At 66.3% G+C, this 57671-nt stretch carries 50 protein-coding genes and 4 pseudogenes (2 of these 54 only partly in view); 28 read left to right on the top strand and 26 right to left on the bottom strand.

Features of this window, described 5'->3' with window-relative positions:
* From DIE22_RS11850 to DIE22_RS11840, 3 genes and pseudogenes are all read right to left on the bottom strand, one after another.
* Window positions 1–683, bottom strand: the 5' portion of a protein-coding gene (locus DIE22_RS11850; RefSeq protein WP_124497331.1) for an amino acid ABC transporter substrate-binding protein. It extends 259 nt beyond the left edge of the window; the window shows 683 of its 942 coding nt (coding positions 1–683); the start codon lies at window positions 681–683; the stop codon falls past the left edge of the window.
* A 13-nt stretch (window positions 684–696) separates the two neighbouring features.
* Window positions 697–2004, bottom strand: coding sequence for a dicarboxylate/amino acid:cation symporter (locus tag DIE22_RS11845; protein WP_124497332.1), 1308 nt, complete (start codon window positions 2002–2004; stop codon window positions 697–699).
* Between the two features lie 334 nt (window positions 2005–2338).
* Window positions 2339–3245: pseudogene (locus tag DIE22_RS11840) on the bottom strand (LysR family transcriptional regulator).
* 174 nt (window positions 3246–3419) lie between these two features.
* Between DIE22_RS11840 and gltP the strand changes: the two are divergent.
* From gltP to rpsU (DIE22_RS11805), 7 genes are all read left to right on the top strand, one after another.
* Window positions 3420–4748: a glutamate/aspartate:proton symporter GltP gene (gene gltP / locus DIE22_RS11835; RefSeq protein WP_124605154.1), complete on the top strand. Its 1329-nt coding sequence runs from the start codon at window positions 3420–3422 to the stop codon at window positions 4746–4748.
* Window positions 4749–4801: 53 nt separating this feature from the next.
* Window positions 4802–6079 carry an aminotransferase class V-fold PLP-dependent enzyme gene (locus DIE22_RS11830; protein ID WP_124605153.1) on the top strand — a complete coding sequence of 426 codons (1278 nt, stop codon included), beginning with the start codon at window positions 4802–4804 and terminating at the stop codon, window positions 6077–6079.
* 558 nt (window positions 6080–6637) lie between these two features.
* On the top strand, window positions 6638–7111 hold the full coding sequence (locus tag DIE22_RS11825) for a cupin domain-containing protein (protein ID WP_185640601.1): 474 nt from the start codon (window positions 6638–6640) through the stop codon (window positions 7109–7111).
* A 281-nt stretch (window positions 7112–7392) separates the two neighbouring features.
* On the top strand, window positions 7393–7905 hold the full coding sequence (locus DIE22_RS11820) for a lipocalin-like domain-containing protein (protein WP_124497337.1): 513 nt from the start codon (window positions 7393–7395) through the stop codon (window positions 7903–7905).
* Between the two features lie 701 nt (window positions 7906–8606).
* On the top strand, window positions 8607–8810 hold the full coding sequence (locus DIE22_RS11815) for a cold-shock protein (RefSeq protein ID WP_124497338.1): 204 nt from the start codon (window positions 8607–8609) through the stop codon (window positions 8808–8810).
* A gap of 278 nt (window positions 8811–9088) precedes the next feature.
* Window positions 9089–9313, top strand: coding sequence for a hypothetical protein (locus tag DIE22_RS11810; protein ID WP_124497339.1), 225 nt, complete (start codon window positions 9089–9091; stop codon window positions 9311–9313).
* Between the two features lie 433 nt (window positions 9314–9746).
* Window positions 9747–9959 (top strand): 30S ribosomal protein S21, encoded by a 213-nt coding sequence (gene rpsU, locus DIE22_RS11805; RefSeq protein ID WP_091997207.1) that lies wholly within the window; start codon window positions 9747–9749, stop codon window positions 9957–9959.
* Between the two features lie 103 nt (window positions 9960–10062).
* Here the strand turns inward: rpsU (DIE22_RS11805) and DIE22_RS11800 are convergent, their stop codons facing one another.
* The 4 genes and pseudogenes from DIE22_RS11800 to DIE22_RS11785 form a co-directional block, all read right to left on the bottom strand.
* Window positions 10063–10347, bottom strand: a complete 285-nt coding sequence (locus DIE22_RS11800) for a hypothetical protein (RefSeq protein ID WP_124497340.1) — start codon at window positions 10345–10347, stop codon at window positions 10063–10065.
* Window positions 10348–10624: 277 nt separating this feature from the next.
* Window positions 10625–10835: pseudogene (rpsU, locus tag DIE22_RS11795) on the bottom strand (30S ribosomal protein S21).
* 88 nt (window positions 10836–10923) lie between these two features.
* Window positions 10924–11205: a hypothetical protein gene (locus tag DIE22_RS38715; RefSeq protein ID WP_124497341.1), complete on the bottom strand. Its 282-nt coding sequence runs from the start codon at window positions 11203–11205 to the stop codon at window positions 10924–10926.
* 316 nt (window positions 11206–11521) lie between these two features.
* On the bottom strand, window positions 11522–12427 hold the full coding sequence (locus DIE22_RS11785; RefSeq protein ID WP_124605152.1) for a LysR family transcriptional regulator: 906 nt from the start codon (window positions 12425–12427) through the stop codon (window positions 11522–11524).
* Between the two features lie 120 nt (window positions 12428–12547).
* On the opposite strand from DIE22_RS11785, the gene DIE22_RS11780 reads away from it, so the two are divergent.
* Entirely contained in the window at window positions 12548–13138 is a 591-nt protein-coding gene (locus DIE22_RS11780) for a flavodoxin family protein (RefSeq protein ID WP_124497343.1), read from the top strand.
* 76 nt (window positions 13139–13214) lie between these two features.
* On the top strand, window positions 13215–14270 hold the full coding sequence (locus tag DIE22_RS11775; protein ID WP_124605151.1) for an aldo/keto reductase: 1056 nt from the start codon (window positions 13215–13217) through the stop codon (window positions 14268–14270).
* Between the two features lie 30 nt (window positions 14271–14300).
* On the opposite strand, the gene DIE22_RS11770 is transcribed toward DIE22_RS11775, so the two are convergent.
* The 8 genes from DIE22_RS11770 to dapA all read right to left on the bottom strand — a co-directional run bounded on the left by DIE22_RS11770 (window position 14301) and on the right by dapA (window position 23055).
* Complete coding sequence (locus DIE22_RS11770; RefSeq protein WP_124605150.1) at window positions 14301–15005, bottom strand: SDR family NAD(P)-dependent oxidoreductase; 705 nt, start codon at window positions 15003–15005, stop codon at window positions 14301–14303.
* Window positions 15006–15016: 11 nt separating this feature from the next.
* The gene (locus tag DIE22_RS11765) at window positions 15017–15823 is read right to left on the bottom strand and encodes a DeoR/GlpR family DNA-binding transcription regulator (RefSeq protein WP_124605149.1); all 807 of its coding nucleotides are present in this window, start codon (window positions 15821–15823) and stop codon (window positions 15017–15019) included.
* A 104-nt stretch (window positions 15824–15927) separates the two neighbouring features.
* A complete protein-coding gene (locus DIE22_RS11760; protein WP_124605148.1) occupies window positions 15928–17115 on the bottom strand; it encodes an exo-alpha-sialidase in 1188 nt (395 codons plus the stop codon).
* A gap of 22 nt (window positions 17116–17137) precedes the next feature.
* Window positions 17138–18556 carry a sodium:solute symporter family protein gene (locus DIE22_RS11755; protein ID WP_124605147.1) on the bottom strand — a complete coding sequence of 473 codons (1419 nt, stop codon included), beginning with the start codon at window positions 18554–18556 and terminating at the stop codon, window positions 17138–17140.
* A 110-nt stretch (window positions 18557–18666) separates the two neighbouring features.
* Entirely contained in the window at window positions 18667–19692 is a 1026-nt protein-coding gene (gene pdxA / locus DIE22_RS11750; protein WP_124605146.1) for a 4-hydroxythreonine-4-phosphate dehydrogenase PdxA, read from the bottom strand.
* Window positions 19693–19703: 11 nt separating this feature from the next.
* On the bottom strand, window positions 19704–20981 hold the full coding sequence (locus DIE22_RS11745) for a four-carbon acid sugar kinase family protein (protein WP_124605145.1): 1278 nt from the start codon (window positions 20979–20981) through the stop codon (window positions 19704–19706).
* Window positions 20978–22144, bottom strand: a complete 1167-nt coding sequence (locus tag DIE22_RS11740) for an iron-containing alcohol dehydrogenase (protein WP_124605144.1) — start codon at window positions 22142–22144, stop codon at window positions 20978–20980. Before DIE22_RS11740 ends, DIE22_RS11745 begins: the two co-directional genes overlap by 4 nt.
* 14 nt (window positions 22145–22158) lie before the next feature.
* Complete coding sequence (gene dapA, locus DIE22_RS11735) at window positions 22159–23055, bottom strand: 4-hydroxy-tetrahydrodipicolinate synthase (protein WP_124497351.1); 897 nt, start codon at window positions 23053–23055, stop codon at window positions 22159–22161.
* A 425-nt stretch (window positions 23056–23480) separates the two neighbouring features.
* Between dapA and DIE22_RS11730 the strand changes: the two genes are divergently transcribed.
* Complete coding sequence (locus DIE22_RS11730) at window positions 23481–24926, top strand: DEAD/DEAH box helicase (protein ID WP_185640600.1); 1446 nt, start codon at window positions 23481–23483, stop codon at window positions 24924–24926.
* A 346-nt stretch (window positions 24927–25272) separates the two neighbouring features.
* On the opposite strand, the gene DIE22_RS11725 is transcribed toward DIE22_RS11730, so the two are convergent.
* Window positions 25273–25875 (bottom strand): hypothetical protein, encoded by a 603-nt coding sequence (locus DIE22_RS11725; RefSeq protein WP_124497353.1) that lies wholly within the window; start codon window positions 25873–25875, stop codon window positions 25273–25275.
* Window positions 25876–26803: 928 nt separating this feature from the next.
* Here DIE22_RS11725 and DIE22_RS38500 point away from each other — a divergent pair.
* Window positions 26804–26912: pseudogene (locus DIE22_RS38500) on the top strand (DEAD/DEAH box helicase); the annotation flags it as partial.
* Here the strand turns inward: DIE22_RS38500 and DIE22_RS11715 are convergent.
* From DIE22_RS11715 to DIE22_RS11695, 5 genes are read right to left on the bottom strand one after another with little or no spacing between them, the layout of a single operon-like run.
* Window positions 26913–27536, bottom strand: a complete 624-nt coding sequence (locus DIE22_RS11715) for a hypothetical protein (protein WP_124605142.1) — start codon at window positions 27534–27536, stop codon at window positions 26913–26915.
* Window positions 27533–28195, bottom strand: a complete 663-nt coding sequence (locus DIE22_RS11710) for an SCO family protein (protein ID WP_124497465.1) — start codon at window positions 28193–28195, stop codon at window positions 27533–27535. The genes DIE22_RS11715 and DIE22_RS11710 overlap by 4 nt, the downstream gene beginning before the upstream one ends.
* 29 nt (window positions 28196–28224) lie before the next feature.
* Complete coding sequence (locus tag DIE22_RS11705) at window positions 28225–28830, bottom strand: c-type cytochrome (RefSeq protein WP_124497355.1); 606 nt, start codon at window positions 28828–28830, stop codon at window positions 28225–28227.
* A 52-nt stretch (window positions 28831–28882) separates the two neighbouring features.
* Window positions 28883–29491: a cbb3-type cytochrome c oxidase subunit II gene (locus DIE22_RS11700; RefSeq protein WP_124497356.1), complete on the bottom strand. Its 609-nt coding sequence runs from the start codon at window positions 29489–29491 to the stop codon at window positions 28883–28885.
* Window positions 29488–31140: a cbb3-type cytochrome c oxidase subunit I gene (locus DIE22_RS11695; protein ID WP_124605141.1), complete on the bottom strand. Its 1653-nt coding sequence runs from the start codon at window positions 31138–31140 to the stop codon at window positions 29488–29490. The genes DIE22_RS11700 and DIE22_RS11695 overlap by 4 nt, the downstream gene beginning before the upstream one ends.
* 180 nt (window positions 31141–31320) lie before the next feature.
* Here DIE22_RS11695 and DIE22_RS39305 point away from each other — a divergent pair, with 180 nt between their 5' ends.
* Window positions 31321–31458 carry a hypothetical protein gene (locus DIE22_RS39305; RefSeq protein ID WP_124497358.1) on the top strand — a complete coding sequence of 46 codons (138 nt, stop codon included), beginning with the start codon at window positions 31321–31323 and terminating at the stop codon, window positions 31456–31458.
* A 403-nt stretch (window positions 31459–31861) separates the two neighbouring features.
* Here DIE22_RS39305 and DIE22_RS11685 read toward each other — a convergent pair whose 3' ends face one another.
* Both DIE22_RS11685 and DIE22_RS11680 read right to left on the bottom strand, forming a co-directional pair.
* On the bottom strand, window positions 31862–32239 hold the full coding sequence (locus DIE22_RS11685; RefSeq protein ID WP_260426656.1) for a potassium channel family protein: 378 nt from the start codon (window positions 32237–32239) through the stop codon (window positions 31862–31864).
* 188 nt (window positions 32240–32427) lie between these two features.
* A pseudogene (locus DIE22_RS11680) lies at window positions 32428–33048 on the bottom strand (DUF2252 family protein).
* Window positions 33049–33592: 544 nt separating this feature from the next.
* Between DIE22_RS11680 and DIE22_RS11670 the strand changes: the two are divergent.
* The 13 genes from DIE22_RS11670 (at window position 33593) to DIE22_RS38170 (ending at window position 51050) form a co-directional block, all read left to right on the top strand.
* The gene (locus DIE22_RS11670) at window positions 33593–34555 is read left to right on the top strand and encodes a sigma-54-dependent Fis family transcriptional regulator (RefSeq protein ID WP_124497361.1); all 963 of its coding nucleotides are present in this window, start codon (window positions 33593–33595) and stop codon (window positions 34553–34555) included.
* A 162-nt stretch (window positions 34556–34717) separates the two neighbouring features.
* Entirely contained in the window at window positions 34718–35116 is a 399-nt protein-coding gene (locus tag DIE22_RS11665) for a DUF3467 domain-containing protein (protein ID WP_124497362.1), read from the top strand.
* A gap of 9 nt (window positions 35117–35125) precedes the next feature.
* Window positions 35126–38923 (top strand): N-acetylmuramoyl-L-alanine amidase, encoded by a 3798-nt coding sequence (locus DIE22_RS11660; protein WP_260426652.1) that lies wholly within the window; start codon window positions 35126–35128, stop codon window positions 38921–38923.
* Window positions 38924–38993: 70 nt separating this feature from the next.
* Window positions 38994–40094 carry a hypothetical protein gene (locus tag DIE22_RS11655; protein WP_124605139.1) on the top strand — a complete coding sequence of 367 codons (1101 nt, stop codon included), beginning with the start codon at window positions 38994–38996 and terminating at the stop codon, window positions 40092–40094.
* Window positions 40091–40354, top strand: a complete 264-nt coding sequence (locus tag DIE22_RS11650) for a hypothetical protein (protein WP_124497364.1) — start codon at window positions 40091–40093, stop codon at window positions 40352–40354. Before DIE22_RS11655 ends, DIE22_RS11650 begins: the two co-directional genes overlap by 4 nt.
* Complete coding sequence (locus DIE22_RS11645; RefSeq protein ID WP_124497365.1) at window positions 40351–41172, top strand: hypothetical protein; 822 nt, start codon at window positions 40351–40353, stop codon at window positions 41170–41172. Before DIE22_RS11650 ends, DIE22_RS11645 begins: the two co-directional genes overlap by 4 nt.
* A complete protein-coding gene (locus DIE22_RS11640) occupies window positions 41169–42641 on the top strand; it encodes a S8 family serine peptidase (RefSeq protein ID WP_124605138.1) in 1473 nt (490 codons plus the stop codon). Before DIE22_RS11645 ends, DIE22_RS11640 begins: the two co-directional genes overlap by 4 nt.
* 58 nt (window positions 42642–42699) lie before the next feature.
* Window positions 42700–44493 (top strand): hypothetical protein, encoded by a 1794-nt coding sequence (locus tag DIE22_RS11635; protein WP_124497367.1) that lies wholly within the window; start codon window positions 42700–42702, stop codon window positions 44491–44493.
* 50 nt (window positions 44494–44543) lie between these two features.
* Window positions 44544–45596, top strand: coding sequence for a hypothetical protein (locus DIE22_RS11630; RefSeq protein WP_124605137.1), 1053 nt, complete (start codon window positions 44544–44546; stop codon window positions 45594–45596).
* A 33-nt stretch (window positions 45597–45629) separates the two neighbouring features.
* Window positions 45630–47009: a hypothetical protein gene (locus DIE22_RS11625; protein ID WP_260426651.1), complete on the top strand. Its 1380-nt coding sequence runs from the start codon at window positions 45630–45632 to the stop codon at window positions 47007–47009.
* Between the two features lie 3 nt (window positions 47010–47012).
* The gene (locus DIE22_RS11620) at window positions 47013–48314 is read left to right on the top strand and encodes a hypothetical protein (RefSeq protein ID WP_124497369.1); all 1302 of its coding nucleotides are present in this window, start codon (window positions 47013–47015) and stop codon (window positions 48312–48314) included.
* 3 nt (window positions 48315–48317) lie between these two features.
* Window positions 48318–49313 (top strand): hypothetical protein, encoded by a 996-nt coding sequence (locus tag DIE22_RS11615; RefSeq protein WP_124497370.1) that lies wholly within the window; start codon window positions 48318–48320, stop codon window positions 49311–49313.
* A 138-nt stretch (window positions 49314–49451) separates the two neighbouring features.
* A complete protein-coding gene (locus DIE22_RS38170; protein WP_185640598.1) occupies window positions 49452–51050 on the top strand; it encodes a hypothetical protein in 1599 nt (532 codons plus the stop codon).
* A 141-nt stretch (window positions 51051–51191) separates the two neighbouring features.
* On the opposite strand, the gene DIE22_RS11605 is transcribed toward DIE22_RS38170, so the two are convergent.
* Window positions 51192–52028, bottom strand: a complete 837-nt coding sequence (locus DIE22_RS11605; protein WP_124497371.1) for an alpha/beta hydrolase — start codon at window positions 52026–52028, stop codon at window positions 51192–51194.
* Between the two features lie 91 nt (window positions 52029–52119).
* Here DIE22_RS11605 and DIE22_RS11600 point away from each other — a divergent pair, with 91 nt between their 5' ends.
* On the top strand, window positions 52120–53145 hold the full coding sequence (locus DIE22_RS11600; RefSeq protein ID WP_124605136.1) for an AraC family transcriptional regulator: 1026 nt from the start codon (window positions 52120–52122) through the stop codon (window positions 53143–53145).
* Window positions 53146–53223: 78 nt separating this feature from the next.
* On the opposite strand, the gene DIE22_RS11595 is transcribed toward DIE22_RS11600, so the two are convergent.
* Window positions 53224–53958, bottom strand: a complete 735-nt coding sequence (locus tag DIE22_RS11595) for an ABC transporter substrate-binding protein (RefSeq protein ID WP_124497373.1) — start codon at window positions 53956–53958, stop codon at window positions 53224–53226.
* A 260-nt stretch (window positions 53959–54218) separates the two neighbouring features.
* Entirely contained in the window at window positions 54219–54512 is a 294-nt protein-coding gene (locus DIE22_RS11590; protein WP_006753336.1) for an antibiotic biosynthesis monooxygenase family protein, read from the bottom strand.
* A gap of 225 nt (window positions 54513–54737) precedes the next feature.
* Here DIE22_RS11590 and DIE22_RS11585 point away from each other — a divergent pair, with 225 nt between their 5' ends.
* Together DIE22_RS11585 and DIE22_RS11580 are read left to right on the top strand one after the other, a co-directional pair.
* Window positions 54738–56147 carry an HD domain-containing phosphohydrolase gene (locus tag DIE22_RS11585; RefSeq protein WP_124497374.1) on the top strand — a complete coding sequence of 470 codons (1410 nt, stop codon included), beginning with the start codon at window positions 54738–54740 and terminating at the stop codon, window positions 56145–56147.
* Window positions 56148–56226: 79 nt separating this feature from the next.
* Window positions 56227–57671, top strand: partial view of a histidine kinase gene (locus DIE22_RS11580; protein ID WP_124605135.1) — the 5' portion only. Its footprint extends 328 nt past the window's final position; only the first 1445 of its 1773 coding nucleotides appear in the window; the start codon lies at window positions 56227–56229; its stop codon lies off the right edge, out of view.

Raw genomic sequence — 57671 nt, 5'->3', positions numbered from 1 at the left:
TTCTCCGCAATCAGGCCGTACAGCAGCACGTCGTCCGTCGCGAACGCATCGGCGCGGCCGTTCGCGACGAGCGCGAAGCCCTGTGCGTGGTCCGGCACCACCTGCAGCTGGATCCCGAGCCTGAACCGCTGGTCCAGGTCGCGCAGCGCCTTCTCGTTGGTCGTGCCGGCCGTCACCGCGACCTTCCTGCCCGCGAGATCGCGGAACGAGCGGATCGGCGAGCCTCGCTTCACCATCACCTTCGTGCCGGCCACGAAGATGATCGGCGAGAACGCCACGCGCTTCTGGCGCTCCAGGTTGCTCGTCGTGGAGCCGCATTCCAGATCGACCGCGCCGCTGACCACCGCGTCGATGCGGTTGTCGGACGTGACCGGCACCCAGCGGATCGTCAGGCTCTTGTTGACCGCATCCTCGATCGACGACACGAGCGCCTTGCAGAGCTCGATCGAATAACCGATCGGCTGGTTGCGCGCATTCAGGTACGAGAACGGTATCGATGCGTCGCGATAGCCGAGCGCGATCGTGCCGCTGCCGCGCACCTTCGCGAGCGTGCCGGTCAGCTGGGCCGGCGCGAACGGCTCGACGCGCGGCGGCGGTGATGGCGCATCTTCCGCGCGCGCGCTTGCGCCCGCGGCAAGCAGGCCCGCGAGTGCGAGCGTACGCCAGAATCGCTGCATCTTCATCGCAAGCCCCCCGTCAGACATCCGCCGGATGTGCGATCGTCCCTTCCTGCTCCGCGTCGATGCGTGCCAGGTTGGCCTCGGCTTCCGCCTCCGACATGAGCTGGCCTTCCCACTTCGCGACCACCGCGCTGGCGATCGAGTTGCCGACCGCATTGGTGGCCGAACGGCCCATGTCGAGGAACGTGTCGACGCCGAGGATCAGCAGCAGCCCGGCCTCCGGAAGCCCGAACTGGTGCAGCGTGGCGGCGATCACGACGAGCGATGCGCGCGGCACGCCCGCCATCCCCTTCGACGTCAGCATCAGGACCAGCAGCATCGTGACCTGCGTGCCGAGCGACAGGTGGATGTTGTACGCCTGCGCGATGAACAGCGACGCGAACGTGCAGTACATCATCGAGCCGTCGAGGTTGAACGAATAGCCCATCGGCATCACGAAGCTCGAGATTTTGCGGCGCACGCCGAACCGGTCGAGCGCGTCGAGGATCTTCGGGTACGCGGCTTCGGAACTCGCCGTCGCGAACGACAGCATGAACGCTTCCTTGATCAGCACCAGCAGCTTGAACACGCGACGGCCGAGGAACACCAGCCCGGCACATACGAGCAACGTCCAGAGCAGGAACAGGCTGACGTAGAAGTCGCCCATGAACACCGCGAACTTCAGCAGCACCGACAGCCCGTTGACCGCGACGGTCGCGGCCATCGCGGCCAGCACTGCGAGCGGCGCGAGCTTCATCACGTAGCCGGTGATCTTGAGCATCACGTGCGACAGCTGGTCGATCGCGGCCACGAGGATCTTGCCGCGCTCGCCGAGCGCGGCGAGCGCCACGCCGAAGAACATCGAGAACACGACGATCTGCAGGATCTCGTTGTTGCTCATGGCCTCCGCGAACGACTTCGGCACCATGTGGCTGACGAAATCCTTGAGCGTGAACTTGGAGGTCGCGAGGTTCGCCGATGCGCCGATGTCCGGCAGCGGCAAGCCGAGGTTGTCGCCGGGCCGCAGCAGGTTCGCCATCAGCAGCCCGAGCAGCAGCGAGATCAGCGATGCGGTGACGAACCAGCCGAACGCCTTCACGAACACGCGCCCGACCGATGCGGCGTCGCCCATGTGCGCGATCCCGACGACCAGCGTCGAAAATACGAGCGGCCCGATCACCATCTTGATCAACCGCAGGAACACATCGGAGACGAGCGAGATGTATCCGGCGATTTCGGTGGTGGCCTTTTTGTCAGGAAAGCTCGTGAAGATCATGTAGCCGATCACGATGCCTGCCAGCATCGCGATCAGGATCCAGACGGCTGCAGCATTCTTTTTCTGCATCGTGAGCCTCCCATGCACCGGTTCTGCAACCGGGAATGGAAGGACAATACAGGACGCGAACGGCGATGAACAGTGCAACCGGGGGCGGGGTTTGCGCTAGCGCCGCGTCGCGACCGATTGCCCGGCAGCGATTGCGCCGGTGGCGCCTCGTGCCTGGGGCCGGTACAACCCGATCCCCGGTTTGTGCGGGGCAGCAGATTGCCGGTTCAGCGGCGCCTTGATTGCGGTGACCGGGTGCAGGGCCTCGCTGCTCGTCGATCTCCTGCGCGAATGTGCCCCGACGATGCTGCGTTGCCGTTCCACCGTGCGGCACCGCCAGTTGCGGGATGTCGCACTAGTCGTGCGCATCGGGGTCCAGCAGGCTCTTGCTGAAATCGCACGCCTGCACCGCCAGCCGGACGATTTCCGCCGTCAGCGAATGGGCGCGCTCGGCGCGATGCAGCGCGACGTAGCGAACCGGCGGCAGCGCCGGCCGCGTGCGCACGATCTCCAGCGCTTCACATGAGACCAGATGCGCGACGCACGCCTTCGGCAGATAGCTGACGCCCAGCCCCGACAGCGTCAGGCCGATCTGCGCGATCAGGCTGTTGCTCGACAGCACGCGCTGCATCGCGACGCCGTGTTCCTGCAGGAAGCGCGTGTACAGGTGCCCGGTGCCCGACAGGTTGCCTTGCAGGATGAGCGGAAACCGGGCGATGTCCGTCAGCGAAAGGGTTGCCGTGCGCTTCGGCATGAGCCCCGCCGCGCACATCCACGCATTGTCGACTTCGCCGACCACCGTCGCCGCGAACGATTCCGTCGCATGAATCTGCGGGACGACGATCAGGTCGATCGTGTCGGCCGCGAGACGCTCGCGTAGCGTCGCGGTCAGGTCCACCTCGGCCTCCACGTGCACCCGCGGATACGCGGCCTGGATCGCCGCGACCAGGCGCGGCAGCCAGGTCAGCGCGGTCAGTTCGGTCACGCCGATCCGGACATGCCGCACCAGCGCTGATCCGCTCGACGACGCGGTCGCGCTGCGCGAGCAATTCCTTTGCGTGGTCGAACAGTTCGGCGCCCTTGTCGGTGAGTCGCGCGCTGCGATGGGCGCGATCGAACACGGTCAGGTCGAACGCGCGTTCGAGCTCCTGGATTCGCTTCGACACCGCCGATTGCGTCGTGTTGAGACGTGTCGCCGCCGCGTCGAAGGATCCGAGCTGCACGATCCAGTACAGCGCTTCCATCTGCTTGAACGTGAGCATGGCCTCGCACTCGATAGATGAGGAAAAGCGATATTTTCGCATGTCAAAAAATCGCTTTTTTTACCTATTTCGGCTGTTTAAGGTTCTGCCATCGCGTCGCTGAACGAGTGCGTTCACCAGAAAACGCGCCGCATCGCCGCCCGCGTTCAATCGACCCCCTTATTTGGAGACAGCATGGACACCGTCGTCGAATCCCCACCCGTCCCCGACGCGGCGCGCAAGCCGCGCATCGGCCTCGCCTGGCAGATCGTCATCGGTCTCGTCATCGGCATCGCCACCGGGTTCGTGTTGACCCGGTTCCCGCAATTGCGCGACACGGCCGTGTCCGGATTGCTGCAGCCGGCCGGCGACATCTTCATCAAGCTGGTGCGGATGATCGTCGTGCCGATCGTATTCACGAGCATGGTGATCGGCATCGCCGGCGTGGGCGACGGCAAGTCGCTCGGCCGCATCGGCATCAAGACGCTGTTGTATTTCGAGGTGATCACGACGATCGCGATCGTCCTCGGGCTCGTGATCGGCAACGTGCTGCAGCCGGGCGTCGGCACCGACATGTCGCAACTCGGGCACACCGACATTTCCCGCTACCAGCAAGCGACGCAACAGGTGCAGCAGGCGCACCACGGGCTGATGGCGCTGGTGCTCGGCATCATCCCGGACAACATCGTCGCGTCGATGGCGAAGGGCGACCTGCTGCCGGTGATCTTCTTCTCGCTGCTGTTCGGGCTCGGGCTGCAATCGGTGCCGGAAGAACACCGCAAGCCGGTGATCGCGATGCTCAAGGGCGTCGCCGATGCGATGTTCAAGGTGACGAACATGGTGATGCGCTATGCGCCGATCGGTGTGTGCGCGCTGATCGCGGTGACGGTCGCGAGCTTCGGCTTCGGGTCGCTGCTGCCGCTGCTGAAGCTGGTCGCCGTGACCTACTTCGCGATCCTGCTGTTCGCGATCGCCGTGTTGGGCCTCACCGCGCGGCTGTTCCGGTTCCGCATCCTGACGCTGCTGCGCGTGATCAAGGACGAGCTGATCATCGCGTTCTCGACCTGCAGCTCGGCGACCGTGCTGCCGCAATTGATGAAGAAGATGGAGGACTACGGCGTGCCGAAGAGCATCACGACGTTCGTGGTGCCGACCGGCTACACGTTCAACCTCGACGGCGCGTCGATCTATCTCGGCATCGGCACGCTGTTCGTCGCGCAGCTCTACGGCGTGCACCTCGACTGGCAGCAGCAGATCCTGCTGACGCTGACCATGGTCATCACGTCGAAGGGGGCCGCGGGTGTGCCGGGCTTCATGTTCGTGATCATGCTCGCGACGCTCGCGAGTGCGGGGCTGCCGCTCGAAGGGCTGGCATTCATCGCCGGCGTGGACCGGATCATGGACATGGGCCGCACCGCGCTGAACGTCGTCGGCAACGCACTCGCGCCGCTCGTCATCGCGAAATGGGAAGGCCGGTACGACGCCGAGAAGGGCCGTGCGTACCTGGAATCGCTGCGTGGGTGAACGCCGCCATGCCTGCATCGCACAACATACCGAAGCAAACAGGAGCATCGAAGATGAGCAGTACCCGTGGAGCACTTTTTCCCGACGCATTGATGCAGCAGGTCAACGCGCGCTTTCATCACGTCGATCGTGACCTCGATGGTCGCGAGCGGCTGTTCTTCGACAACGCGGGGGGCTCGTTCCGGTTGAAGGACGCGGTCGACGCGTATGCGCGGATCGATGCGCTGCCCGATTGCCCGGAGCGCATCCATGCGCGCGCGCTCGATCTCCAGGCGATCCAGTCGCGCGGCGAGGACGACGTTCGTACGATCCTGAACGCGCAGGGCGGCACCGTATACGCGTCGCTGACGGCGTCGGGCGCGATGTTCGACATGGTGCGCGCGATCATGGAGAACGTGCCGGGTACCAATGCGGTGACGACAGTGCTCGAGCATCCGTCGTCCTACGACGCGATGACGTACTACGCGGAACGTACCGGCAAGACGCTGCGCATCGCGCCGAGCAATCCGGAGACCGGCGGGGTGGACGTCGATGCGATCGTGTCGCTGGTCGACGCCGATACCGCGCTGCTCAGCGTGATGTATGCATCGAACATCTCCGGCGCGAAATTCGACATCGAGACGATCGTCGCGCGTGCGCGGGAGAAGAAACCCGGGCTGTTCATCGTCGTCGACGCGGTCCAGCATGCGCCGCACGGTGTCATCGACCTGCAGCGCACGCCGGTCGACGCGATCAACTTCGCGCCGTACAAGTTCTTCGGGTGCCGCGGCTCGGGCATCTCGTGGCTGTCGCCGCGCGCGGCCGCGTTGCCGCATCACCGGCTCGCTGCGAAGGAGACCGGCGTATGGGAGCTGGGCAGCCCCGCGCCCGCGCAGTTTGCGGTCGTGACGTCGATCGTCGATTACGTCACGTGGATCGGGCGGTATTTCCTTGACTCGGATGATCGGCGCACGCTGTTCGTCGAGGGCATGCAGCGGATCGAACTGCATGAACGCGCACTGCTGGCCGCGTTGCTCGATGGATGCGGCGGCCGTCGCGGGCTGCGGTCGATCGAGGGTGTTGAAGTCTATTGGGATCACGACGACCTGACGAAGCGCGACCTGATCGTCGGGATCGGCTTCGCGAATCTCGAACCGACGCAAGCGGTGCGGGAATACGAGAAGCATGGCGTGATCGTCTATGAACGCGTCGCGTCGAGCCTGTATTCGGGCAGGATGCTGAAGTCGTTCGGGCTCGGCGGCGCGGTGCGGATATCGCCGCTCCATTGTCATGCGCCGGACGATATCGCGCGATTCCTGGCGATTACCGAAGCGCTGGTGGGGAACTGGTGATTGACGGGGCGGGCGGGATCTGCCGGATTCTCGACGTGATGCGCGGTTCAGAATGGCGGCGTGGTGACGGTCTGCGGCAAGATGGTTGATCGGGCGGTGTTGTTGCGCTGCGCGGATTGACGAGTTGACTGCGGTGGTTCGCCAGGCGCCGAACGGGACGGCCGGCGAGTGATGCGCAATCATGTGTTCGCGCGATACGGTCCGCACTCATCCGAGGAATAGGGTGTCGCGGTCAGCGGCGGACTGGATGACGCGAACGTCTGACGTGCAGCTTCGACGAAGAAGCCGGCCCGGGGATCAACGGCGCTGGCTTCTTTTTCAGTTTGCGAATTTGCGAGGGACGTGATGCCATTTGTCCGCCGCCAGTTTCGGCCAGTCGCGTATGGAGCGCCAGGGTTCCGGGTTTCCCTCATTTGCACCTCTTTCTGCTTCTTCTATGTTTGAATTTGCTTCGCTGCGAACGGCATCATGCTGATGAGCAACGGCGTCGATACGAGAAGCGGCGAAGCCTGAGATGGCGGTCTACCTGGCCGCTCCAGTCGTCCCAAGGAGAGCACTGTGAAGAACAATCACTTCTCCATTCCCGCCTTGTTGGTCGCGGCCTGCCTGGCCGCCCCCATTGCAGGCTGGGCGCAATCGACAAGCCACATCATTATTGCCACCCCGGATGAGCTCAAATGGTCGGATTTCCCCCTGTTGCCCGGCGCCCAGATTGCGGTCATCGAAGGAAAAATGGATAAAAAGGGGCCCATCATAGCGCGCATTAAACTCCCGGCCGACGCCAAGGTGGCGCCCCACTGGCACCCGGGGATCGAGCGGGTAACCGTGTTATCCGGGACTTTCAACTACGGCATGGGCGACAAGCTCGAGCCGGAAAAGACAAGGTCATTGGGCCCGGGCAGCGTTATCGTGATGCAGCCCAAAATGCACCACTTCGCCTGGACCAAGGAAGAAACCGTCGTCCAGCTCAACGTGGAGGGGCCGTGGGGTATCACCTACGTCAATCCTGCTGACGATCCAAGGAAAAAATGAGCCTTTCAGTCCCGACGTCTGAACGTCTGGGCGCAAGCGCGCGAAGGACCGCTTCGGGTCGACTAGAGCCCACCGTATCTGGCAGCTACGGCCCAACCATGACCGTAGCCAATTGCACCAAATAGCGGCCTTTGACCAGTAGTCCTTATCGCGATGGCTGCGATCGCCACGCGGGCGCGCTTGTGCGCGGGGCATTCGTCCCGGCGGCGATTACCTCCTGTCTTTACTTGGCTGCATCCTATATTTGTCGTTACGGGTTGCTTTGCGCGAGGAGGCGTTCCGTGAATCACATCCACATCGTCCGCGCCGTTTCGCGACTGGTGCTTCTGGGACTCACGCTTCAATCCGGCGTCGCGTTGAGCCAGCAGTCACTGGACCAGCAACTGGCCGGCGCATGGACGTATGTCTCCGTCGATACCGTCCGTCCGGATGGCAGCCGCACCCCCATGTACGGGCCCAATCCCCACGGTCTGGTGATCTTTGATGGCCATGGCCACTACGCGCTGGTGAATTCGCGCGGCGACTTGCCGAAATACGAATCCAACGATCGAATGAAGGGCAGTGCGGAGGAATACCGCGCCGTGGTGCAAGGTTCGATCGCCCACTTCGGCACTTACGTCGTCAACGAAGCAGATAAAACCATCACCTTTCGCATCGATACGAGCACGTTCCCGAACTGGAACGGGGTTGAGCAGCGCAGGCCGTTCGTCCTCTCGGGCGATGAGCTCAGGTGGACGACGCCTGCAGCCTCCGGGGGCGGCTCGGGAGAGGTCGTGCTGAGGCGAGCCAAATGACTTCGAGCGCGGGCCGGGTAGTCGCCGTCGTGCCCCCGGGGATGACCGAGCCCAAAGTGAACCGCCCCGTCTTGGCGTGCTGCATCGATACCGGCAAGCAAAGCGATCGATCGGAAAGATGGGTACCACGTTGAGGCTAATCCAGCGTTCGGCCGGGTGCCGGCCGACTGTTAATTCGGACGTCTGGTTTTCGTAGGGTCAATGACGGTAGTGGGTCGGCTACGGCCGGCCGTATCTGGCAGCTACCGGCCAGGAAGCGACATTCACTTGGAACGCAGCCCAGTCATTCCGGCGTCGGTTGTGCCTTGGAAACGGCCAGTCAGTCCGCTGATCTAGTACAAATTTAGCGGGTGCGGTGCGCAGTTCCGTCTGTTCGATCTCGTCGTAGTAGGTGCGGTGCCGCCCTAAGCTTGTGCCTGCCCGCCGCCTCTGTCTAACCTGCACGCCATGCCAGGCAAGGGTGCGCAGCCAGGCAGGCCGCATCGCTTCGTCTGCAGAACGGGCCGCCTAGTAAAACAGTTACAAGATAAGTATTGACGCTGGCACCACCCGGCGGGTACCGTGGCGTTCGAAGTTCAAGAAGTTCGATTGCTGTTCATCAATTGCTCGCTCCTCAGCGGTATTCGTTGTCCTCTCCCTCCTTGAAGCTTCACACACTCTTTAACAGAGTAAATCTTCGTATTTTTCCTCAAGGATTCTTCATGGATACCGGCACCGTTAAGTGGTTCAACGACAGCAAAGGCTTTGGCTTCATTACCCCGGACAAGGGCGGTGACGACCTGTTCGCTCACTTCTCCGAAATCAGGGGCGACGGCTTCAAGACGCTGACTGAAAATCAGAAGGTGAGCTTCGAAACGAAGCAAGGCCCGAAGGGACTGCAAGCTGCTAACATCAAGCCGCTGTAAAGTTGAAGGGCCCGGCCTCCCGCGACGGATGCCGGGTTGCAGCGACACCCTCGCGGAGCTTTGTCTCCCTCAGTTGGCGCGATCGCTCCTGGTTGGCATCTGTTTATTGAGCAGCTTGCCAAGCGCCATACGCCTCGTTGCACCTCATTCTCCCCTCAGGTTTCAACGCCATTTTTCGCTTTTCGACTGCGCCAGAATTCGGCTCGAATGGCTTTGAATCTGCGCACCCGTGCACTTTTCGCACGGCACGCGCGCACTCAAATATCATTAAAATTAAAATGCAAGACAAACAAATTCAACAATACAACGGCTATGCCGTCCAACCTTCGGCGCATTGTTTGCCCGACGGTAGCTTTTCATCCAACCTGCTGCTCGAATGCATCGATAGCGCGCGAGCGGAAGGCCGCTACTGGTTCTATTCGCTCGATTACTTCAAGAGTGAAGATCAGGCGTTGCAGCACTCGACCCACTGGGCACGCAACTGGGTCGACACGCGCGGCTAAAGACGACGCCACGGCTCGAAACACCCAACGCATCTGAGGCACCACGGTAGGTGCAACAAGGCGCGCCCGAACATCACGCGGGATCCCGAACTGCGCATCGTCGGCACGCATGGCTGACAACCCCCCTTCCTTCTGGCTCCGCCGATAGTGGCGGGGCAGATGGCCGCCTTCGGTTACAATACGGGGCTAGTTCGCTTCGCACAGCACCGAAAAGACGCGTGTTGGTTAGTCGCGTATCTTCCTTTGATTGGTAGTCCTGTGAAGCCAGCGGTAACAGTGCTCGCTGGACTGCACGCCCCGACTCGCATCGGACCGGTATTGCGCGAGCCGCTGTGCCTGACCAATCCCCTCGCGTACCTATCTGTGCCACGACGCTGCGTGCACATCTACATCACCACTGGCCATTGCTGCCGGATGTCAACAAAGGAAAAAATTGACTACCGTAATTCTGAAACCCGACGAGCCCGTGGAAGTTGCATTACGCCGTTTCCGTCGCGCTATCGAGCGCACCGGCTTAATTCCAGAGCTTCGTGCCCGGACAGCCTATGAAAAACCTACGGCAGAACGCAAACGCAAAAAGGCTGCTGCAGTGGCACGCCTGCGCAAGCAGATCAAACGGTCGTTGCCGCCGAAAAAGCGGTACTGACCGGGAACTGCCGGGCAGCCATGCTGAAGCGGCCGTCTAGTGTCCAGCCGGGCGTCTCGCGTAACCTCCGCATGGGGAACCGGCAAACAGGGCCCTTACGACGTCACAGAGTAGTTAACAATCTCAGTTGGTGCTCGGTCTCATTTCCTTGAACCAGGGTGTAGAAACACGGGCACTGACGTTCGGTCATTGAGAAGCCTTCGATGTCGGCGAAGCTGTCCCAAAGCACGTCCTCGATGGACGTCAGCTTGCCGCGCGCCTTGGCGAACGCGCACAATTGGCGACTTGCTTCGCGGCGAAGCAACCGGCGATCGGCATTCAAGACGTAGGGCGCGCAACCAGTTCGAATAACCAGATAATGAGGAACGGAATGTCGGTCGATTCTCATTGACTGCTCCGGCTTCGTCCGGCCTTCATCGTATGAGCGGCTTGTTTGACCGCTTCCGACTGCCGTTCGATCTGATTGGGCCTCCGCCCGAAACGAATCGTCGCGTTGGCGGGGGCAGCGCCGATATCGGGCCGTGCTTGCTGTATCCCCTACTGGGCGTATCGACGCAGCGACGATCCGTGTCTTCCGTGCGTTACGTCATTGCCGACGTGGCCCCGGACCGCAGCCACTTCGCGCTGGCGGCACCTAGCTGCATCGACCGGCAAACCGAACTGCCTCAATACATCTTCTTTGGCAGTTTTGACCGCCGAATGCGCTGGCGCTGCCGCGCAACGGCAGTTGCCTTCTTACGCTTGCGTTCGGCCGTCGGTTTTTCATAAGCCATCCGCGATCGCAGTTCCTTCCGCAAACCGGTATTTTCAATGGCCGCTGCGGAAGTAGCGCAGCGCGACTTCGAGCGGTTCATTTAGCTTGGGAGTTGGAGTCAAATCAAACCTTGAGCTCGCCTCGAACGACGTAGTCGGCCTCACATACGAACGTGTGGAGGATGTTCGTCGCTGTTGGTGCGTGAGCTAGTTACAAGTCGGCAACGGATGCGCCATTCACTTTTCCGTCGATGATATCTCTGCCTCGCTGATAGGCGCTCCTTCTGGCTACTCCGAAGTCGGAGACGGCGTTCTCCAACTGGAGCCGAAACACACGGCTACCGTGTGGCCCGGCCCCGGCTCGACAAATGCGTACCGCAACGTCATAGCCTTCCGCATACCTGGAATGCGCATCAAAACGGGGGAACGGGCGTGAAAATACCAACGGATAAAGTTCGAACCCCTTGTAGATGCTCGGTTGTAGAGTCGACATAACAATTTTCTCAGACAAGGGGATCCCTGACTATACACGCCTTTTGTCGCGCGAAAAGACCGACGGATCGACGACGCCAGGACCCTTGTGCTCAGTCATTTGAACGGCTGATTGTCCCTAGAAGCTGCCCTTGACTGGGCCGCTGAGCGAGTGGCAAAGATGGGTTGAATCCGCAGTCGAAAGCGGCTGCTTCGGCTGGACGCTATAGGCCATTTTTTCCCGCCCGTTTACATTCCAGCGCCGATGTCCTCGCGACGACCATGCTCCGCGCAAGCCAACCACGTCCCCTCCGCCTCCCCCAACCCCCACACCCCCCTCAATCGAAATACGGCGCCAACACCCCCTCGATCCAGTCCATGAACGCCCGCACGCGCGGCGACAGATTGCGCCGATGGGCCACGACGAGCGACGCGGCGAGCGGCTCGGGACGCAGATCCGGCAGCACCTCCACCAGCGCACCGCTTTCGATGTGATTCGCGACCCCTGAATAGCCGGCCTGGATCAACCCGATGCCGGCAAGCCCTGCCGCGTGATACGTCTGCACGCTGTTGACCTGCATCGCGCTCGGCAATGCAAGCGTCGCATAGCCGTTGCCGTTCGGATATTCCCATCCGGGATGCCGGGCACCGAGCGTCAGCGTGTAGTGGACCATCCGGTGTCCCTGGCCGAGCAGATCGTCGAGCGTGCGCGGGACGCCATACCGCGCCAGATAGCCGGGGCTCGCCGCATTGATCATCCGCAGCCGGCCCAACGGCCGGGCGACCAGCGTCTCGTCCACGATCGGACCCAGACGGATCACGCAATCGAATCCTTCCTGGACGAGATCGACACGCCGATCGGTGCTCGAAAGTTCCAGTTCCAGCTCGGGATGCACCGCCATCAGTTGCGGTAATGCGGGAACCACGACACTGCGTGCCAGCTCGGTCGGCATGTCGACGCGCAACCTTCCCCGCAGGCGGGTGCCGTTGCCGGAGAACATCGATTGCAATTCCTGTACTTCGGCCAGCAGGTCCCGTGCGCGCGCATAGAAGGCGCGTCCGTCCTCGGTCAGCTGCACGCTTCTCGTGGTCCGATGCAACAGCGCAACGCCCACGTCGCGCTCGAGCCTGCGGATCACCATCGACACACGTCCTTTCTGGATGCCCAGGCTTTCGGCGGCCCGCGTGAAGCTCGTCATCTCGGCGACACGGGCAAAGATCAAAAGCGCGTCAAGGTTTTGCATTGTTCACCCTGGGAGTAACAGAACGTTCAATCGGTCGTCATTTATAACGCAGTTGCGACTCAGTAGAGTGCTTTCCGATGTCGTCATCCCCGACGGCAACCTGAACGAAAGGGCGCAACCATGACGCAACACACCACGCCGGTTAAGGCGGTCGTCGTCTACCACTCCGGCTATGGGCATACCGAACGCATGGCGAGGGCCGCCGCCGAGGGCGCCGGCGCCGTACTCGTCGCCATCGACGCCGACGGAAATATTGCAGAGGACGCGTGGGCTGCGCTTGCCGGCGCCGATGCCATCCTGTTCGGCTCGCCGACCTACATGGGCGGCCCCAGCTGGCAGTTCAAGAAGTTCGCCGACGCATCGTCGAAGGCCTGGTTCGACGGCGCGTGGCGCAACAAGATCTTCGGCGGCTTTACCAACAGCGCAAGCATCAACGGCGACAAGCTCAATACGCTCGAATACTTCGTGTTGCTCGCCGGGCAGCATGGCGGCATCTGGGCGAGCATGGACATCAAGCCGGCCAACCTGAAGGCCTCGATGCGCGACGACCTGAATCGCATGGGTGCCTATCTCGCGCCGATGGCGCAGACGCCGGCCGACGCGTCGCCCGGCGAGATGTCGGCGGGAGACCTCGAGACGGCACGCCGCTATGGCGCACGCGTCGCAACGATCGCCGGACAGTTTCGGGCAGGGCAAGCTCGAATCAGCTGAAATCCGGGTATGCGGGGCGTGCCGGACCGGACGCCGCCGCATTCCTTCCAGCCAATTAATCCAGAAGGAAACGGGCATGAAATACAAGCAACTGGGCCGCACCGGCCTGTATGTCTCCGAGCTGTGTCTCGGCACGATGACGCTGGGCGGCAATGCCGATGCCGGCATGTGGGCGGCGATCGGCGCGGTCGGCCAGGACGACGCGACCCGGCTGATCTCCCGCGCACTGGCCGAGGGAATCAACTTCATCGATACCGCCGACATTTACTCGTTCGGTCAGTCGGAACGCCTCGTCGGACAAGCACTGCGGGATCTCGGCGTGTCGCGCGGCGAGATCGTGCTGGCGACGAAGACGGCCGGCGTGATGGGCCCGAAACCCAACGATCAGGGCGCGTCGCGCGGCCACATCATGGATTCCGTGCAGCGAAGCCTGGAACGGCTGCAGGTCGACCATATCGACCTTTACCAGATCCATGCGAACGATTCCGTCACGCCGATCGAAGAGACGCTGCGCGCGCTCGACGATCTGACGCGCCAGGGGCTGGTTCGCCATGTCGGTGTCTCGAACTGGCGCGCCGGAAAGATCGGCAAGGCGCTCGGACTCAGCGAAGCGCTTCGTGCGACGCGCTTCGAGACGCTCCAGGCCTACTATTCGATCGCCGGACGTGACGTGGAGCGCGAACTGGTGCCGCTCGCGATCGAGGAGCGGATGGGGCTGCTCGTCTGGTCGCCGCTCGCCGGCGGATTGCTTTCGGGGAAGTTTGGTCCCGGGGCGCCGACCGAAGAAGGGTCGCGGCGCAGTCACTTCGATTTTCCGCCGGTCGATCTCGAGCGGGCCTGGCCGTGCGTCGCAGCGATGCGCGCGATCGCCGATGAGCGAGGTGTCTCGGTCGCCCGGATCGCGCTCGCATGGCTACTCGCCCGGCCGCATGTCACGAGCGTCATCATCGGTGCCAAACGGGTCGAGCAACTCGACGACAATCTCGGCGCGGTCGATGTCGTCCTGACCGACGACGAGCTTGCGCATCTCGACGCCGTGAGTGCCTTGCCGCCCTGTTATCCCGGCTGGATGATCGATCGTCAGGCGGCGGGCAGGCTCCCCCGGCCGTTCACGCGCGCCGCATCGCAATAGGACCGGCAACGCCGGATCCAGCCCTTTGCGTCAAAGCGATGCCCCGCCGCACATGACGATCTGCTGCCCCGTGATCGCGCTCGCGTCCGGGCTCAGCAGGAAGCCGGTCAGCGCGGCGACTTCCTCGGGCGTGATGAATCGCCCGATCGGCGGAAGGCGGGGAGGCGTTGCCGCGCGCGCCGGATCACGCAGGAACGGCGTGTCCGTCGCGCCGGGCGCGACGACATTGACGGTGATGCCCTTCGGCGCGAGTTCCGCCGCCCAGGACCGCGCCAGGCCCACCAGCGCGGATTTGGTCGCCGCATACTGGCTGCGCGTGGCCGCGCCGCTGGCGGTGCGGCTGCCCAGCAGCACGATGCGTCCGCCGGCGGGCATCCGCGGCACCAGACGATCGGCGAGAAAGGTGGCGGACTCGACGTGCAGGCGCCACATTGCCGTTCCGTCCTCGTGTGACAGCTGACCGAGCGGCGCGGTACGCATGAAACCGGCCGCATGCACCAGCGCGTCCGCCGCACCCAGTTCGTCACATACGGGCCCGAGGGCCGCGAAGTCGGTGACGTCGACCGGCACGATGTTCAGCGCATCGCGGGTCGTTTCAATGTGGGAGCGGCACAGTCCCGTGACGCGCCAGCCGTCGGACAGCAGACGGTCGACGATGGCTCGTCCGATTCCCGACGATGCGCCCGTGACGACTGCATGGCGCGAACCCGAACCCGTCTGCTCCAATTGCCCCACGATTGCTCCTGCTACGGTTGAACCTGCGTTGACCCGGCGGATGCAGGCGTCGCCTTCGTGCTGACCGCATGAACCGTGATCCGCGCCTGCGAATGGAACGGGTCGAGCTGCTCGGGCAGGGCTGCGTCATCCGTCACGAGCGTCCAGTCGCGCTCGAGCGGCGTCCAGTGCTGCTGGCTCGCGCGTCCGAGCTTGTCCGCGGTCACGAGCACGAAGACCTCGGCTGCCTGCCGCATCACGCACTCCTTCAGATACGATTGCTCGCTGCTCGCCTCGCACAAACCCAGTTCGGCGACCACGCCGTCGGCGCCGAGGAACGCCTTGTCGACGCTCAGGCGGCTTAGCGCGATCTGCGCGAGCGGCCCCATCGTACTCATGCTGGACGAGCGGACGTCGCCGCCGATCACCGTCACCGGAACACCTGACGACGCGAGCGGGCTCACGACCAGCAGGTTGTTGGTGACGACGTGAACGGCTGTCCGGCCGGCAAGCAGGCGCGCCAGCGCCGCGGTCGTGGTGCCGCTGTCGAGGAACACGGTGTCGCCGTCCTCGACGAACGCGCTCGCCGCGTGCGCGATCGCTTCCTTCTGCTCCTGCGAACTGACGCGCCGCTCCTCGAGCGAGAGCTCCGGCTCATGGCCGCCGACCGCGGCGGCGCCGCCGTACGTGCGCAGAATGCGACGGTCGCTCGCGAGCGCACGCAGATCCCGGCGAACGGTCGCTTCCGACATTCCGAAGTGCTCGCACAACGTCGCAACGTCCGTCATGCCACCGAGCACGGCCTGCAGCATCGCCTCCCGGCGCCTGGTCACTTTCATGTGCGTGAATTCCTGGTCTGATCGCATTGGCGCGCAAGTCCGCGCATCCCGACCGACAAGTTTATCGAATTGCCGCAGTGACGGGCCAGTTGCGCCGGCGGGCGTCATCGACCGCGAACCCACGCTTCGTCGACGCGCACGTACTTGATCTTCTGGCGGAACCAGGTGAAGGCGATGTGCAATGCCCCGTCGCGCGACTGCACGATGGACGGATACGAATACTCGCGGTTGCGCTGGTCCGCGGAGTTGTTGGTCATGCAGTACCCGTCGCCGATTTCCAGGTTGCGGCGGCGCCGCCAGGTCCTGCCGCCGTCTTCCGAGATGGCCAGCGACATCGGCGCGCGCGGCGCGCCCCAGAAGGCGGTGCCGCGCGCGGACGCCTTCTGGTCGCGCAGCTCGCCGCTGTCCTCCGAGTCTTCGATGTCGTCGTACAGGGACGCGCGCCGCTCGTTGCCGTGCGACGCATCGCTCTCGTTGAACACGAGTGCGAGGTGACCGTTGTGCAACACCGTGAACTGAACCGACGAGTTGTTGTTCGGCACCCCGGTCGGCTCGGGCCGGCTCCACGCGCGGCCATCCGTCGAGCGGCTCGCGTAGACGAAGTCCGCCCAGCGGCTGCGGTAAAGCGCCAGCAGCGAGCCGTCGTGCAGCACGTGAACGTTCATGTGCACGCACCCGACGCTGTCCGGTACGTCATGCAGCGCCCACGACGCGCCCTGGTCGTCGGAGACCATGACCGCGCTGACGTCGTCGTTGCCGACCCAGCGCTCGCCGGGCTCCGTGCGGCACAGGAAGACGGGGCAAATCCACGTGCCGTCGTCGAGGGCGATGATCGGCTGGCGGACGAACGTCCCCGGGCGATCGAACAGGGTTTCGACGGGGCCCCAGGTGAGCCCGCCGTCCGTCGACACGCGGCGGCGAACGATCGCGGTGTTCTGATGGCCGGACAGTTGCGCGGTGTAGATCAGCCACAGGCGGCCGTCCGGTGCGGTGAACAGCACCGGGTTCTGTTCCGAGCGGGTCGGGTCGTCCGACAGCTTCCGGGGCGGCGACCACGCGTCCGTCCCGGCCGCGAGACGCGACAGGTAGATGGAGACGTCGGGAATGCCTTCCTGGGTACCGCCGAACCAGACGCACAGCAGGTCGCCGTTGTCGAGGCAGTGCAGGTTGGCCGCGTGGTTCTGTACGCAGGCGGTCGGCAGAAACGCTTCTTGCCGTTCCGCGTCGGCATACGCCGTGCGAACGCAGTGGTCCGACGCGGTGCTCGGCGCTTCAACGAGATTCGTGCTCATGAAATGTTCTCGAGTGGCGAGGTTAGTGCGATTCGCGATGCGTGAGCGGCTTGTCGCGAAGGTTCGAGCCCTCGCCATGAAACAACAGCTTGCCGATGATCAGCACGATCGCGGGCGTCACGAGTGCGACGTACATGTTGTCGATGCCGAACGGGTTGCCGAGCAGGTACCAGGCCGTCGTGGCGACCGTCGCGACGATGAGCGCCGAGACGGCGCCGCGCTTGCCGCTGAAGAACGGCAGGTAGATGCCGATCAGCGCGACGACCGATACGGACAGGCGCAGCGCGCGGCTGAAGAACGACAGCGCGAGGATCTGCGGGACGAACAGCACGAAGATCAGCGGAAGGAAGCCGACGACCAGCGAGATCCAGCGCGTCATTCTCAGTTCGACGTCGGGCGTCGGCTTGAAGCGGGGCACATAGAAGTCCTTGACGATCAGCGAAGCGATCGCCAGCGCGACGGTGCAGACGCTCACGAAGATGGAGGCCACGAGCGACGTCGTGACGATGCCGGCCAGGATCGGGTTCATGTGCTGCAGGAACACCGGCAGCGCGTACAGGCTCTTGATGTCCGGATACAGGTACTTGGCCGCGACGCCGATGAAGCCGAGCGCGATCGCGATCGGCACGCACAGGAGCGCGGCGATCAGCGACGACGCGCGCGCACCCTCGGGGCTGCGGGTTGCCGAGATGGCCTGGATGATGAACTGCGTCGAGAAAATCGCGCCGGCCGTGCCGATGATCCATGCGCCGATCGTGCCGCCCGACAGCGACCCTGTCCACGTGAAATAGTGCACGGGCATGTTCTGCGCCATCGGCTTGATGCCGCCCGACAGCTTCCACGCGACGCCGACCAGGATGGCGATGCCGAGCAGCTTCACGGCGCTGTGGACGATCGTCAGGTACGCGACGCTCTTGAGGCCGCCCCACACGAAGTAGATGGTGCTGACGATGGCGGTGATGACGGCGGCCGTCGGCAGGTTGATGCGCATGACCGTCGAGATCGCCGCCGCACCGCTCACGTAGTTGCCGACGTTCACCACGAACAGCGCGTAGATCATGATCGCGGAGACGGCGAGTTTTGCACCGTGGCCGTAGCGCTGGGCGATGAACCCGGAGATGGTGAATTCACCGGACGCATACAGGCGCTTGGCCATGAACAGGCCGAAGAAGAGGAAGCCGATGGCTGCCGCCAGGACCGACCACGAAGCGGCGATGCCGGCCGAGAAGGCTTCCTGCGAAGTCCCGACCGTCGATTTGGCGCCGATGAATTCCGACATCAGCAGGATGGCGACCACCAGCGCGGGCATCGAGCGCCCGGCCACCATGAACTGTTCGGAATTGCGGCTGCGCAGGCGAATGCTGATCAGGCTCGTAATCACAATGTAGGTGACAACCATGCCGATGATGGTGGCTGTTTCCCAATAACTGAAGGTGGCCATCGTTTGTCTCCACGTTACCTTCGGTTGATATGCGTTCGGGTGCGTCGGGCGATCCGGCATGTTCCTGCCGGTCTCGCCCCTTGGTCGATGCGTGTCGTTACATGTGCGGCTCAGGCGGCGCTCGCCACGGGCGACGGCTCGTTGCGCCGCGTCGCGAGGTCCACGGCCTGGCGGAAGGCCTCCAGCATGCTGCGTTCGTCGGCGATGCCCTTGCCGGCGATGTCGAAGGCGGTGCCGTGGTCGACCGACGTGCGGATGACCGGCAGGCCGACCGTCACGTTCACGCCGGCTTCGAGGCCCATCACCTTCACCGGCCCGTGTCCCTGGTCGTGATACATCGCGACGACCACGTCGAAATCGCCGCGGCCCGCACGGAAGAACAGCGTGTCCGCCGGCAGCGGGCCTTCCACGTCCCAGCCGCGCGCTTGAAGGACCTGGACCGCCGGAACGATCTTCTCTTCCTCTTCGCCGTAGCCGAACAGGCCGTTCTCGCCGGCATGGGGATTGATGCCGCATACGCCGATGCGCGGATTCGCGATGCCGGCGCGAACCAGCGTGTCATGCGCGCGTTCGATCGTGCGCTGCACGAGGCCCGGCTCGATCTTGCGGATCGCGTCGAGCAGGCCGATGTGCGTCGTCACGTGGATCACGCGAAGGTTGGGCGCGACCAGCATCATCGACACCTCGTCGATGCCCGTCAGATGCGCGAGCATTTCCGTATGTCCGGGGAAAATATGGCCGCCGGCGTGCAACGCTTCCTTGTTGAGCGGGGCGGTGCAGATCGCATCGAGCTCGCCTTTCGACGTCAGCTCCACGGTGCGCGCGATGTATTGATACGCGGCGTCGCCGGCGATCGCGGAGAGCCTTCCATAAGGCAGGTCGGCCGGAATGAGCGCCATGTCGATGCAATCGACGACCCCCACGCGGAACGCGCCGTCGGACGGCCTGCCGACGGTGCGAACGTCAAGCTCGATGCCCGCCCGGCGACCGGCGTCCCGCAGGCGCGCGGCGTCGCCGATGACCACGGGGCGGCACTGCTCGTACACGGACGCATGGGCAAGGCTCTTCATGATGATTTCCGGGCCGACGCCGGCCGCGTCGCCCATGGTGATGCCGATGATGGGGCGGTTGTCCATGGCAGTTCCCTTCACAGATTGGTTTGAGCGGTATCGGCCGTCTTGCCTTCATTCGCAAGCCGGCGCCACGCGTGATGGATCGATGCGGGCTGGCCGAAGCCGCCCGCCTTGGTCACGACAGGAAGTGTCCTGCCGTGCAGCCGGCATTCGAGCAGCGGCATGCCGTCCTCGATTTCGTCGACGACCCGCAAGGCGCTCGCGCCAGCCGCGGTGAGCAGTGCGCGCGCCGTTTCGCCGCCCGTCGCGATGATCGCGCCTGCATAGCGCACTGCGGGCGCCAGCAAGGCTGCAAGACGGTTGCAGAACAGCAGGCCGTCCTGCACGGCGCCGCGCTGCGTCTGGCTCAACGAGACCACCACGTGCCGGCCGCGACGCAGGGCGTCGCATACGACCGTTGTCACGTCGCTGCGCGGGTCGTCCAGCGCGGAGACGGCGACCTCGAGCGCGACGAGGCTGGCGCCGGCGCGGGCCTTGAGGCAGTCCAGCTGCGCATGCGAGATGCTCGACATGCTGCCGACGACCGTGAGCACGGGCCCGTGCGGATCCTCGCTGCCGGCCGCCGGGCGGGTCGTGCTTCGGGTTGGCGCCAGCGTTTCGATGACGGCGGGGGCCAGGCCGGCCGAGCCCACCCAGAACACGTTGTCGAGCCTCGCCGATGCGCGGGCGATGCGTTGCAGGTCTGCATCGGACTCCGCGTCGCACACGACGGCTTGCACGCCATCGGCTTGCAGCTGCCGCATGCGTGCCGCGAGCGCGTCCGGTTCGCCGCGCACCGCGCCGATTGCCACGTGTGCGACTCGCAGATCCTCGGCCGAAAGCAGCGCAACCAGATCGGCCTTGCCCGGGATGTTCTCGTTGCGCCAGTATTCGCTTGCTTCGACGGGTACGCCGCGAACCCATTGGCGTCCATCCCGCGTGGTGCGTCCGGATGCCGGGTAAGCGGGGCAGACGATCGCCATGCCAAGGTGCGACGTCAGCGCGGCGACCTCCGCCGCGACATTGCCTCGCAGCGTGGAATCCACCTTCTTGTAGAGGCGCGTGCCGGCATGCGACAGCGACTCGACGGCGGTGATGTTGCGTCGGGCGGCCACGTCTCTCGGCGCGCGGCGCGAGTCCACGTCGACCGACAGGATGTCGACGCCGCTCGTCGGCGCCGGTGCGTGCTCCGGGTCGAGCAGGACCATCGCCGTCAGTCCGTGCCGTAGCCCGGCCACCGCGCAATCGGCCGCGCCCGACAGGTCGTCGGCGACGATCAGGAGCCGTGCTGCGTGCTGTGCGAGCGGGTTCATGGCAGCAGGCGGCGGTAGATGGACTTCATGTCGTCGAGCGTCAGCGCCTTCGGATTGTTGCCGAGCAGGCGCTTGACCTTCGAGGCCGCGAGCGCGAGCGCGTCGAGATGCGCTTCGGACACGCCGAACTTGCGCAGGTCCTGCGGAATGTCGACGGCAGCCGTCCATTCCACCATCTTGTCGATCAGCTTGCGTGCCGCGACCGCGTCCGGGTCCGTGTTCGACGCCAGGTCGAGTGCGCGCGCAACGTTCGACAGCCGGCCTTCGATCGCATCGAGATTGAAGGCCATCACGTGCGGCAGGAGCATCGCGTTCGCGACGCCGTGCGTGACGTTGAACATCCCGCCGAGCGGGTAGGCCAGTGCATGCACGGCGGCCGTGCCGGCGGCGGTGAGCGCGAGGCCGCCGTACATCGACCCGAGCATCATCGCTTCGCGTGCTTTCAGCGACTGGCCGCTTTCGTACGCGTCGACGATGTTCGCGCCGATCAGGCGCATCGACTCCATCGCATACATGTCGCTGATCGGATTCGCCTTCGTCGAGATGTACGATTCGAGCGCGTGCACGAACGCGTCCATGCCGGTCGCGGCCGTGATCGGCTGCGGCAGGCCGAGCGTCAGTTCGGCATCCAGAATGACGATTTGCGGCAGCAGGTGACGGCTGACGATCCCCACCTTCAACGATTCGTCCGGCAGCGTCACGATCGCGTTGGGGGTGACTTCGGAGCCGGTGCCGGCGGTCGTCGGCACCAGAATCATCGGCACGCCGGGGTGTTTGATGAGGTCGATGCCGAGCCAGTTGCGCAGCGGTTCGTCGTTGGTCAGCCGGACCGCGAACAGCTTCGCCGCATCGAGCACGCTGCCGCCGCCGATGGAAAGAATCGCTTGCGGTGCGAAAGGCGCGATCTGCTCCTTGTACACCGTCTCGACGTTGCCGATGGTCGGCTCCGGCTCGACGCCGCGAATGATGCGCACCTCGACGTCCTTCGCCTTGAGCGATTCGATCACGCGATCGGCGACCCCCAGCGCTTCCATCGCGGGTTGCGTGATCAGCGCGATGCGCTCGACCGGCGTATCGAGCAGCGACAGCTTGTCAGGCAGCGTGTCGAGGCTGCCGGCGCCGTGGACGATGTGCTTGACTGTCTGGAAGTGATAAGTCGTCATGCTGTTGACCTGTTTCAGTGGCCGCGCGCGGCGTCGTGGTAAAGGGAGAGCGCTTGCGCCAGGCGCTCGCGCGCGCTGTCGTCGAGCGGCTGGGCGGGAGACCGCGCGGGGCCTGCAGGCATCCCGAGCATCTGCGCGGCGGTTTTCAGCACGACGGGCATCGTGCCCAGCGCGAACGCATCGCGCAGCGCACGCAGCGATTCCTGGGCTGCGCGTGCGCCGGCAATATCGCCGGCCTGGAACTTGTTCCAGATGGACATGACGACATGCGGGACGGCATTGGTCGTCGCGGCGACCGCACCGTCGCCGCCCGCGATCAGCGTCCAGAGAATCATCGAGTCGGTGCCGGTGAAGACCGCGAAGTCGTCGCGCCGCAGGTTGATCAGTTGCAGCAAGCGATCGAAGTCGCCGCCGCTGTCCTTGATGCCGCGGATGTTCGGAATCTCGGCAAGCCGGCGCACGGTATCGACCGTCAGCGTGATGCCTGCCTTCGCGGGAATCGTATAGAGCATGACCGGAAGCGGCGTGGCCTCGGCGATCTTCCTGTAGTGGGTGTAGAGCTCGGGCTGCGTCGCGCCGTTGAAGTACGGCGTGATCACCGAAACGGCATCCACGCCGACCTCGGTCATTTTCCGGTTCAGGTCGATCACGTCACGCGTCGCATAGGCGCCGGTGCCCGCGATGACGGGCACGCGCGAGCGGGCCTGGCTGACGGCGATGCGCGCGATGCGCAGCTTCTCTTCCTCGCTCAGGGCGATGAATTCGCCATTGGTGCCCAGCACGAAGAGCCCATGCACGCCCGACTCGATGAGCCGTTCGACCAGTGCGCGCAGGCCGTCTTCATCGACGTTCTCGTCGGCCGTCATCGGCGTGATCAGCGCGGGAACGATCCCCTTGAACGAAATTGACATGCGTGCTCCATCGCGGGCGGGACGGCGGGCGCAAGCGCCGTCTCCATGGGTTAGGCAGAAATCAGCGGGGCTGGGCGCTTGCGGGCACCAGCCAGCGCAACTCGGATGACGGAACGCATCGTCCAGCGCTTCCTTCAGTGGACTTGCTTGTTTCGATCAAAATCGTTGCGCGATGCGTGCATTCTAGCTGATCACGTGACCGAATCAGTCAATGAAAACCCTGATATGATCGAATCGATCATTTTGGCGGCGCCAGAAGAGGGAAATGCGCGAATTGTTCGGCTTGGGCCGGTTGGGCCGCGGCGGGTATCGCCGGCCCGGGCTCGTCAACGACATCCGCGCGCATGCGGGGAGGCTGCGCCGATCCGCGCGGTGCGATCAGTGCGGCAACCGCTAGAATTGCGGTTTTAGCCCGGAACACGTCCATGTCTTTTGCCTCGCTAGGCCTGATCGACCCCTTGCTGCGTAATGTGCAGGACCTCAATTACCAGACACCGACGCCGGTACAGGCCAAGGCGATTCCCGCAGTGCTCGGCGGCAAGGACGTCATGGCCGCGGCACAGACCGGCACGGGCAAAACGGCGGGGTTTGCGCTGCCGTTGTTGCAGCGGCTCGTGCAACACGGCCCGGCGGTGTCCAGCAACCGCGCGCGCGTGCTGGTGCTGGTGCCGACGCGCGAACTGGCTGAGCAGCTGCTGCAAAGCTTTGTCGCTTATGGCAAAGGCCTCGACTTGCGATTTCTGGCCGCCTACGGCGGGGTGAGCATCAACCCGCAGATGATGAAGTTGCGCAAGGGCGTGGATGTGCTGGTTGCCACGCCGGGCCGTCTGCTGGATCTCAATCGCCAGAACGCCGTGCAGTTCGATCAAGTCCAGACGCTGGTGCTGGATGAGGCAGACCGCATGCTCGATCTGGGCTTTGCGCGCGAGCTCGATGCCGTCTTTGCTGCGCTGCCTGTTCAGCGCCAGACGCTGTTGTTCTCCGCCACGTTCACCGACGATATCCGCGCGATGGCGGCGAACATTCTGCGCAGCCCGGTCAATATCAGCGTCAGCCCGCCCAATGCCACGGCCAGCAGGATCAAGCAGTGGGTGGTGCCGGTGGACAAGCGGAACAAGCCGGACCTCTTCATGCACCTGGTGGCCGAGAACAACTGGGAGCACGCGCTGGTGTTCGTCAAGACCCGCAATGGCGTGGATTACCTGGCGGCGATGCTGGATGAAGCGGGCTATGCGGTCGACACCATCCACGGCGACAAGCCGCAACCGGCGCGGTTGCGTGCGCTCGAGCGCTTCAAGACGCGTGAAGTACAGATGCTGGTTGCGACCGATGTGGCGGCGCGCGGGCTGGATATCGACGATCTGCCGCTGGTGATCAACGTCGATCTGCCGATCGTCGCGCAGGACTATGTGCACCGGATTGGCCGTACCGGGCGCGCGGGCGCCAGCGGTGTGGCGGTGTCGCTGGTGTGTGCCGATGAAGCACCGCAGCTGGCCGCGATCGAGGCGCTGATCGGGAAAACGTTGCGCCGTGAGGAAGAGCCGGGTTTTGAAGCGGAACACCGCGTGCCGGAAACCAGCGCGACGGGGCAGATCATCAAGAAGCCTAAAAAGCCGAAGAAGCCGAAGGTGCCGCAAGGTGGGGCGGGGGCTATGCCGGTGGCCGGGAAAAAGCCGCGGCCGCAAGGTGGCGAAGGCAAACGCAAGCCTGAGGGGCAGCATGCCGGGGCTGCGGGTAAAGGCGCAAGCGTGTTGAACGGTAGCCCGTTCAGCGTGCAAAAGCCGCGCGGCAAACCCGCCGGCAAGGCAGTTGCGGGGGCACGCAAGCCGACTGGCAAACCTGCCGGTGGTCGCGGCAAGCGTCAAGCCTGATTGGCGGGGACGGCTGACGCCAGCCAAGGAGCAGGCTTCCGGCCGTTGGCAGGCCGACGATACATGTTGCATCGTCGGCCATGTACGGACGTTCGGGGAGGCGATTCGTTGAGGCGGCTGCAGATCGCTTTCCGGACATTCGGAGTATCACGACCGTGAATGTCCGCTGTCATCGCCAGTGAATGCGTGTTGTCGACGCGTCGCGGTTCTTCAGGCGTACCCGCTGCGCCGAGGGCTCGCCTGGGCCGGAACATTCGCGATCCCGCGCCAGCGAGCCGAAGCGCGGATTGTGCGACAACGGGATACACACTGCCGCGAGCAGTGCGCATTCCTCGGGTGCCGACGATCAATAGGCCACGACTTCTTCGGTATTCGGCTGTTCAAGGGGCTTCCTGGATTTCGCCAGTGCCGTGATAAACAACATGGTGGCGATTCCGCCAGCAATCAGGGCAGGGTAAGCGGCCAGGATCTGGAACAACGAATACTTCCAGCTCAACGGTCGCCCGACGCCCAGCATGGCCGCATAGAACCACGAGACTGCGGAAATCACGCCCGCGAAAATGGCAAGCATACGCCGTTCAAAGGAAAGCTCCAGCAGGGACCCCACTTTCTGCAATGCCGGGAGGACCATGGAATGCAATGCGATACCGTTGAAGGTCAGCAAGGCGACGATGCCAATCTTGGCCTGCAGCTTGGGATTGTGGAGATACGTGAGACCCTGGGTCCGCATATCGAATGCAATGATCGCAATGCCGGTGACCCAAAGCACCGTCAGCGCCAACGTGACGGTGTGCTGCAGACTGGGCAGGTTGACCTGCGAAAGATCGGCGGGCGCGTCAGAATTCAAAAGCCGCTTGACCATCGCGATGTCGCTGGTCAGCACGAGACCAATCGCGACACAGCAGGCGATGAGGTGAATAAAGACGATACCCATTCGTACGAATTCCATTTTCTGTCCTCTTCAATGTTAATTGATACCGTCGAAAACCCGGTTGAATCTCCTCAGTGCATTAGGAGTGCGACGTAAATATAAAAGATCGACAATGACTCCCGCCGTCACGCCAACTTCAGTCCGGCATGACGGGAACAACTCGGCGTGCCAATGACGGCGCGTCGGGGCCTGTCGGGCTGCATGTGGTCGAATCGGTACTCATTGCGAGTTCGACCGCTGGATCAAGTCCGCACGGCGTGCGGGCTTGCAGGGTCGGATGGCGAACCACCCAGGTATCCGGTATGTCTGATATGTCGCATGAAACATCGCCCAACTGCCGGATGTTGCCGGACGACCCGCAAAATTTACGGCATGTGGTCGCAACGAATCAACCCGACTTGTTACCAAATGCAAAGAGGGTTACGAGCGGGAAATGGGCGAGACGAAGGGTTCGACCCGGGTGCGGTTCCTGCAAATCAGGAGTGCGGCGTAATGTCGCTATTTCGACCGGGGCACCGATCGACGAGCCGCTTCCTTTTACATTTCCTTGAGAATCGCTGAAGGGGTCGCAGGCAACAATGCACGTTGCGAAATTTTCATATGCGGAATAGAGCCATTTCAGCAGATCATAATCTTGCTGACGAAGCGGCTCGTGGCATCGAAGATCGGCACTCGTCATTTAAACGTAAGGGTGGACACGCGGATGACGCTTGTTGGCCGATTCCGGTTGGCCGGGAGGGGCGCTTGATCGCCGGGTTGACGAGCGATTTCGCGAAACGCCGACACCCTGCGCCGATATCATGAGTTGCGCCCAAGTATGCAAGCACCACAACCTGTATCGAGTGGTGGAACACTTTGCCCGTCAGGAACGGCATCAAGGTCAAGCATCGCCGGCGATCAGCCCGAGTGCCGCGACCGGATTTTCAGTTCGTCATGCAGATTATCTACGCCGGTGCAGGCCAACGCGATTCCCGCCGTGCTCGGCGGCAAGGACGTCATGGCTGCGGCACCGGACAGGCACGGGTAAAACGGCGGGTTTTGCGTTGCCGTTGCTGTCAATCCGGGGCACTAAAACCATATCCCGGGAGCCGGTGCAGATGCAGGATGAGCACAAAGGTTATCGCTATGGCACAGCCGACCAGGCCAATGCCTGCCAGCCTTTGATCATCCAGGAGAAAGCTGGCGCACAGCCGGGTCTCGGCGTCGTAAAACAGCATGCCTACGGTTGCGAGCATCCAGACCAGATTGCCGGCAAAGAACACGAGTACCGCCGCCGGTGCCCGTTTCAGTCCCTGCTGAAGCGCCGCGCCAGCAACCAGCAGCGAGCCATATTTCGCTGCATTGACGTCCGCATGCAGCCGTGCCAAGTCCAGCGCAAGCGGCACCATCCAGAACATGAGGCAAAGCGAGGTAGACAACAGCGGCACAAGTCCCAAGCGCATCAGCGCATCCATGGCGTGGCTGCCCGCATGGCGGCGTGAGACCAGGGCAGCTGCGGCAAAACCCGAGGCCATTAGGAGCGGAAATTGGGTCAGCATCTGGAGCGTCATGCCTGACTCGATCGCATTACGCACTGGCGCCGCAAGCAAGACAAAAGGCAGGCACAAGAGGCCCCACGCGATCCCCGAACCAAACGGATGGAACGCGTAAGGACTCTTGACGGTGGATACGGGTTTCATCGCCCCGCCTTTTGCGCTGCGCGTTGCGCCACCTGCAACGCCTGGCCAAATTCGGCGTAGTTACACAGACCAAGCACCACGCCACGTTGGTCGATCACATGGATCTCCCCGTTGTGCACGAAGCCGCCCATCCCGTCAGGAATGGCTATCACATTGAGCGCACGCAGCAACGCGGATTGTCCGGTGGTCGTCAGCGGCGCGGTGACGCGCCAAATGCGGCCATCGGCGCGCTGCCGTGCCTCATAGGCAGCGAGACTCGGAGAATCGTCGCGCCCGGCATCGATGGAGATGGAAAGAAGCCTGACCCGCCGATCCAGGCCCTGCGCTTCGATAGCGCGCTGAAGCTGGAGGAACTCCGGACCGAGCGCGTTGCAGACCGAGTTGCAGCGTGTATAGATGAAATCCACGAGATAGACCACGCCAGACGTCGACGCCACACCCCATGGTATGAATGGATTGCCACGCGCATCGCGCAGGCTCACTGCCGGGGCCATCAGTTGTTCCGTCGCCGCCATCGCGCCGCGACGCGCGTCCAGCGTCCATACCTGCATGCCCCGCGTCAGCCACGAGAGCAGGACAACAAACGCCACGCACAATACCAGGCAGCCAAAGGCCGCCGCGCGCAGGCTCGGCGGCTGGCAGCGTGCCGGAGATTCCATGGCTGTCGATTCCATCGGTCGTGACGTCACTACTTGAGTGCGTTCAACTCCTTGTCGCCATCGAAGGGGCTCGCCTTGTCCTTGGTGGCGGCACGTACCTGGCCGACCAGTTCCGCCGTCAGCGGTGGCGCGCTGTTGCCCCACTGGCTTCGCGCATAGCTGAGCACGGCGGCAATTTCGGCATCGCTGAGCTGGGCCGCGAACGGCGGCATGGCGCCATTGAACGTGTTGCTCTTGACCGTCAGCTGGCCGGTGATGCCATGCAGCACGATCGCCGCCACGGTCTCCGGCTTTCCCTGGACCCACTCCGAGCCCGCCAGCGGCGGAAACACGCCGGGCAGCCCGAGCCCGGTCCCCTGGTGGCAGGCCGCGCAGTTCGCCGAGAACACGGCCGCGCCATCCACTGCGCCGCCGCTCGCGGCTTTCTTGCCGCCCAATGCGCCGACGGTGCGCCCGTCGCCCAGTTCGGCCGGAATGTTGATCGGCGCCCGCGCAATGTAGTAGAAGCCCCAGACGATCAGCAAGGCCACGAGTACCAGAACGGCTCGCGGAATCGGGGTATGGCTTTCATGGGGGTCCGCTAGCTCCCGCTGCTCCTGCCGGGAGGGCTGAATCGGTGGGGGTGTCTCTGGCATGGCGTGGGTTCCCGGCAGTCGGCAGCGCTGGCAGCGCGCTATTGGCAATGCACTACTGGGCCGGCTTGCCCGCGGCGTCGCCGGCCGTGGGAAGCGCGGAGTAGGTGTGATCGAGCGCCTTCAGGTACGCAACCAGGTCGAGCGCTTCAGGCGTTGCCACCACCACCTTGCCCGGCGGCGCGGCGCCGGGCGGCAACGTCAGCGCCTTTTCCCCGGGGTCGACGGCGTCCTTGACGTCGAACAGGAACGGATAGCTCGGCATGATGCTCTGCGGCACATAGGCGCGCGGCTGGTACAGGTGGCCGAGGTGCCAGTCCGCACTGGGCTGGCGGGCGCCGATGTTGAAAAGGTCCGGCCCGGTGCGCATGGTGCCCAGCAGGTGCGGATGATCGTAGTAGTAATCGGCCGCAACCGATGCCCGGCCCCATCCGCGTTTGCCATCAGGGGCGAAGGATGGGTCCCGCGGCTGTTGCGAATGGCAGTAGATGCAGCCGTTGCTGATGTAGACCTGCCGGCCCCGGAGTTCGGCCGACGTATAGGGCTTCAGCCCCGCGGCGGGCTTCACGTCCCGCAACTGCATGTAAGGCATCACCACCAGCGCGCTGGTGGCCAGGGCCAGCATGACCATGCCGGCGCCAATCAGCAAGGTGATATTGCTCATGAATCGGCTCCCGCCTCTTCCAGTCGGGCAAGCGCGAACATCGCGGGCTTGTCGCGATTGGGGCCCAGCCCAAGGATGACGCAGATGAAGTTGGCAATGAAGAACAGATGCCCCAACACCATCAACCCACCGCCCAGCGAGCGCGCCCGCAGGTAAGGTACCGTCAGCGTGACCGAATCGATAAATGGCTTCGACGCGTCGAGCATGACCAGACCCTGCAGCGTTCCCGCAATGGTCAGGCTGATGAAATAGATTGCGATGCCCAGCGCTACACACCAGAAATGCGCCGCGATCAGACCAGGGTAAGGCCACTCGCGCTGCGTGACGCGCGGCACGATGAAATAGATCGAACCGAAGAAGACGAAGCTCACGAACGCGTAGAGCCCAAGGTGAGCATGCGCCACCGTGTAGTGCGTGAAATGGGTGATCGCGTTGACGCTGCGCAGGGCCTCGAACGAACCCTGGAGCGAACTCAGCGTGTACATCATCCCGCCCAGCGTCACGAAACGCAGCGTCGGCGAATGCAGCAGCGCGCGGAAGTGGCCGCGCATGGTTTGGTGGAGGTTCACCGAGAACGCAATGACGGGGATGATCATCATCACGCTCTGCACGATCGACAGCGTGACCATCCAGCCTGGCACCGGCCCGCCGATCAGATGATGGCCGCCCACCTGCCCGTACAGGAATGCAAGCGTCCAGAAGCCGAGCAGCGACAGTCCGTATGACTGGATCGGCCGGCCGATGATCTTCGGCAGGAAGTAATAGATCGACGCCAGCGCGAGCGGCGTGTAGAACAGGCCGAGCACACTGTGCCCGAACCACCAGTTCGTGGTGGCCTGCTCGACTCCGAAATGCACATAGGGGATCTTGGCAACGAGATACAGCACCGGGAACCAGAACAGCGCGCATCCCATGTACCAGACGGACACGTACAGATGGGTGACCCGGCTTGCCAGCAACGTCAGTACCAGCGGCAACCCGATCAACGCTCCACCGACAGCGAAAACGATGCCGATCTGCCAGGGAATCTCGAGCCATTCCATGCCGTCGGTGATCCCCACCGCAATGCTTCCGAGGCCGGCGACCACGCCGGCGTTCCACATCATGGCGCCCAGGATCGCGTAGTTGCCGCCCACCAGGCGCGTCTTCAGCACCCGGGGCAGCACGAACAGCGCAATGCCGAGGCCGGCCATCGGCGCCCAGCCATAGGCCACGGCGTTCAGATGCACGGTGCGGATGCGTCCGAACGACAGCCAAGCCTGCGAGGCCAATGCATCGGGCATATGCAGCTTGAGCGAAGCGGTCAGCCCGCCCAGGGACGCCACCAGCAGCCACACCATCGCGCTGCACAGGAAGAAGAACACCACGAGGGAAGTGGAGCGGTCCGCCTCGGCCCGTGCCACCATTTCCGAATCGGGTATGGCGGATGGCGCCGGCATTTCCGTGGGCGTCGTGACCGCCTGCAATGCCGCTCGCTGCTGGCCGGTGGCCGACGGCTCCTCGGTGCGGCCGATTTCCCCGGAGGCGAATATTACTTCGGCCGACTTCTGCGAACCGTCCAGCCATCCATAGCGAAGGCTGACGATAAACGTGATCAGACCTATCGTGGACACAACGAAGGCCGACAACAGAATCGAGACTGTGCTCATGGAACGCTCCCGAGATTCAATCGTCTTCTGATCGATACAGCCGAACCGTTGCAGACAGAGACCGCAAGCGACTCTGAATCTACCCAATCTAGTTTCAAACACCGAGAAATGCATAGGGCAATTTTCGGGGGCGTAACGTCGATTCGATAACGCGAATCATTCTCGCAATATCCCGACTGGATGTTCGGCATCATCGCCGGTGTCGTGCTTGCCATCGTCTGTCATCTGATACTGCAACGCGTCGCGGCCGGCTACTGGCTGGGCGCGCCGGCCCTTGCGTACCTCGCGCTGGTCGCCATCTTCTCCGTCGTTACCTGACTGCTGATCTGACCACCCTTGGCTGACCATCATGACGACCGCGGGCAACGAAAAGAGCAAGACCTGACTTGCCATCGCGCTAGTCCTTGTCATGCCGGTGCTGCCGGCGCTGGTGATCTGGATGATCGACCGCACGCCGCGCACCGACGATGCCCACGTCGATGCCGATGCGATCGACGTCGTCCAGGAGGTGAACGGCCGCATCGTCAGGATTGCGGTGCGCGACGTCGCCATGACCGGCACGCGTCCGGAGGCGCTCGACAACGAGGCAAGGCTGCAGCAAAGCAAGGTGCAGGCGGTAGCCTCCCCCCGGGACAATGCCGAGGCCCGCTACCAGCGGGGGCTTGCCAGCCGCTATCTGGCCATTGAAGCGCGGCAGCCCCTGATCGGCGAACAGATCGCACTACTGAACGTCAATGGCCGGAAGATCAGCGAGGCTATCGCACTGACCAAGGCACTCGGCGGCGGCTACCGCGCCGGGCCGCCGGTTGCGCCCGGGGCCGCGCTGAGCGATACGTGGCGGTCCGCCTGCCTGACGTGGCCGGATGCCTGCGCGGTGCGCCGCCGCCTGAACGCCATAGACCGCTGCCGCCGTCACGAGTCCGGTGATCAGGACACCATGAAACCCGAGCAACACCGCAACGAAGCGGCCCAGATCGGTGGTAGGTATCACGTCGCCGTACCCGATCGTCAACGCGGTGATCGCGCAAAAATAGGCCATCTGGCCCGGGGTGGCCGGTGTTCGCGTGGCGGTATCAACGGCCCCGCCGACGTAGTACATGACGATCGACAACACGATGTATGCGGTCAGCAGAATGAACAGCAGCCCGCGCAGATGTGAAAGCACGCTTGCGAATTCGCCAATCGCATGGCGTGGCTGGATGCGTGCGTAGGTAGTGGGGTCTTCGCCGGAATTGTCCATATGGCCCTCATCGGAAGATTCTTTTTTTGAGTTTTGGTCAGGAGAGCCTAGACTCTCTTTCCATAAGGTGCGTGGGTAAATCGCCTTCCCGTGACGCAGGAAAGCATCTTCTCCGATCTCAAGGTCGTTGACCTGGCTTCGTCAAGGCGGTGCAGATGTCTGAACTTGAAGCCGACCCGCATTTTGCGGACGGCAAGCTGCGCATCAAAAGTTCTGAAGGAGACCGCGGCTTTCATGTCGCGCAATTGACGGACATAGAAATTGTTGCCGGCGCAGCGAACTCTGGACCAGCCGAGGAAAATGTTGCTCGCCGACTGTAGCAGGTGCTGTCAGCTGACCACCCGCTCGCCGTGGTCGGGAAATGTGTTCGCCGGCAGGTAGTCCTCCAGAACGAACGCGCGCGCCTCCTTGACCTGCAAAAAGAGCGGGGTCTTCCCATCGGCCATGAAGAGCGCCTCATAACAGCGCGTGCTGACCGACCCAACGCCGATCACGCGCACCGCCATGTCGAGCATCTCGTAACGGACAAGCAGCGCGCGCTGCGCACCGGGCAGCGTCAGGCGATACTCATCCGGTTGCGCAGGTGCCGGCGTCGAATGATGCTCAAAATGGCCACGTCGACCACGCCGAACTTCCGCCCGTTGTAACCGCTTTCCCCTTCGCGTCATTCGTTACCGGCGCGACTTCCTCCAGCGCCTGCCGCCTCGTTTCGACCCGCAGCAGCCCGGTTGCGACACACGGCACGGCGAGCGTCGCGCTGACCCTCGCGACCACGCCTGACAACCCAGGCGTGGTGATCGTATAGCGCTTCGATGGTCGGATGAGCAGCCGCGCGTCGATCAGCGCAAAAAGTCTCGGTCAAACAGCGCCCGATGCATGCAACGCGCGAGCCTGTTCATCGGCATACCCGAGCTCGCGTGGCCCCCCGAGTCGATCGGCTCACCCGCGCGCCAGCGCGCCGGCATGACGTGCGCAAACGTTGGCTGTCGGCAGGTTGTATGAACCGCGATATTGACACTACACTGATTATCGGCCGGTGCCGTGACACGCAGCTGTCCATTCAACACGCATCACAGTACTAATTAAACGCGTGCCAACAATCGCCATCGAGGATGGTTGTCTTGTTCCTCAATATCCAGCGGGGGGGAAGTGGCGATGAAATTCGGGGCTGCGCATCATCCGTCAACGGTTTGCTAGCCGAACGGCGCGCGCATGAGCACGACCGGCGGCATTTACGCGACCTCACTCGGGCTGCACGGCTCGAGCCCGGCGATGACCGACCTGCGCCGCTATCTGGCGAAGGTCGCGCAGACCGATACGACGGTGCTCGTGACCGGCGAGACCGGCACCGGCAAGGAGCGCGTCGCCACCGCCGTCCATCACCTCAGCACCCGGACCGACAAGCCGTTCATCGCGGTGAACTGCGCCGCGGTGCCCGACAGCCTGTTCGAATCCGAGATGTTCGGCCATGAGCGCGGCGCCTTCACCAGCGCCCAGCACGCGTTTCCCGGCCGCTTCGTCGAGGCCGACGGCGGCACGCTGTTCCTCGACGAAGTCAGCGAGATGCCGCCCGCCGTCCAGGCCAAGCTGCTGCGCCTGCTCGAAGACCGCACGGTGATGCCGGTCGGCTCGCTGCGCCGGCGCCCGGTCGATGTCCGGATCGTGGCGGCCAGCAACGAAAGCCTGGAGGAACTTGTCGCAGAACGCCGTTTCCGCGCCGACCTGTTCTATCGCCTGAACGTCGCGCGCATCGAGATTCCGCCGCTGCGGGAACGGCCGGAGGACATCGCGTCGATCGTCGATCACTTCGTCGCCGAACACAACCAGCGGCGGGCGATGCGGGTGGGGCGGCCCGATCCGGCGCTGCTCGAATGCATGCGGCACTACCGGTGGCCGGGCAACGTGCGCGAGCTGCGCAACCTGGTCGAGGCGTTGTTCATCGACGCGCCGGAAGGGCGCCCGTTCGGGCTGGGCGACCTGCCGCCGGCGTTTCGCCGCCTGTTCCTGCAGGACTTTTCCGCCGGCGAACAGGAGCGCGAACGGCTGGTCTCGGTACTGCGCGAAACCAACTGGAACAAGATGGAAGCGGCGCGCCAGATGAACTGGTCGCGCATGACGCTGTACCGCAAGCTGGCCAAGTACAACCTGGACGCCGGCAACACTGCATCGGTGTAACAGCCCCGGCTGTCACATGGTACAGCCCGGCAGCGTTCGCGCATTCCGCCCCGGCCGGGAAATTCCACGGCAAATCATGCGCTTGCGTCGGCACGCGCAGGTTGGCCCGCTCCTTGCGAAGACGAACGGACAGACCGCCCGTCGCCATGCAAGGAGGCCGTCGTGCACGTCATCGAGCCACTTCAGGACGCCCCGCCGGACCCGGCCCAGCCGGCCGGCCAGCCACGGCCGCTGCTCGCCAGTTATGCGAACTATTTCGAGGTCGGGCATAACGCGTTCGAGTTCCTGATCGATGCCGGGCAGGTCGAGCCGCAGTCCGGCAACGTCCAGTTGATGAGCCGCGTCGCGATCAGCCCGGTGCACGCCAAGCTGCTGGCGCAACTGCTGGCGCGCGCGATCGCCCAGTTCGAGGCGACACACCACGCAATCCCCGACATCGGCGACCCGGAACCGGATCTGGCGATTCTTCCCCCGCAGGAATTCGAACGGCGCGCGATCGATGCGCGCAGCAAGCCGATGCTCGGCGGCCGTCGCGACGAGCCCGATCAAAACCAGAGCTGAGGACACGACATGGCAGCGCAACTCCATCCCAACCGCATGGTCCTGACCGACCGTTTCCCGATGCTGGGCTTCACGATTCGCGTCGGCCACGCGCCGTGCGTCGCGGAACTGGTGATCGCCACCGATCCCGCGCTGTTCATGCGCAAGGAAGGGCGCACGTCGTCGACGTTCTATACCAGTCGCGAGGACGGCCTGCTGGCGATCCCGCGCGGCGAAGCGGTGTTCATGGTGCCGCCGGCGGTGCTGGCGCGCTTCGCGGGCCAGGGCCGGCTGTGGTTCGGTCTCGCCACCGCCGCGTCGCCCGATGCCGATGCGTGGACGGTCGACGTCCTGCCGAACGCCGACAGCCCGTACGTGTCGCTGTCGGGGCTCAGCGACCGGGGATTGCGCAGGGTTCGCGTGTTCCCGACGCGAGGCACCGCCGCCGTCAGGAGCCCGCTGTTGAACTGGGCGGGCGACGGCACCCGGCCGGGCGCCACCGCCGTGCCGGCGCCCGCCGCGCCAGGCGCCGGTGCCGGCACGCCGCAGCCGGCCGTCGAGCCCGCCGCGCCGCGCCACGACGTCCATTACGACGACGGCTTCGGTCCGCTTCCGCCGCTCAATGCCGCAACGCCGGTCGCGGCACCGCCGGTCGCGGCGACGCCGCCCGCGCTGGCACCGGTGCCGGCCGCGCGCCCGGCGCCCGCCGTCGCACCGGCGCCCGTTTCGCAGGGGATGAGCGACGATGCCGAGTTCCGCATCGCCGGCGAGCGCCGCGGCTTTACCTGGCCGCGGCCGCGCAAGCTGTCGACCGTCGAGCGGGCCGCGCTGCGCGCGATGCTGGGCGCGAATCCGGCCACCGCGTCGCTGCTGCTGCTGCTGCCGGTCGCGATGCGCAACGGCCTGTCGGTGTCGATCGGCGCGGGCGCGGGGGCCGGGCTGGAAACCGGAGGCGCGGGCGCGGTCGGCCTCATCTTCGACGCCAATGGCGACGACATCGGCGTCTTCGTGTCGGGCGAACTCGACTTCGGCTACATCGTGTCGGCGAGCCTCACCGGCCAGATCAGCCTGCTGCGCGGCCATATCGACGATTTCTCGGGGGCCGGCACGACGGCAGGCGTGATGATCGGCGAAAGCCCGGCCGGCGGCATCTCGGCGCTGTTCAACGCCCGCGGCGAATTCGTCGGCGTCACGCTGTCGGCCGGCGTGAGCGTCGGCAGCCCGGTGAGCCTCTTCGTCGGCGTCTCGCGCGCCGCGTCGGGCACGATCGCCACCGCGTCGGCGCTCGCGTGGTCGCGCGGCCTGAGCGACGACCCGGAGGCGTACGGCATCGATACGCCGCCGTACAGCGACGACGATACGGCCGCCGAACCGCCCGCGACCGCCAGCGCGCTGGCGCTGGGGGCGCGCGAGAACAGTCTCGTCACGCGCACCGCGGCCAGCCCGAATTTCGACGAGGGGCGCGGCAGCAAGTCGATCGACCGCATCATCATCCACATCGCCGACGTACCCACCGTCCAGCAGGTGGTGAATACCTTCACCAATGCCACGTCCAAGGTGAGTTCGCATTACCTGGTCGGGCAGGCGGGCGAAGTCGTCCAGTTCGTTTCCGAGGCCGACACGGCGTGGCATTGCAAGGGCTCGAACCAGCGCAGCATCGGCATCGAACATATCGCGGTGAAGCGCGGCGGCGCCGACTACCCGCGTCGCAACGGCACCGTCCAGCATTTCGACGCGCTGGCGCCGACCCAGCTCCAGTACGAAACCTCGGCGGCGCTGGTCGCGTCGCTGTGCGACAAGTATCAGCTGCCGATCAATCGCACGACGATCATGGGCCATCGCGAGGCCGATACCTCGACCGGCCATACCGCGTGCCCCGACGGCAACTGGGACTGGGACTACTACATGCGGCTCGTCACCAGCCGCACCTGCCAGCCGCAGGCGGCCGGCCAGGCGCTCGGGTTCGCCGCGCGCGGCTTCGGCGACGACATTCCGCTCGATCCCGGCGTCGGCGGCCTGTCGATCGGCACCGACGCGCTGGAGATCGGCGACATCATTCTCAGCACCACCGGCAATCCCGGCTCCGGCGTCATTCGCGCCGGCTCCGGCGCCGAGGTCAGCCACGCGATGCTCTACGTCGGCCAGGGCGGGCAGGTGATCGAGGCCATTCCCGGCGGGGTCCAGCTGCGCCCGCTCGCGGATGCGCTGGCCGACGCGCGCCTCGCGGTCGCGTTTCGGGTGCCGGGCCTGACCGATACGCAGCAGCGGCAGGTCGCCGATGCCGCCGCGCGCTACCTCGATCGCGGCTTCAACTATGTCGGGCTGGTCCGCTGCGGCAGCTACCTGATCGATCGCCGCGCGTGCGACCTGCTGTCGGGCGACGCGGCGGAGCGCTGCCGCCGGTTCGTCGGCCGCATCGAGCTCGGCGAGGGCGCGGACACCGACAACTTCTTCTGCTCGCAACTGGTCGTCCAGTCGTTCCAGGATGCGGGCAGGCCGATCGTCAGCGTGCCGCCGCACTGGGTGCCGCCGGGCGATCTCGCCAGCCTGTCGACCGGCACGATGGCCGCGGGAACGCTCGCGTATGTCGGCCATCTGAAGGCGCCGATCCCGAGCCGCGGCTTCTTCGGCATGAGCCAGGCCCTGTCGGTCGCCCCGGGCGCCGCGCGCGCGCTGGGCGCCGACGACTGGACGGTGAACTGGGACGAGGTGCAGATGACCCCGCAGCCGACCGACATGGGCTGCTGGGCGACGGCCGCGTCGATGGTGCTCGGCTGGCGCGACAACCAGAGCGTCGATCCGACGCTGCTGGCGCGCTGCATGAGCCTCGAGCGCCAGATGCGCGACGGCCTGGCGCCGGCCGAGGTGGCGGGCTTCGCCGGTGCGTCGACCCTCACGGTCGAACCCAATGCGTGCTTCGCGCCCGAAGGCTTTCGGCGGCTGCTGGAAGCGAACGGGCCGGTCTGGGTCGCCGAAGTCGTGCGCGCGCCGGCCAACTTCTTCCATGCGGTGGTGGTGACGGGCATGTATCGCAGCGGCGACGCGTATTTCGTGCGGATCACCGATCCGCTGGACCGCGTGGTCGGCACGCCGGGCCATCCCGGCGCGCGTACGCTGCCGCCGACCCACGCGACCGGCAGCCGCTACATCATGACCTACGAGGATTTCGTGTCGGAATACGAGGCGGCGGCCGGCATCGGCGTGATCCAGCTCATGCATTCGGGCGGCACGTTCGGTCACCTGATCAATCGCGGCAGCGCGGCGGGCGCAGGCTACGCGCTCGGCGCCGAGCCGCCGGCCGCGGGCGACGCATTCGGCTTCGGCGTGAGCCTGACCCGGCGCACCGAGCGCCGCGACGGGCGCAGCTACGATCTCGCGCAGCTGGCCGGGCTGGTCCAGCCCGCCAATGCGCTGGCGGGCGGCGCAGGGCAGCCGCGCATGCCCGGTCAGCACATCACGCTCGACGACTGGCCGTACATCGAAGGGCCGAGCGGCCGCACGTCGGCGCCGGTGTCGATCGACTGGGCGTGGCAGGGCGGCGCGGTCGGCGACGTGACGATCGTCCCCGGCCAGGGGCAGATGCTCGACGGCTGGACCGCGTTCGTCCGTGCGGATATCGGCCGTGGTGCCGGCACGCCCGAACGGGCGAGCATCACGCTGCGCATCACCACCACGTTCCGGCATGCCGGCGAGGAGGATCAGCTCGGCGTGACGGAGGTGACGCTGAACGGCGACGGCCGCTTCCAGACCGTGCACGGCGCCGACGGCGCGCCGCCGCTGCCGGCAAGCGCCACGCAGCCCGCGGCGCGCGAACCGCAACCTGCCTGATCCCCGAGGGACACGCGCGATGGCTCGCCACATTCCCCCTCCGCCACCCCGCGGCGCGATCGCGCCCGCGGTGGCACTGGCTCGCGACGCGTTCGGCCGCGAGATCGTCGACGGCGCCGGATCGGGCGACCCGGCCAGGCAGGACGGCGCGTTGCCGCAAGCGGCGCCGGCCGGCGGCCCGGGTGGATCGGCGCCTCCCAAGGAGAAGGCGACGGACGCCATCGGCCGGCGGGCGGCGGCGCTGGCCGACGCGATCGACTTTCCGACCTTCGTCGCGAGCCTCGTGCATGGCACGTACGACGCGATCGTCGACAGCTCGATCAAGCAGGTGGAGAGTTTCGCCGACCTGGTCGGCGCGGTGGCCAAGCCGCTGGACCAGTTCACGCAGGAGAACGTGACCGACGGGCAGGCGCGCGCGTGGCTGGTCGAGCAGTATCCGCACGACGTGACGCTGGTGCAGGACGGCGGCGAATACCGCCTCGCGCCGGTGGTGCGGCCCGGCGACGACGACGCGGCACCCGTGCCCGCGTGGCTCGCCGATTTCGGTGCCGCCGACGGCGCGTTCGACGCCCAGACGCTCGAATCGGTGGTGCTGCCCCGCGCCCGCGAGCGCGTCGCGCAGCATCGGTTGTCGACGCTGTCGACGATGGTGCTGCTGGGCATGCAGCGGGTCGTGGTCAAGGACGGCACGATCGCCGCCAGCCTCAATTTCCAGGCCAAGGCGCGCGACCGGGCCGCCGTGCAGTATGCGACGTCGAACGACCCGTCGTCGGGACAGACGACCTGGGGCGGACGGGGCACGTCGGGCGACGTGGTCACCACGGTCTCCACCGTCGCGGTCAATGCGCAGACCGACACCGATCTCAAGGCGACGCTGACCGGGAAGGTGAGCATCAATTTCGCGTCGGAGACGCTGCCGCTCGACCGTTTCGTCGACGAGGCGTCGCGCAATCTGCTGGAGCGGCACAGCCGGCCGGCGGCGCGGATCGCGCCACCGGCGGCGGCCGCCCAGCCTGCGGCGCCGGTGGCGGCGGCACCCGCACCTGCACCCGCACCTGCACCCACGCCCGCCGCGACGCCTGCGCCTGCCACCGTGCCGGCGGCGTCTGCTGCACCGGCCGCGCCCGCCGCTTCGGCGGCGCCCGCATCCGCCCGAGGAGAACCGGCATGATTGCGCCGCGGCCGCTGGGCGAGACGCTGGGCGCGTTCGCCGACATTGCCGAACAGCTGACCGCGGGTGCGGCGCAGGGGCTGCGGGTGCGCTCGGTGGTCATGGAACTGCCGCTCGACCTGCGCATCGCGCGCGGCGCCGGCGGCATCGAACTGGTCGGCGACCTGCCGCAGTTCCTGACGCGCACGGCCTTCGATCCGGAGCCGGCGCGGCTCGCGATCGTCCTCGAAGCCGTGCCGATCGATGGAGCGGGGCAATGAACAGCAACGCCAGCCTGCGTCTCGAGGATTTCATTCAGGCCGTGCAGAGCCAGCTCGACAACGCGCAGGCGGCGATGGCGATCAAGGCGCGCAACCTCAACCTGCCGCTGACCTTCGCGATCAAGGACGTCAACCTCGATCTGCGCGCCCATGTCGAGTTCGTCGAAAGCGAGGTCTGGATTCGTCCGGCCGGCCCGGGCGACACCGACAGCAGCACCTTCCATCTGGTCTTCACGACCATCACGCGGCCGGCGATCGAGGAGAACGCGATCGCGCTGTCCGAGGACAGCAAGGACCAGCCGCTCGACGCGCTGGGCGATGAACTCTCGCCCGAGGACCGCAAGCGGCTGGAATGGGCCGGCGTGCGCACCGTCAGGCAATTTCAGCAGGCCGAGCAGCGCGACATGGTGCATGCGATCGGCCGCGTCACCAATCTGTCCGTGGACCGGCTGCGCCGGGCGCTCGACCGGGCGTCCGCGCCGAGCGTCGAGCGGGTCGAGCCCGTGGCGCCCGCCGCCGATGCGCAGCCCGATGCGGGGCCGCTGCTGCGCGTGATCGGGCGCAACCTCGTCAATGGCGCGCACGCGCCGCTGGTGCGGATCGGCAATCGCCCGGTCGCCGTGCTGCAATCGGCGGACGGCGAGCTGCTGCTCGCGCCCGGCCGCGACCAGTGGGCCGGCGAACTCGCCGTCTCGCCGACAAGCCGGCATGCGGCCGCGATGGCGTTCGACCTGAGCGCATTCGCGCCGCCGGCGGCATCCGCGGCCAGGCCGATGACCCTGGCCGCCATTCCCGGCCAGGAGGAGGCGCGACCATGACGATCTGCGCACTCGGCACGCCCTGGGCATCGCCCGGCGAGCGGCAGTTCAGCCTGCCGACCAGCCTGCTCGTGAAGCTGGCGCTCGGCGAAGCGCCCGAGGACGTGCCGTCGATCCGCGACGTGACGCGCGGCGCACTGGCCGCCGCGCAACGCATCGACGGCGGTCCGGTCGACCGCATCGTGGTTGCGTTCGCCGGCCGCTTTCTCGCGGTGCGCCCGTTCAGCGCGGCGGCCGGGCGCTGGGTGCCCGGGCACGCGCACCGCGGATACGACGCGATCGAGCAAGCGACGGGCATGGCCCGCACGCTGCTGCTGCGCGTGCCGGCCGGCACGGCGATCGGCGAGCTGTGCGACGCGCTCGCCCAGCTCGCGACCGTGGAAAGCGTGACGCCCAACTACGTCGCGATGGTCCCGATGGACGCGCCGGGCCGGCTGGCGCCCGTGCCGCCGGCCGCGCGGTTCGCGCAGGATGCGCGCGCGCTGGTGCGCATGGCCGACGCGCATGCGATCGAGCGCGGCGACAGCGGTGTCACGGTCGGTCTCATCGACAGCGGCATCGCCCGCCGGCATCCCGAATTCGCCCATGCGTTCCGCACGGGCGCCGACACCGTGCGGCTGGAGCCCGGCGACTTGTCGCCCGGCGTGCAACTGCTGAGCGGGCATGGCCATCGCGGCGATTTTCCCGAGGACCGCTTCGTCGGTCACGGCATGGGCTGCGCGGGCATCATCGCCGCCGAGGGCGTGGCGATGCCGCGCGGACTCGGCGGCGACTGCCGCATCCTGCCGATGCGCGCGCTGGCGGCCGCCCGCTTGCCGGGCAAGGCGCATGCGGTCGGACTCGGCGCGATCGCCGACCTCGATCGCGCGCTCAAGCTCGCGGTCGATCTCGGCGCCAAGATCATCAACATGAGCTTCGGCACCGACGATGCGACGATCGCCGCCAACCGCCCGAAACCGCATGCCGACACGATCGCGTATGCCGCCGCGCGCGGCTGCATCCTGGTTGCCGCGAGCGGCAACAACGGCAGCGTGACCCGCTACTGGCCCGCTGCCTACCCGCAGGTGATCGCGGTCGGCGCCGTGGGCGACGATGAGCGGCCGACCGCGTTCTCGACGCGCGGCCCGCATGTCGCGCTATGCGCACCGGGCGAACGGGTGCTGACAAGCGCGATCGAGGCCTATCAACTGGCGACCGGCACCAGCTTCGCCGCGCCGTTCGTCGCGGGCGCCGCGGCGCTGCTCGTCGCGTACGCGCAGCGCCGCGCCTATCCGCTCGACGGCGCGACGGTGCGCGATCTGCTCGTCGCCACCGCGCGTCCGTTTGCGCCCGGCGCGGCCGACGGCTGCGGCGCCGGCATGCTCGACGCGGCGGCGGCGCTGCGCGCGCTGGCCGGCCGCATCGATGCCTACGACGCGGCGGGCGACGACGGTTGCACGGGCAAGGAAGGTAGTGCCGACGACGGCTGACTTGCGCGCCGGATCCCGTTCATTCCTCCGAACCGACCGGATTTCAAGGAGAAGTTAAATGTTTCAAGTCAATCATCAAGTCCGCTTCCTCGACCTCGTCGACCTCGAGACCCGGGCACGCGACGGGCTGGTCGATATCGTCAACCGGCTCGAGTCGCTGAAGCGGCCGCCGGTCGCCGCCGAGCGGGAGCAGCTCGCGTTGTGCAAGGCCATCCTCGCAGTCGTCTACGACAAGAAGCCGTCCGACGGCGTCGCGGAGGTTTGCGATCCGCTGTTCGTCGCCACCCGCGAACTGCTCGCCAGCAAGTCGCTGATCGACCCGCCGTTGCTCTCCGAGCTGAACGGCCAGCTGGTGTTCGACGCGGACGACGCGGGCGGCGCCAATGGCGCGAACGGCGCGGACACCGAGGCCGTGTCGATCACGCTTGTCGCGCTGGTGCTGGGCATCCTCGCGGTCGACGGGGCCACGCCGCCCCCCGTGAAGGTCGTGGACGGCAGGACCGTGCCGGACGACGGCAGCGGGCTGATGAACGCCTTTACCCGCCAGTTCTTCGCGGCGGTGGGCGAAGCCAATTCGTACGGGGCGCTCGCGCAGCGGGTGCTGGCGCTGCTGTGCATCGAGGGCGATCCCGACGGCCGCGGCGGCGAGAAGCCGGGCGTGGTCACCATCGAATTCGCGCGCGTGATGCGCGGCCTGCAGGCCCGCAAGATCCAGGCCGACGAGCCGCAGTTGCGCCGCCGCATCAACGAGGAGCTCAACACCGTCCAGAACATCGGCGGCGAGGACGCGATCGCCGATCTCGGCATCGACCTGCCGAACCTCGAGGATCTGGAGGATGCGAACATCGTGGCCGACAACGTGCGCGTGATGGGCCCGATGATCGTCGCCGCGATGTTCGACGAGCTCAAGGTGTTCCAGGTCGTCGACCGCATCGTCGAGCAGTTCCAGCACGGCACGCTGCCGATCGGCCCCGGCAATGCCGGCAAGCTGCTCTATCGCTACTGGCGCGAGACGCCGAACCGCATCTCCGAGCAGGAGCGCAAGAACTTCGCGGCCATCACGCTCGGCGTGCCGGGCGGCGATCCGAATACCGCGGGCAACCGCGAGTTCAACGATCTGTGGATCCGCTTCGTGTCGTCCGTCTCGTCGTTCGTGCGCCAGACCGAAGTCGACTCGCTGCTGCGCGCGAGCGTGCCGAACCCGATCAACCACCAGCAGGTGCGCAAGGCCGCCCGCGATCTCGCCGGCAACCTGTCGCTGCACGGCTACGGGATGGCGCATTACGCCGCGCGCGAGATCCAGTCGCAGGTCAAGTTCATGATCGATCTGCTGCAGGATCCCGAGATCCGCGGCTGCTACGGCGCCAAGGACATGTGGCAGGTGATCGACCAGGTCGCGACCTACGATCTGGGCGGCGCGCGCACCAGCTCGCGCTATCGCACGCTGGCGACCTGCGGCACGATCATCACCGCGTGGCTGGCCAACAACGTCGATCGCGTCAACAAGGCGACCGGCCCGCTGCTCAGCATCGACCAGATCGCCAATCCGGACGTCTCGTCGAACCACAAGTCGACGGTCGACCCCACCGACTACGACCTGGTCAACGCGTGCGAGCTGTGGCTGGCCGATACCGCGACCACTGATACGCAGATCGAGCAGTTCTCGCAGCCGCGCGAGGCGCCGCAGATGACGTCGAAGCCGGTGCCGATCCCGGCGATGGCGCGCGAGATGCTCGACGGCGTCGGCGATATCGGCGCCGGCATCGGCCTCGGCGCGGGCGTGCCGGTGAAGGCGGGCTACGGCGTCGGCACGCACAACGGCGCGAGCTACTACTCGAACCGCCCGCACTGAACCGGCGTTGCGTGCGCTGCGCCATTCCCGAACCCTGCCGGAGCCGAGCCATGCCCCTGACCTCATCCCGCGAGCCGGTCGTCGCCCGGGTCGAACGCCGCCTGAAAAGCGCCGCGCGAAGCCTCGGCACCGCCGATCCCTTCGCGCCGTCGCGCGACCTGTTCCTGCGCACGTTCGGCGACGGCACCGACGATCTGCGGTTTCGCGACAACGCGCTGATGCCGATGGCGGTGCCGTTCGAACCCAGCTTCTCGGAAAGCCAGCCGGGCAAGCTGCGCTTCACGATCGAGCCGTTGCCGCCGGAGGCGTCCGCGATCGACCGGCGCGACGAGTCGACGCGCGAAATGCGCAAGCTGATCCGCGACTTCATCGGCCGCGACGCGCTGCACTGGTTCGACCAGGCGAGCGAGCCGTTCCGGGGCTTCGCGCGGCCGGGCGGCCACCTCGACTACGGCGCGTTCTTCGGCTCCAGCTACGACCGCGACGGGCTCTACGCGTCGAAGGTCTATTACGAGCTGCCCGGCGACGCCGGCACGATCGAGAACCTGCCGCGCGACCTGGCCGGCATCGTCCAGGCCGCGCTGCGGATGGTGCCCGGGCTCAAGCCGCTGTTCACCACGATGGCCGCCCAGCGCGATCTCGGCGGCCAGCGGCTCACGTTCGCGTGCACCCAGGCGCTGCGGCTCGCCGATCTGCAGCCGGTGATGGATGCGCTCGGCATCGGCCATCGCCTGCCCGGCATCATGCAGCTCCTGGGGCTGGTGCTCGGCGGGCGGTTCGACCTGCCGCCGCACGGTGCGCTGCTCGCGTTCGGGCTCGGGCCGGACGGGCCGGATCTCGAGCTCTACGTGCTGCTGTCGGCGATCCCCGACGTGCCGCCGGCGTTCCTGAGCCTGCTGACGATGGGGCTCGCCGAGCGTCCGCGCGGGCTGCAGGCGCTCGAGCGATGGATGGGCGCGTTCACGCCGGAGGACGCGCATTGGCCGGGCCGCTTCTCGATCATCAGCCTGCGCACGGACGCGGCCTGCCCGGCGCGGGTGAGTCTTTACCTGCGTCCCATCGAGTTCGAACTGCCTGCGGACGTGCCCGCCCAGGCCAACTGAACCGCTTCGTCACGCGTTTCCCGCGAGGTCGCCATGTTCCCGCAAGCTGCCCGTTCCACGCCGATCGCGCCGCCGCCGCGCGCCGCCGCGGCCGCTCCGCGTCCTACGCCGCCGGTGCCGGCCGACGAAGTGCGCCACGGCGTCGCGCGGATGCTGACCCGGTCGCAGGCCTTCAACGCGATGCCCGACGCCGATCGCCGCGACATCGCCCGCAATACCGCGTTGATCGCCGATTACCTGGCGCGGCCCGAGGGGTTCGCCGGCCACGAGATTCCGGGCGGCCTCGGCACCGCGCCGGCGCGCGCGCTGGACGACACCGATCATGCGGCGCACGAGGCGGATTTCAACACGCACAACCAGGCCGTCGACAGCATCGGCAAGTCCAAGTTCACCGCGGCGGCCGCGCACGAGGGCGCCGCGGTCGCGGGCGAGCTGCTGAACCAGGTCAAGTTTCCGACCTTCGTGGCCAGCCTGATCAGCGGCGTGTTCCAGTCGATCACGCACAGCTCGATCGAGCAGATGAAGGCGTATCAGGAAATGATCGCGCAGGTCGCGAAATCGCTCGGCCAGTTCGCCGACGAACATGTGACGGAGAACCAGGCGCGCGATCACATGGTCGGCCAGTTTCCCGACCTGTTCGAGATCGGCATGGACGACAGCGGCGATGCGCCGAGCCCGCGCGTGCAGGTGCGCGACGGGGTCGACGCCGACGAAGCGTCGAAGACCGTGCGCGCGCGCCTGCAGATGGGCGACGGCGACACCTTCGACCTGTCGGACGAGGCCTCCGAACTGGCCATCGTCAACCGCTTCAAGATGCAGCTCGCCAAGCAGCGCCAGCAGATGCTGGCCTCGATCGTGCTGATGGGCATCAACCGCATCGTCGTCACCGACGGCAAGATCTCCGCGAAGATCATCTACGACGTGCGCGCGCAGGACACGCTGTCCAAGCAGCGCAGCGCCACCGCGGTCGACCTCGCCCGCGACAAGGACGGCAACGTGCAGACGACCTACGCCGGCAAGGGCACCTACGATCGCGGCGGCAAGTACGACTCCAGCAACGACAAGGACAACGGCCGCCAGTACAGCGCCGACTACTACGCGAAGGGCGACTACGAGTACGAGAACAAGCCGATCATCACCGCGTCGACCGCCGCGTCCGAAACCAGCAACGCGGCGATGCAGACCAAGATCCAGCTGTCCGGCGCGGTCGACGTCAATTTCAAGAGCGACTACCTGCCGCTCGACAAGATGGCGACCCCGCAGATGATCGCCACCATCACCGGCAACGCGACGCCCGCCGATCCCAACGTGCTGCCCAGTCCGAAAACGCCGCCGGCCGCCGCCGCACCCGCCGCGGCCCCGGCTTCGGCCTCGGCTCCGGCCGCCGCGCCGGCGCCGGCCAAGGGAAACTGAGCCATGCGCCTGCCCGCTCCCCCCGACGCGCTTCACCCGGTGCGGCCACCCACGAGCGCCGCCGCGTTCGACGCGACGCGGCCCGAGGTGCGCCGCCTGCTGACCGCGATTCCGTCGTTCCTCGACCTGCCCGACGACGAGCGCCGCCGCATCGCCGCCGATACGGTGCGGGTGCTCGCCTACCTGGCCGATCCCAACGGCGTGCATGCCGAGATCGCCGAGCGCGAGGCGAACGGCGAACTGCCGCCCACCGGCCTCGCGCGCCCGATCGCGCAGCCGCGTCCGGCGCCGGCCGCCGCGGCGCTGGCCGACGATCCCGTCACCGCGACCAAGCGGCAGCTTTCGCAGGATCCCGGCTTCGCCGGCAAGGACTTCCAGGCCGGCGCGGTGAAGCAGGGCGTCGAACAGTTCGGCCAGATGGTGCAGAAGGTCGATTTCCCGAAATTCGTAGGAGGCCTGATCAAGAACGTGTTCCAGGCGATCGTCGAAAGCTCGATCGAGCAGATGCGCGCGTATGGCGAGCTGATCGCCAATGTCGCCAAGACCACCGCCCAGTTCATGAGCGACAACATCAGCGAGGGGGCCGGCCGCGACTATCTCGCCGATTCGTTCCCGGACGTGCTGTCGGTGCAGGCGCAGGACGGCGCCGACGCGTTCGACGCGGACAGCGCCGGCGCGGCCGCCGCAGCGGCCCCGACGCGGCTGGTGGCGCAGGGCGACAACGCGCAGCAGCGGCTTGCCGAGATCAGCCGGAACTACAACCTCGATCCGCCCGTGACCGACCTGTCCGACGACAAGTCCGAGCTGCGCCTCGTCACCGCGGCGCGCCTGCAGATGGCGAAGCAGCGCCAGCAGCTGCTGTCGTCGATGGTCATGCTCGGCATCAATCGCATCGTCGTCACCGACGGCTCGATCAACGCCAAGGTGGTGTTCGACATGCGCGCCAGCGACACCGCGAAACGCACCTACACCGCGTCGATGCATGACCGCGAGAGCCAGAAGTACAAGGAATCGCTCAACGCGCATTACGGCAGCTGGTACACGCCGTATTCGGCCGACGCCTCGTTCGAGGGGCAGCAGGAACACGTGGCCACCGTCGGGTCGGCACTCGACGACACCAGCGAGTCCAAGGCGGAGGTGAAAGCGAAGCTGTCGGGCGAGGTCCGCGTCAACTTCAAGAGCGACTACCTGCCGCTCGACAAGATGGCGACGCCCGAGATGATGTCGGTGATCCAGGGCAACTCGACGCCGTACAACCCCAACAAGCCGGCGCCCGCCGCGGGCTTGCCCGCCGGGCAGCACTGAATCATGGCGCGCGCGCTCATCGCCCCGCCGGCGGATGCCGGGCTCGCGGCCGCGATCCGGTCGGGGGAGCGGCTCGTCGAGCGCGCGACCGCGCACGGCCTGGCCTTCGCGCTCGACGAGCTCGGCGACATCGCGATCCCCGACGCCGTTGCCGCGCGCATCGACAAGGCGCAGCTGCGGGCGCTCGCGTCGCTCTATCTGGCGGCCGATCTCGAGCCCGCGGGCGTGATCCCCGCGGTCGAGGCGCTCGCCGGCCTGTCGGCGAGCGGCGCCGTCGGCGTCGATCTTGGCGGCGCGCAGCCGCTGGTCGCCAACTGGTGGCGCCACCGCGCCGAGAAGCTGGCGGCCGGCGAGCGCGCGGCGTTCTATTCGCGGTTGTTCGGCACCGCGTACGGCCCGGCGGCGGCGGATGCCGAGCGCAACGTCCAATTCGAGGAATGCATGCTCGTGCTGTGCGAGGCGCTCTACAAGCTCGACGAGACGCCCGGCGCCGACCCGCGCGGGGCGCTCGGGCAGCAGGCGCGGGTCCGCAACGGCGCGCGCGCGCTCGCGCAGAACCTCGGCGCCGCGTGTACCGGCGTGACCGCGTTCATGGCCGGCGAGATCGTCGGCATGCTCAGGGACGCGTTCGCGATCCTCGGCCATGCCGACCTGCGTCAAGGCTTCGCCGCGCGCGACATCTGGGGCGTGGTCGCCGCCATCGGCCGGCTCTCGCGGCAGCCGCCGCGCCAGCCGGCCGCCTATGTCCGGCGCGGCAAAGCCGGGATGACCGTGATCGCGTGGCTGGCGGACGTCGCGGATGCGCTGGGCGGCGCGTCGCCGCTGATCACCACCGACAACCCGGTGATCGCCTCCGCCGCCGACTGGATCGAGGCAACGCTCAGCCTCGGCGAGAAACCCGACGACCCGGCAGCTTCCGTTGCGGATGCCGGCCGCACCGGGCCGCCGGCTTCGCGGCCGGCAGCGCCGGAGAGCGCCTGGGCGGCACTGGGGCACTGAAATGAAACCGTGTCGCTCAGGCCGTCGCGATACGGGCGGCACAACCCGGGTGGCGACGGCGGATGCGCCGTCGCCACCCCGGCAGCGCGTCACGTGTCACGCCTCGCGGGACGCGCGTCGCGCGGCGGAGCCGCTGACATGATGGCAACCGCGCACCTTGCGCGTTCGCCGGTGCCGCGGCCCGACGTTCGTCACCGTGTCCGCGAACTGCTGTCCGCGCAGCAGGGCTTCGGCGCGCTCGATCCGGCCACGCGCCGCGATCTCGCGTCCGGACTGGTGCGGATCGGCTCGCTCGCGCTCGACCACGACGAACGCGCGGCGCGTCCCGGCACGACGCTGGCGGTCGCGCAGAACGCGGGCTCGGAGTATTCGGGCACCGCCATCGACCGGATGGCCGGCACCACCCGGGCGGTGCTCGACGCGGTGTCGTTCCCGCGCTTCGTGACCGAGCTGATCACGGGTGTCTTCAAGGCCATGAACGATTCGAACCAGCAGCAACTGACCGCGTTCGTCGACCTGATCCGCAATGTCGCGCAGACCACCGAAGGCTTCGCGGACAGCAACGTCGGCATCGCCGGCGCGCGGCAGTGGCTGGCCGAGCATTTCCCGACCGCCTACCAGGTCACCGGCGACGACGAGGCCGCGGACGACGCCGACGAACTGGCGGGCCTGCCGCCGGACGAGCGCCGCCAGCGCCAGCAGGAACTGCAGGCCGAGCGCGATGCCGCGACCCGGCTGGCATTGCGCCCGGGCGCGACCCCGCCGGCCGAAGCGGCGCTGCGCAGTGCGCTGGGGGTGGGGCCGGGCGAGGCGGTGCCGGCCTCCGATCCCGAGCGGCTGGTGCCGCTCGCGCAACAGGTGCTGGCCCGCAACCGCCAGCAGCTGCTCGCGACGATGGTGCAGATGGGTTTGCAGCGCATCGTCATCGAGAGCGGGCGGCTCAACGCCGCGATGAATTTCCATATCGACGCGAGCAGCGCCGCCGCCAACGACCGCGGCTCGCAATTCGACACGCGCAACACGGTGGGGGTGAGCGGGGGCGCCCGCTTCGGGCCCTGGGGCGCGGAAGCGAATGTGCAGAGCACGATCGGCTACGTGTCGACCGACCGGACCCAGACGACCGAGAGTTCGCACGCCGACGTCAACCTGAGCAGCGGCGTCGAACTGGTATTTCGTACGGACTACGTACCGTTGAACCGGCTCGCGGGCGTGGGCGACATCGAACGCATCCGCGTCAACACGATCAATCCGGATGCCGAAGCGGCGCGCCTGTCCGCCGATCGCGCCGCCCAGCGCAGCGCCGAACAGGCCGACATGGCCGCTCGCCGGACCTCGCTGGACGGCGCGCTGCGCGCGCCGCCGGCCGTTGGTCCCGCGGCTTCGGGTTCCGCTGCGCCGGGCTCGGCAGGGGGCGCACACGCCGCCAGCCAACCCGCGTCGTCGTCGCCGAATCCGGCATCTACACCCGGAGCCGCACCCGCACACGCACCCGGAGCTGGAACTGGAGCTGGAGCTGGAGCTGGAGCTGGAGCTGGAGCTGGAGCTGGAGCCGGAGCTGGAGCCGGAGCCGGAGCCGGAGCCGGAGCCGGAGCCGCACCTGGAGCCGGAGCCTCGCCCGCGTCGCAGCCGCCGTCCGGGCCGGGCGCCGCGGCGTCCCCGTCGCCCGCGCATTCCGCGACGGCCGCACCTCGACCGCCAGCCGGCGCAACGACAGCGGGACACCGCGCGGCGTCATGAACGCGTGCGTGCCCCGGCGGCCGGTTTGCGGGCCGGGACATCGCAACCGCGCAGTGCACGGCGGCTTCGCGCATCCATCCGGGGCTGGCGTCGGAGCAGAGCCTGTACGACTCGACTGCGCGACGCGCGCCCCCGCGCCGCTCAACCGTGACCGAGATCGCCCGCCACCGGCGCCCGCGCCCAGTCGAGCGCGAAGTCGGCGACCGCCTCCCAGCCTGGCTCGCCGCAGGTGTAATGACTGCGGCCGGGGAACAGCCTGTATGCCGAAATCGCCCGCGAGCGCTTCGCGTTCTTCTCGTAGTTCTCGCGCTGGACGGCCGGCGGCAGGATATGGTCGTTGCCGCCGGCGATGAAGAGCAGCGGTGCGCGATTGTCGTTCGCGAAGTTGTAGGTGGTCGCGGCATTCGGCGTGACGTTCGCGAATCCGCCCTGAAACAGGATGCGCCCCGACACCGGGACCGCGTAGCGGTCATAGACCGGCTTCGATTCCGCGAGGCTCAGGTTGTTGGTGAACGCGTAGTGGAATTCCGTTTCGGTGATGGGCACGGCGCGGTGCAGGTTGGCCGGATTGCGCAGGACCGGGAAGGTCGCCTTGATCTCGCTGAACGGCAGTGCCCACACGCCCTTCACCGCTGCCCCGTCGATCGATACGCCGGCCGTGCCGAAGCCCGCGTCGAGCAGGAGCTGCACGAACGCGCCGCCGAACGAATGCCCCATGATGATCGGCTTCGTGTCGAGTGCCGCGATCGTCGCGGCCAGGTGCTCGAAGATCTCGCGCGCGCCGAGGTTCACGAGCGGCGACGGATCGCGGCGCAGTGCCGCGACGCCGGCCGTGCCCGGCTCGATGCCCGGATAGCCCGGCGTGATGACCCGCATGCCGCGCTGCGCGTAGCGGGCGACCCAATGCTCCCACGACAGCGGCGTCATCCACAGGCCGTGAATCAATACAACCGTGTCGGTACGCGTTTCCGGATTCATATGCCTGCTCCTGTGGTCGCTGGATGACGCCCGTCACGCCCGCGAGTGCCGGGCGCCCCGTCGAATCTCTTTGACATCGGCACCGCCCGGCGTGAATGATGTGTCCATGATAAAGACCATCCGAATACGCGACATGGCTGAAAAACCGGAATTCTTTGCTGAAACGCCGACCCGGCTGGACGATGACGCAGATCCGTTCGCGTTCAGGCGCGACGCCTTTTCCGACGTGCTGGAACTGATCCGCATCCGTGGCAATACCGTGTTCACGTGCGCGGCGTCGGCGCCTTTCGGGTTGCGCTTTCCCGCCGGGAAGTACCGTCTGCACATCATCCGGAGCGGCAGCGTGACGATCGAGGTGGAGGGGCTCGACGAGCGCTATCACGCATCGCAAGGCGACCTGGTCATGCTGATGCATGGCCACGGCCATGTCATCGCTGACCGGCCGGGCCGTTCCGCCCGTCTCGTCACGGATCTCGCGCCACAGTATTACGACCGTGAACGCCTGACGATAGGGAGCGGCGACACTACGTGGCTGTGCGGCGATTTCGGCTTCGACGGCGTGCTGTCGCAGCGCCTGCTGTCCGTGCTGCCGCCGGTGCTGGTGCTGAAGGGTTTGCGGGAACGGCCGTTCGAGTGGCTGGAACTGAGCTGCCATTTCATACTCGACGAGGCATTGAGCCCGCGCGCGGGCGCCGCCGCGATGATTTCGCGCTTGCTGGACGTCATCTTCGTCCAGTTGCTGCGCACCTGGGCGACGGAGGGGGCGACGGGTCACGGCTGGTTGTCCGGTGCGATCGACAGCCGGATCAATCCGGCGATGTCCGCCATTCACGCGGATCCCGGCCGCGCCTGGACCGTCAACGACCTTGCCGAGCTGTCGAACCTGTCCCGCTCGGCGTTCGCGGATCGATTCCAGCGTGTCGTGGGGCAGGCGCCGTTGAGCTATCTGACGACCTGGCGTCTGGATCGGGCGGCCGAGCTGTTGCGCTACAGCCGCGCACCGGTAGCGGATATCGCGAACCGCGTCGGCTATACGTCCGAAGCGGCGTTCAGCCGCGCGTTTCGCGGACGCTACGAGATGTCGCCGATGCAGTGGCGGCGCGCCAATACCGAGTAGGCCCGCGCGATGCTTGCGGTGTGCGGCGCCGAGGTCGAGCGAGACACCGGCGCCGTTGTTGCGTCAGCCGATGTCCGATCACGCCAGCGGCGCAACCGACGCGCCCGTGATGCCATGGCGCCGCAGCGCATCCGCGACGAAGCCCGACGCCTTCATCTCTTCGACGAACTGGCCGAGCAACGCGGCGGCCGCTTCGCCGCGGCTCTTCGGCACGCCCATCGCCTGGCGGATCACCATGAAGCGCTCGTCGAGCAGGCGCAGGCCCGGCGTCTTCGCCGCATCGGCTTCGAGCTGCTGCTTCACGCCGGCCGCGACTTCGAGCTGCTGTTCGACGAAGGTCGGCACGACGGCCGGCGACGTCGGCGCGCGCACGATCTGCGCGGCCTTCAGTTCGCGCGTGAGGAACAGGTCGTACGCGCTGCCCTTGCCGACCGCCACGCGGTTGTGCGGCTGGTCGACGTCCGCATTGCCGCGGATCGGCGAATCGTCGCGCACGAGATAGAAGCCTTCGATCAGCACGTACGGTTCGGTGAACGCGACCGTTTCGCCGCGCAGCGGATCGACCGCGAAGAAGCCGAAATCGGCGCGCTCTTCGGTGAGCGCCTGCACCGACTTGCCGGCCGCATCGAACACGACGAGCTCCAGCTCGGCCGACAGCCGCTCGGCGAACGCGCGCGCGAGGTCGATCGATACGCCGAACGGCTCGCCGGTGGCCGGGTCGCGGTTCGCGAGGATCGGGTTGCCGAGATTGATCGACGCGCGCAGCTTGCCGGTCGGGGTGAACGCGGAGAGGATGGAAGGGTCGATGGTCATGGCGGACTCTTGATGATCGGATGCGCCGGCATGGCGGGCGCTCAGGGGGTCAGGATGGCGCTGATGCGCGACAGCGCGTCGAGCGTGTGCAGCAAGCGCCGATTTTGCACGGGCACCGTGCAGCGTGTCGGCTCGGAGCGTCACCCGGCTTCAGGTCGAGCGTGCAGAGGGGCGACCGGAGCGGCGCTCGCAAAGCCGGCTTTCCACGGAGCGCAGGTGGCACGGTCGGGCGTCTTCCCGACCGGCCTTGACTGCGGCGATTACTTGACCGCGACTTCCGTATGCACGACTTGCGGCGGGCTCTTGAAGAACGGCCCCGCCAGCTGCCGCCACGCCTGGAAGTCGTCCGATTGCCGGAAATGGACCATGTGATCGTCCACGGTGTCCCACTTGACGACGAGCAGGTAGCCGCCGCTGCGCTCGATCACGCGGTGCAGCTCGGCGCCGCCGCAGCCGCGCGCGCGGGCGAACAGCGGGAGTGCCTGGCGAACCGCCGCTTCGAATGGCTCGGCCTGCGACGGATCGATTTCGAGCGATGCCATTTCCAGAATCATGAAGGCTCCATACGGGTTGGTTGATGCGATCGGGATCGCGCCGCGACGGCGTGTGCCGTGGCGGCGCATGCGGCAACGATACCGGAAGTCGGCGCGGCGGTGCACATGAGCAGCGCCCATGATGCCGGCGGATACGTCGTCCTTGTCAGCGTTTTCCCCAATATGGAATGCGCGCCACATGCCGATGTCACAGAGGTGGTGAAGACAAACAATCCGAGGCCAGTCATGACGATATCCGCGATGAACGGAACGAACATTGCACCACCCGAAACGATCGTCGACGCCGCATCCGACCACGCCGCAGCGACCCCGTCGATCCTGCTGGTCGACGATGAACCGAGCGTACTGTCCGCGCTCAAGCGCGTGTTGCGGCCCGCGCGCTACGCGATCCTGACAGCCGAAAGCGGGGAAGCGGCACTCGAGATCCTGGCGTCGACCGAAGTCGACCTGATCGTGTCCGACATGCGCATGCCGAACATGAGCGGCGCGGCGTTTCTCGCACGCGCCCGCTCGCTGTACCCGGACACGATGCGTATCCTGCTGACCGGCTATTCCGACATCGCATCGATCGTGGAGGCCGTCAACGAAGGCGGTGTGTATCGCTATCTGAACAAGCCTTGGGACGACCACGACCTGCTGATGACCATCGAGCAGGCGCTCGAGCAGCGGCGCTTGCGCGGTGAAGCCGCGCGGCTCGCCGCATTGACCGAAGCGCAGAACGAAGCGCTGCGCCGTTTCAACACGGAACTGGAAACACAGGTGCGTGCGCGCACCGAGGAACTCGCGCAGACCGTGATGTTCCTCGAAGCGGCACAGCACGACCTGAAGAGCAGCTTCACCGCGATGGTCCAGGTGTGCGCGAGCATGATCGAGCTGCGCTGCGGGAGTGCGAGCGGGCATGCGATGCGCGTCGGCGAGATCGCGCGGCGTCTCGCGCTGTCGGCCGGGATGAGCAGCCTGCACGCGCAGGATGTCTATTTCGCCGGTCTGCTGCATGGCATCGGCAAGCTGTCGCTGCCCGACGAACTGTTGCACAAGCCGCTCGTCAAGATGACGACGGACGAACACAGCCTGTTCCAGCAGCACCCGCTGCGTGCGCAGATGGTGCTCACGCCGGTCGCGCAATTGCACAAGGTCGCATCGATCGTGCTGCACCAGTACGAGCGCTTCAACGGGCGCGGCACCCCGGAGGGGCTGACCGGTGACGCGATCCCGCTCGGCTCGCGGATCGTCGCGATCGCGCGCGACTTCGAAGGGCTGCGCAACGGCGAGATCGGTTCGCCGCATTCTGTCGAGCAGGCGATCGACGTGCTGCACTCGCAGGCCGGCGTGCGCTACGATCCGCAGCTCGTCGCGCGCTTCATCGAGCTGATGCGGGATCCGGCGAGCCTCGGCATCGCGGCGTCCGTCGCGGAGATCCAGTCCGCGCAGCTGCGCGAGGGCATGCGGCTCGCCGACGATCTGCGCACGCATCGCGGGGTGCTGCTGATGACGAAGGGCAGCGTGATGTCGGCGCACCAGATCGAGCTGGTGCGCCGCTTCGAGGCACGCGAGGGGACACCGTTCGACATCCTGGTGCTGACCGGTGCCGCCGCGTCGACGCAGGCGCCGGACGCTGCCGCGCCACCGGCCTGACGCCGCGTACCGCACGGCCGCGGCGTGCGATCGACCGTACGCCGCGGCAACGCGTTCATCTCGACCGGGGCGCTCGATCATGCATGGCACCTACAACCTGCTGCTTGTCCTGCTGTCGCTCGTCATCGCGACGCTGGCCTCCTATACGGCGCTCGACCTGGCCGCGTTCATTTCGCTGCTCGACGACCCGAAGCTCAAGCGTGCGTGGCTGGGCGGCGGCGCGGCCGCGATGGGCACCGGAATCTGGTCGATGCATTTCGTCGGGATGCTGGCGCTGTCGCTGCCGATCCCGCTCGGCTATGCGCTTGCGGATACCGGCGCGTCGCTGGCGATTGCCGTGCTCGTGTCGTATTTCGCGCTGAATGTCGTCACGCGCGCCCGGTTGAGCCGCCGTCGCCTGCTTGTGGGCGGTGTGCTGATGGGCGCCGGGATCGTCGGGATGCATTACACGGGCATGGCCGCGATGCGCATGGCGCCCGGCATTCGCTACGATCCCGTGCTGTTCGCGGCATCGATCGCCGTCGCGGTGATCGCATCGACGGCCGCGCTCTGGATGGCCCAGGCGCTGCGCGCGCGACAGGCGCGCCATGCGACCAGGCAACGCATCGGCGCGGCGCTGATCATGGGTATCGCCATCACGGGCATGCACTACACGGCGATGGCGGCCGCGCACTTCGCGCCGGATGCGCGCTGCGGCGCCGCGAACGGCATCGATGCGCCGTGGCTCGCGACGACGATCGCGCTGTTCACGACGGCGACGCTGATCGTCACGCTGCTGGTCTGCCGTTTCGATGCACGCACAACCTTTCTGCGCGGCATGACGGACACGCTCGAGCGACTGGTGCGATTGCGGACCGCGGAACTCGAAACGGCATTGCGGCGCTATGAGCAGACGACGGCGATGCTGCAGCGCACACGCGAGAACATGGCGACCGAGATCGACGAGCGCCGGGCGGCGCAGATCCGGCTCGAGCAGGAGAAGGACGAACAGCGGCGCCTGCTGCGGGCGCTCGAGGACACCCACGTGCAGCTGTTGCAATCGGAAAAGCTCGCCTCGATCGGCCAGCTCGCGGCGGGCGTCGCGCACGAGATCAACAACCCGGTCGGCTTCATCAGCGCGAACCTCAACACGCTGAAGACGTGGGTGCGCAGCCTGCTCGACGTGATCGCCGCGCACGAGGCCGCGCTGCCGCAGCTGGAACCCGCGGCGCGCGACGCGCTGACTGCAATGGGGCGCACCGCCGATCTGGACTACGTGCGCGACGAGATCGTGACGCTGATCGACGAATCGATCGATGGCGCGGTGCGGGTGCGGCGCATCGTGCAGGATCTGCGCGATTTCTCGCGGCCGGGCAGCGGCGAGTGGAGCGTGGTCGACATCCACTCGGGTCTCGAAAGCACGCTCAACGTCGTCCATAACGAACTCAAGTACAAGGCCGACATCGTGCGCGCGTACGGCGACGTGCCGCACGTCGAATGTATCCCGTCGCAGTTGAACCAGGTCTTCATGAACCTGCTCGTCAA

This window comes from Burkholderia sp. Bp9142, from assembly GCF_003853415.1.
Classification (GTDB): Bacteria; Pseudomonadota; Gammaproteobacteria; order Burkholderiales; family Burkholderiaceae; genus Burkholderia.
This window is presented reverse-complemented; position numbering and strand designations above follow the sequence as displayed.

Excerpts from the sequence above, each read along its gene's own strand:
- DIE22_RS11845 (WP_124497332.1), bottom strand. The coding sequence starts at position 2,004 with ATGCAGAAAAAGAATGCTGCAGCCGTCTGGATCCTGATCGCGATGCTG.
- gltP (WP_124605154.1), top strand. The coding sequence starts at position 3,420 with ATGGACACCGTCGTCGAATCCCCACCCGTCCCCGACGCGGCGCGCAAG.
- DIE22_RS11830 (WP_124605153.1), top strand. The coding sequence starts at position 4,802 with ATGAGCAGTACCCGTGGAGCACTTTTTCCCGACGCATTGATGCAGCAG.
- DIE22_RS11815 (WP_124497338.1), top strand. The coding sequence starts at position 8,607 with ATGGATACCGGCACCGTTAAGTGGTTCAACGACAGCAAAGGCTTTGGC.
- DIE22_RS11810 (WP_124497339.1), top strand. The coding sequence starts at position 9,089 with ATGCAAGACAAACAAATTCAACAATACAACGGCTATGCCGTCCAACCT.
- DIE22_RS11800 (WP_124497340.1), bottom strand. The coding sequence starts at position 10,347 with ATGAGAATCGACCGACATTCCGTTCCTCATTATCTGGTTATTCGAACT.
- DIE22_RS38715 (WP_124497341.1), bottom strand. The coding sequence starts at position 11,205 with ATGTCGACTCTACAACCGAGCATCTACAAGGGGTTCGAACTTTATCCG.
- DIE22_RS11785 (WP_124605152.1), bottom strand. The coding sequence starts at position 12,427 with ATGCAAAACCTTGACGCGCTTTTGATCTTTGCCCGTGTCGCCGAGATG.
- DIE22_RS11780 (WP_124497343.1), top strand. The coding sequence starts at position 12,548 with ATGACGCAACACACCACGCCGGTTAAGGCGGTCGTCGTCTACCACTCC.
- DIE22_RS11775 (WP_124605151.1), top strand. The coding sequence starts at position 13,215 with ATGAAATACAAGCAACTGGGCCGCACCGGCCTGTATGTCTCCGAGCTG.
- DIE22_RS11765 (WP_124605149.1), bottom strand. The coding sequence starts at position 15,823 with ATGAAAGTGACCAGGCGCCGGGAGGCGATGCTGCAGGCCGTGCTCGGT.
- DIE22_RS11760 (WP_124605148.1), bottom strand. The coding sequence starts at position 17,115 with ATGAGCACGAATCTCGTTGAAGCGCCGAGCACCGCGTCGGACCACTGC.
- DIE22_RS11755 (WP_124605147.1), bottom strand. The coding sequence starts at position 18,556 with ATGGCCACCTTCAGTTATTGGGAAACAGCCACCATCATCGGCATGGTT.
- pdxA (WP_124605146.1), bottom strand. The coding sequence starts at position 19,692 with ATGGACAACCGCCCCATCATCGGCATCACCATGGGCGACGCGGCCGGC.
- DIE22_RS11745 (WP_124605145.1), bottom strand. The coding sequence starts at position 20,981 with ATGAACCCGCTCGCACAGCACGCAGCACGGCTCCTGATCGTCGCCGAC.
- DIE22_RS11740 (WP_124605144.1), bottom strand. The coding sequence starts at position 22,144 with ATGACGACTTATCACTTCCAGACAGTCAAGCACATCGTCCACGGCGCC.
- dapA (WP_124497351.1), bottom strand. The coding sequence starts at position 23,055 with ATGTCAATTTCGTTCAAGGGGATCGTTCCCGCGCTGATCACGCCGATG.
- DIE22_RS11730 (WP_185640600.1), top strand. The coding sequence starts at position 23,481 with ATGTCTTTTGCCTCGCTAGGCCTGATCGACCCCTTGCTGCGTAATGTG.
- DIE22_RS11725 (WP_124497353.1), bottom strand. The coding sequence starts at position 25,875 with ATGGAATTCGTACGAATGGGTATCGTCTTTATTCACCTCATCGCCTGC.
- DIE22_RS11715 (WP_124605142.1), bottom strand. The coding sequence starts at position 27,536 with ATGAAACCCGTATCCACCGTCAAGAGTCCTTACGCGTTCCATCCGTTT.
- DIE22_RS11710 (WP_124497465.1), bottom strand. The coding sequence starts at position 28,195 with ATGGAATCTCCGGCACGCTGCCAGCCGCCGAGCCTGCGCGCGGCGGCC.
- DIE22_RS11705 (WP_124497355.1), bottom strand. The coding sequence starts at position 28,830 with ATGCCAGAGACACCCCCACCGATTCAGCCCTCCCGGCAGGAGCAGCGG.
- DIE22_RS11700 (WP_124497356.1), bottom strand. The coding sequence starts at position 29,491 with ATGAGCAATATCACCTTGCTGATTGGCGCCGGCATGGTCATGCTGGCC.
- DIE22_RS11695 (WP_124605141.1), bottom strand. The coding sequence starts at position 31,140 with ATGAGCACAGTCTCGATTCTGTTGTCGGCCTTCGTTGTGTCCACGATA.
- DIE22_RS39305 (WP_124497358.1), top strand. The coding sequence starts at position 31,321 with ATGTTCGGCATCATCGCCGGTGTCGTGCTTGCCATCGTCTGTCATCTG.
- DIE22_RS11685 (WP_260426656.1), bottom strand. The coding sequence starts at position 32,239 with ATGTACTACGTCGGCGGGGCCGTTGATACCGCCACGCGAACACCGGCC.
- DIE22_RS11670 (WP_124497361.1), top strand. The coding sequence starts at position 33,593 with ATGAGCACGACCGGCGGCATTTACGCGACCTCACTCGGGCTGCACGGC.
- DIE22_RS11660 (WP_260426652.1), top strand. The coding sequence starts at position 35,126 with ATGGCAGCGCAACTCCATCCCAACCGCATGGTCCTGACCGACCGTTTC.
- DIE22_RS11650 (WP_124497364.1), top strand. The coding sequence starts at position 40,091 with ATGATTGCGCCGCGGCCGCTGGGCGAGACGCTGGGCGCGTTCGCCGAC.
- DIE22_RS11645 (WP_124497365.1), top strand. The coding sequence starts at position 40,351 with ATGAACAGCAACGCCAGCCTGCGTCTCGAGGATTTCATTCAGGCCGTG.
- DIE22_RS11640 (WP_124605138.1), top strand. The coding sequence starts at position 41,169 with ATGACGATCTGCGCACTCGGCACGCCCTGGGCATCGCCCGGCGAGCGG.
- DIE22_RS11635 (WP_124497367.1), top strand. The coding sequence starts at position 42,700 with ATGTTTCAAGTCAATCATCAAGTCCGCTTCCTCGACCTCGTCGACCTC.
- DIE22_RS11630 (WP_124605137.1), top strand. The coding sequence starts at position 44,544 with ATGCCCCTGACCTCATCCCGCGAGCCGGTCGTCGCCCGGGTCGAACGC.
- DIE22_RS11625 (WP_260426651.1), top strand. The coding sequence starts at position 45,630 with ATGTTCCCGCAAGCTGCCCGTTCCACGCCGATCGCGCCGCCGCCGCGC.
- DIE22_RS11620 (WP_124497369.1), top strand. The coding sequence starts at position 47,013 with ATGCGCCTGCCCGCTCCCCCCGACGCGCTTCACCCGGTGCGGCCACCC.
- DIE22_RS11615 (WP_124497370.1), top strand. The coding sequence starts at position 48,318 with ATGGCGCGCGCGCTCATCGCCCCGCCGGCGGATGCCGGGCTCGCGGCC.
- DIE22_RS38170 (WP_185640598.1), top strand. The coding sequence starts at position 49,452 with ATGATGGCAACCGCGCACCTTGCGCGTTCGCCGGTGCCGCGGCCCGAC.
- DIE22_RS11605 (WP_124497371.1), bottom strand. The coding sequence starts at position 52,028 with ATGAATCCGGAAACGCGTACCGACACGGTTGTATTGATTCACGGCCTG.
- DIE22_RS11595 (WP_124497373.1), bottom strand. The coding sequence starts at position 53,958 with ATGACCATCGACCCTTCCATCCTCTCCGCGTTCACCCCGACCGGCAAG.
- DIE22_RS11590 (WP_006753336.1), bottom strand. The coding sequence starts at position 54,512 with ATGATTCTGGAAATGGCATCGCTCGAAATCGATCCGTCGCAGGCCGAG.
- DIE22_RS11585 (WP_124497374.1), top strand. The coding sequence starts at position 54,738 with ATGACGATATCCGCGATGAACGGAACGAACATTGCACCACCCGAAACG.